Below are 57,671 nucleotides of genomic sequence, written 5' to 3'. Positions count from 1 at the left end.
CCAAGCAGCGGGCCAAGAAGGCGGTCAAGGAGATCGCCGCCGACCTGATCAAGCTGTACTCGGCGCGGATGGCCGCGCCCGGCCACGCCTTCGGGACGGACACCCCGTGGCAGCGCGAGCTTGAGGACGCCTTCCCGTACGCGGAGACGCCGGACCAGCTGACCACCATCGCCGAGGTCAAGTCGGACATGGAGAAGTCCGTCCCGATGGACCGGCTGATCTGCGGCGACGTCGGCTACGGCAAGACCGAGATCGCGGTGCGGGCCGCCTTCAAGGCGGTGCAGGACGGCAAGCAGGTGGCGGTGCTGGTGCCGACCACGCTGCTGGTGCAGCAGCACTTCTCGACCTTCGCCGAGCGCTACGCCAACTTCCCGGTCACGGTGAAGGCGCTGTCCCGCTTCCAGACCGACGGCGAGGCCAAGGCCGTCCTGGAGGGGCTGTTCGAGGGCTCGGTGGACGTGGTCATCGGCACCCACCGGCTGTTCTCCTCCGAGACCAGGTTCAAGGACCTCGGCCTGGTCATCGTGGACGAGGAGCAGCGCTTCGGCGTCGAGCACAAGGAGCAGCTGAAGAAGCTGCGTGCCAACGTGGACGTGCTCACCATGTCCGCGACCCCGATCCCGCGCACCCTGGAGATGGCGGTCACCGGCATCCGGGAGATGTCCACCATCACCACCCCGCCGGAGGAGCGGCACCCGGTGCTGACCTTCGTCGGACCGTACGACGAGAAGCAGATCTCGGCCGCGATCCGGCGTGAACTCCTGCGCGAGGGCCAGGTGTTCTACATCCACAACCGGGTGGAGTCGATCGACAAGGCGGCCGCCCGGCTCAAGGACCTGGTACCCGAGGCGCGGGTCGCCACCGCGCACGGGCAGATGGGGGAGACCCAGCTGGAGAAGGTCGTCGTCGACTTCTGGGAGAAGGAGTTCGACGTCCTGGTGTCGACCACGATCGTGGAGTCCGGCATCGACATCTCCAACGCCAACACCCTGATCGTCGAGCGCGGTGACACCTTCGGCCTCTCCCAGCTGCACCAGCTGCGCGGCCGGGTGGGGCGCGGCCGCGAGCGCGGCTACGCGTACATGCTGTACCCGCCGGAGAAGCCGCTCACCGAGACCGCGCACGAGCGGCTGGCCACCATCGCCCAGCACACCGAGATGGGCGCCGGCATGTACGTCGCGATGAAGGACCTGGAGATCCGCGGCGCGGGCAACCTGCTCGGCGGCGAGCAGTCCGGGCACATCGCGGGGGTCGGCTTCGACCTCTACATGCGGATGGTCGGCGAGGCGGTGGCCGAGTTCCGGGAGTCGCTGGCCGGCGGCGGGGAGCCGGAGGAGGAGCCGCTGGAGGTCAAGATCGAGCTGCCGGTGGATGCGCACGTCCCGCACGACTACGCGCCCGGCGAGCGGCTGCGGCTCCAGGCGTACCGCTCGATCGCGGCGGTCAACTCGGAGGCGGACATCCAGCAGGTCCGGGACGAACTCGTGGACCGCTACGGCAAGTTGCCCGAGCCGGTGGAGAACCTGCTGCTGGTCGCCGCGCTGCGGCTGTACGCCCGGCGGTGCGGGATCTCGGACATCACCCTGCAGGGCTCCAACGTCCGCTTCGGCCCGGTGGAGCTGCGCGAGTCCCAGCAGCTGCGGCTGAACCGGCTCTACCCGCGCAGCCAGGTCAAGGCGGCGGCCCAGCAGCTGCTGGTGCCGCGGCCGAGCACCGGCCGGATCGGCGGCAAGCCGCTGGTCGGGCGGGAACTGCTGGGCTGGTGCAGCGAGTTCCTGTCGGCGATGTTCGACGACCTGGCGGGGGCGAAGAAGTAGCGACCGGCGGTTTGCCGGGTGACGGCGGTCTCGGGCTCTGCCCGGGGCCGCCGTTCTCGTGTGTACGGGTGTGGCGTGCTCACGTGCCGTGTACTCGGGGGCGGTGAGTTCGTGTGTACGGGCGCGGCGGTGACGGCTGTGAACAGGGCTGTCAGCCGATCTTCCACTGACCGACCTGGTTGGCGAAGCCGTTGTCCAGGGCGAACTGGACCTTGTCGAGCTTGGCGTCGTTCGGGACCTCGAAGGTGACGAAGCCCTTGCCCGTGTCGCCGGGGGCGATGTTGGTGGGGGTCTGGAAGGCCGGGCCGGCCTTGGTCTCCGCGAGGCTCGCGCCGTAGGCCTGGCCCTGGGCGTCCACGACCTTGGCGCTGCTGAACGGGGCCTCGCTGTACGCCTGGGCGCCGGTGGCCTTGATCTGGAACTGCACCGCGACGTAACGCTTGCCGTCGGCCGGCTTGAGGTACTCGTTGGCGCTCTCGGCCGGGTCGACCACCTTCACCGCGGTGACGTCGGCGGTGTTGCCCTTGTCCATGCCCTTGAGCGCGATGGTGTCGCCGACCTTGGCGGGGGCCTTGGGGGCGTCGGAGGCCTTGGCCTCGGCGGGCTTGGCGGCACCCGCGGCTCCGGTGGTGGCGGCCGCCGTCTGCTTCGCCTCGGTCGAGACGGAGGCGCCGCCGGTCGAGTTGCAGGCGGTCGCGGTGAGGGTGACCAGCGCGGCGCCCAGCAGCAGGGTGGCGGTGCGGCGGGTGGTGGCGCGGGTGCTCGCGGACATGGGTGTTCTCCCGGTGATCGGTGGTCTTCCTCGGTGTCGCCCCGCTCGGTGGCGACGGAGAGATCACACCACCCGGCCGTGAACCATGTCAATGGCATTTCACGAAAGAGCTCTGTTCACACGTGAACGGAGGTGGTGAGCCGTCTCGCTATGCTGTGTGATCACACCCCCAGTCGGGCCCGCCCGCGCCGCCGAAGGAGCCCCCGTGCCGGACCGCCCCGAAGTGACCGCCGTCGAGATCGCCCGGCTGGCCGGCGTCGGCCGGGCCGCCGTCAGCAACTGGCGCCGCCGCCACCCCGACTTCCCCCGCCCGGTCGGCGGCACCGACGCCAGCCCGGCCTTCGCCCTCGCCGAGGTCGAGTCCTGGCTGCGCGCCCAGGGCAAGATCGCCGAACTCCCGCTGCTGGAACGCGCCTGGCAGCTGGTCGATATCCTGCGCGACCCGGCCGGCCACCCCGCCGCCCCGCTGGTCGAGGCCGGCGCCCTGCTCCTCCTGCTGCACCGCACCCCCGGGCGCTGGACCGAACTCGCCGACCAGCCCGACACCCGGCTCGCCACCGCGCTGCCCCGCGCCGTCGCCGACGCCGCCGTTCACGCCTTCGGCCCGGACGGCCCGCGCGACCTGCGCCTGCCCCGGCTGCTCGGCAGTACCCAGCTGGACCTCGCCCGACTGCTCGCCGCCCTCGCCGCCGAGGCCGGCCCGGCGGCCGCGTACGAGCAACTGCTCACCCGGCACGCCGAGGCCAACACCCGTCAGCTCAGCCCGACCCCGCCGGAGGCCGCCGAACTGCTCGCCGCCGTCGCCGGAGTCCCCGCCACCGTGCTGGACCCGGCCGTCGGCCTCGGCGCCGTCCTGCTCGCCCACCCGCCGACCACCGGCCGCTACGGCCAGGACGCCGACCCGGTCGCCGCCGCCCTCGCCGCGCTCCGGCTCGCCCTGCACACCCCCGCAGGCGAACCCGGCCCGCTCCCGCTCGCCCTGCGTACCGGCGACGCCCTGCGCGCCGACGGCTACCCCGGCGACACCTTCGACGCGGTGCTCTGTCAGCCCCCGTACAACGAACGGGACTGGGGCCACGACGAGTTGCAGTTCGACACCCGCTGGCCCGGCGGGCTGGTCCCGCCGCGCGGCGAGTCCGAACTCGCCTGGGTGCTGCACTGCCTCGCCCACACCCGGCCCGGCGGACTCGCCGCCCTCCTCCTCCCTCCGACGGTCGCCGCCCGCCGGGCCGGCCGCCGCATCCGCGCCGAACTGCTCCGCACTGGCGCCCTGCGCGCCGTCATCGCCCTGCCCGCCGGAGCGGCCCCGCCGTACGGCGTCCCGCTGCACCTGTGGGTGCTCCGCGCCCCCAGGCCGGGCGACGACTTCCGGCAGGTCCTGCTGCTCGACGCCGGGTCGGCCGGATCGACGGCCCCGGAGGGCGGTCGGGACAAGGTTGACTGGCCCGAACTGCGCCGCGTCGTCCTGGAGGCCTGGCGCGGCTTCGACCTCGCCGCCCGCGAGGGCCTGCCCGTCCCGGCCGACCGCCCCGGCGTCCACCGGTCCATGGCCGCCCTCGACCTGTTGGACGACGAGACCGACCTCTCCCCGGCCCGGCACGTCCCGCCCGCCGCCCCGCTCGGCGGTGCGGCCGAACTCGCCCACCTCGGCGCCCGGTTGGCCGAACTCCTGGCCGATCTGGCCGACCCGGCCACGCTGCTGCCGCAACCCGGCGCGGAGTCCGTCGGCCACACCGGCCCGGTCGGCCCGGTCGGGGCGGTCACCGTCGGCGAGCTGATCCGCGGCGGTGCGCTGGAGGTGTTCTCCTCCGGCACCGGCGCCGCCACCCGCCCGGCCGGCGCCGCCCCGGACGGCACTCCCGTGATCACCGACCAGGACCTCGCCACCGGCGCCCCGCCCAGCGCCGTCCTCGCCGCAGCCGCCGGCCCGGCCGGCGACGTCCGCACCCGCCCCGGCGACGTCCTCGTCCCCGCCCTCGGCGGCGGCACGGCCCGCGTCGTTCCCGCAGAAGGCCCCCTGGTCGGCGCCGCCCTCGGCCGCCAACTCCACCTGCTGCGGCCCGACCCCGCCGCCCTCGATCCCGAGTTCCTGGCCGGCCAGTTCCGCTCCACCGCCGGCACCCGCCGTGCGGCCAGCCACGCCACCACCACCGCACGCCTCGACATCCGCCGTGTCGAACTGCCCCGCCTCCCCCTCCCCGCCCAGCAGCGTCTCGGTGCCGCCTTCGCCCGCCTCGCCGCCTTCGACACCACCCTCACCCGCGCCGCCACCCTCGCCCACGCCCTCACCCAGGCCGCTACCGACGCTCTGGCGACGGGCGCGCTGGCTCCGCCGACCGACTGAGGCCGCGGTGGCGGGGCGGGGCGGCCGGGCCCGGACGCTGGTGGCCTCGCCCGGCGGCTGGGCCTGCGCGTTCGGGGGCGCAGGGGGCTCCGCCCGCCCCACCCCCGCCGGCGAGGGCCCTCGCCACGGCTCCTGCCCGGCGTTCGGCGCCGGGCAGGAGCCGCGGCGACCACCCCCTCGGCCCGACTACGGCCGGGTGCAGATGACCTGGGCGGCCAGGGTCTGCGGGAAGTTGTCGGTGTTGGTCGACTGGAGCTGCCAGCCCAAACCGTCAGGCGTGGCGTTCGAGCTGTTGATGAACACGTCCAGTTGCCCGGTGCCGCCGCCACCAGTGGCCACCTGGCCCGCCGGGCAGGTCGCCGTGGCGGTGGCGGTCTCACCCGGCTGAACCGCCGTGCTGGGGCCCGTGACCTGGGTGTGGGGGGTGGTCGAGCACATCGGCGTGACCAGCAGCCCCTCCGGGGCGGTGTCCCTGTTGGTGCCCTCGTCCAGCCAGGTGTCGCCGAGCGCGGCGGAGACGCTGACGAACGTCCGTGTCCCGGTAGCCTCCCAGCCCCCTCCGGTGGCCACCTGGCCCAGGTCGCAGGAGGTCCGGACGTGGTTGATCTCCCCGGGCTGCAGGGTGATCTGGGGGCCGTTGCCGCCGAAGGTCGTCGTGCCGGGCGCGGTGCAGACCACGAAGGCGGCCAGCGTCTGACTGGTGATGCTGCTGGTGTTGACGCCGGTGACGATCCAGTTGTTGTCGCCGTGCGTGGTCGACGCGAGCAGGAACACGCTGTCGCCGCCGCTGCGGCCACCGCCCCCGGTGGGGACCTCGCCCGACGGGCAGGTCACGGAGGCGGTGCCGCTCTGCCCCGGCTGGAGGGTGATCGGCGGGCTGAACTGCTGGTCGTAGGCGGCCTTCGGGGTCGGTGCGTCGGCGACCGCGGTCGTGGCGCCGAGGGCGCACAGCAGGGCGGCGGCCAGGACGGGGAGTCTGGTGCTTCTCAATTCGGTCTCCGGGCCTCGTGACAGGAGGTGGGCACGCCAAACGGATGTCCCGGGCGAACCGTCCACATGCGAGGGACGGCCCGATGCACCGCTGCGGGCGACAGGCGGCACCGTCCATCTGGCGGACCACGACGCGGCCGACGGCCTCCTGACGGCGGTTCGGCACCGGCCGGACCGAAGCCCTCCGGGGCGCCCGGGCCGGGCGGTACGGTGTGCTGGGCCGTCCGGGTGGCGGTCGGCGCCGGTCCCCACCAGCTCAGGAGCACACATGTCAGGGCAGCACCCCGGGCCGTTCGGACCGTCGCCCGGTGGCCCGGCGTACGGCCCGGCATACGGCCCGGGGCCGCTCCCGGCCGCCGGCCCGGCGCCGGTACCGGGCCGGTTCGGGACGCCCGCACGGGTGCTGTGCGCGCTGGCCCCGCTGCTGTCCGCCGGACTGCTCGGCGCGGTGCCGTCGCTGCTGCTGGCGCTCCGGCGCAGGCGGGCGTACGACATCGCGGGCGCCGTGGTGTTCTGCGCGCTGCTGCTGACGCTCTTCGTCTCCGCCGGCATCGCGGGCAGCCTGCACGACCCGACCGCCGACCTCGTCGGTCAGATCACCCTGGGCGTGCTGTGGTTCGCGCCGACCGTGCACTTCCTGGTGATGGACAGCCGCGCGGTCTGGGAGGCCGGCAGGCCCGCGCCGAAGCCCGCCCTTCCGCCGTACGGACGACCGCCCGTCTCGCCGTACGGGCCGACCGTGCCCGGCTACGGCGCCCCGTCCGCGCCTGCGCCCGCCCCTGCCGCTGCTCCCACCCCTGCCCCTGCCCCTTCTCCCGCCCGCGAGACCGCCCACGATCTGCGCGAACTCGGCGAACTGCTGCGCCGTCAGGCCCGCGAGGGCCGGTCGTGACCGCCACCCGTCTGATCGCCGGCCGCTACCGCCTCACCGAGAAGATCGGACACGGAGGCATGGGCCAGGTCTGGGCCGGGCAGGACGAACGCCTGCACCGCCCGGTCGCGGTCAAGCTGCTCCGCCCCGAGCACCTGCTGCCCGGCGGCACCGGCCCCGGCCCCGGCGCGAGCACCGAACGCCGCCGCCACGGTGACGAGTTGCGCCACCGCTTCCTGCGCGAGTGCCGGGTGACGGCCGCGCTGGACCACCCCGGACTGGTCACCGTCTTCGACGCGGGCGAGGACGAGGGCGAGCTGTACCTCGTCATGCAGCGCATTCCCGGTGTCAGCCTCGCCGACCTCATCGCCGAGGACGCGCCCTTCCCGGTCGAGCGCGCGGTGGCCGTCGCCGCCCAGCTCTGCGCGGCGCTGGCCGCCGTCCACGCCATCCCGGTGGTCCACCGCGACCTCAAGCCGAGCAACGTCATGGTCCGCCAGGACGGCCGCACCGTCCTGCTCGACCTCGGCATCGCCACCGCCCTCGACACCGAGACCACCCGGCTCACCCTCACCGGCGTGCCGATCGGCAGCCCCGCCTACATGGCCCCCGAGCAGGCCCTCGCCGCCACCACCGACCCGCGCAGCGACCTGTACTCGCTGGGCTGCCTGCTGCACGAGATGCTCGCCGGCGAGGAGCCGTTCCGGGCGCCCACCGCCCTCGGCGTCCTGCGCCGCCACGTCGACGAACCGCCCGTCCCACTGCGCGAGTTGCGGCCCGAGGTGCCACAGCCGCTGGAACGTCTGGTCCTCGACCTCCTCGCCAAGCAGCCCGCCGACCGCCCCGCCGACGCCCAGGCGGTGTACGGGCGGCTGCTCCCGCTGCTGCCCCCGGCCGAGGGCGCGCCGCAGCCCCGCTACGCGCCCCTGCCCGATCCGGTGCGCCCCTTCCGGTACCCGCACCAGCCGCAGCCGTCCGCCGTGGTCGTCGCCCGGCCGGAGCCCCGCCCCTTCCTCCTGCCTCCGGTTCCCCTGATCGCCCCGGCCCCGCCGGTTCCTCCGGCGCCTCCCGCGGCCCCCTCTGCCCCTGACCTGGGTGCCGAGTGCGCGCGCCTGTCCGACCTGGTCGACGCCGGACGTCACCCCGAGGTCCTCGCCCTCGCCGCCCGGCTGCTGCCCCGCGCGGAGGCCGAACTCGGCGAGAGCGCACCCCTCGCCCGCACCGTCCGCACCATCTACGCCCGCACCCTGCTCCACGAGGGCCACCCCCAGCAGGCCCTCCCCGAGTACCGCCGCCTCGCCGCCACCGCCGAGGGCGGCCCGCACGGGCCCGAGGGCCTCGACCACCGCTACCGCGCCGCCATCTGCCTCGACCGCCTGGGCCACGGCGCCGAGGCCCTCGCCGAGTACCGGGCCCTGCTCTCCGCCCACACCGCCCGCCTCGAATCCGGCCTCGACACCGACCCCGAGCGCACCTACGACCTCCGCGAACGCATCGGCCTCCACCTCGCCGCCACCGGCGACCCCCAGAACGCCTGGCACTGGCTGCTCCAACTCCTCCTCGAACGCGAACGCCGCGACGGCCCCCACCACCCCGCCGTCCGCCGCCTCCGCCAGTCCCTCACCACCCTCCACCCCCACCACCCCACCCGCTGACCAGCCCGGTCGACGGCTACCCCGAGGCCTCGGCCAGCCGCGCCTCCCGCCGCACCGACTCCGCTTCGGCGGGGCCCTTGCCCGCTGCGTCCGGACCGGTAGTGCCTGGGGCCACCTGGCCTGTCCGTCGCGAACTCGGCCGGCGTGCCCGTTGCCACCTACCACCCTCACCGCCCTGCCCCCTTGCCTGTTGATTCGGCCCTTGCCCGCTGCTTCGGGGCCGGTAGTGCCTGGGGCCGCCTGGCCTGTCCGTCGCGAACTCGGCCGGCGTGTCCGTTGCCACCTCCCGCCTTCGCCGCCCCCTGGCGAGCCCCTCACCCCCCCCGGGGCGGACGCAGGAAGTCGGCCAGTCCGAGTTCCTGCGCGGTTGGTTCCGGCTCGGTTCGGCGGGATGAGCGGCCGTCGCTCCGATGCGGGGCCGACTTCTGGTGCGGTCCTCAATGGCGGTCTGTGAGTGGAAGCTCGGGGGAGTAGGAAGTCGGCTCGGCCGACTTCTGACGCACGTCGATCGCGCGTGGAGGCGGCCCTTCGCTGCGCGAGGTGCCTGTTGCTGGTGCGGGATGGTGGTTGAGCCGCCGGGGGTCGGGGGCCGGGCGTTGGCTGTGGGGAGTGGGAAGTCGGTGGGCTCGACTTTTGGTGCAGGCCGACAGGCCGGATCGCCTGCGGAGGCGGCCCTTCGCTGCCCGAGGCCTGCTGCTGGCGTGGTGTCCGGAGCAGGAAGTCGGCGGGGCCGACTTCTGGTGCAGGCCGATCGGCGTGGGACAGGAGCTGATGGCGGCTGGGCCTCCAGAGCGGTGCCAGGAGCGGGGAAGTCGGCGGGCCGCCGTTCTGCCGGGGACGGGCGGCGGGGTGGGGTGGGGGGCGGGTAGGTTCGGGGTGTGACGAGGAATGTTCCGGGCGCGAAGTTGATCCTGCTGACGACCACCCACCGGGTGGCTCCCGGGTTGCTGGCGTGGCCGGCGTGGGAGGCGCTGCGGTCGGCGGGGCGGGTGCTGGTGGGGGAGGAGGGGCATCCGCAGGTGGCCGCGGTGCGGCGGGCCGGGGTGGAGGTCGAGGTGGTGGCGGCGGAGTCGGCGCCGGGGTTGGCGCGGCTGCTGACCGGGCAGCCGGCCGGGGCCGGGCCGACGGTGTGGCTGGGCGGTTCGGACGGGGATCCGGGGCTGACCGACGCGCTGGCGCGCCTCGCGGTGGAGCACGCCGGGGAGGTGCCGGAGATCGAGGTGCTGCCGGGTTCGTACGACCTGCCGGGCGCGCGGCTGCTGGACCTGGTGTCGGTGATGGACCGCCTGCGCTCGCCCGGTGGTTGCCCGTGGGACGCCGAGCAGACCCACGAGAGCCTGGTGAAGTACCTGGTCGAGGAGTCGTACGAGCTGGTCGAGGCGATCGAGGAGGGGGACCGGGCGACGCTGCGCGAGGAGCTGGGCGACGTACTGCTCCAGGTCTTCTTCCACTCCCGGATCGCCGAGGAGCACCCGACCGGGCCGTTCACGATCGACGACGTGGCCGGGGACATCGTCGAGAAGCTGGTGTACCGGCACCCGCACGTGTTCGGGGACGTCGAGGCCGAGGGCGCCGCCGAGGTGGAGGCGAACTGGGAGCAGCTGAAGGCGGCCGAGAAGGCGGACCGGGAGTCCGTCCTGGACGGCGTGCCGGGCGGGCTTCCGGCGCTGGCGTACGCGGCGAAGCTGGTGTCCCGGGTGCGCCGGGCGGGGTTCGAGGGCGTGCCGGACGAGCCGTTGGAGCTGCCGGCCGAGCTGACCGCGGAGTCGACGGGTCGGCTGCTGCTCGCGGTGGCGCAGCGGGCGCACGACGCCGGGGTGGACGTGGACGCCGCGCTGCGTTCGGCCGCGCGCGGCTACCGGGACGCGGTGCGCGCGGCCGAGGGGCTCGACGCGGAGTAGGGGCGGGGTGGTCAGGCCGCCGTGGCGGCGCGCCCGACCGGGCGCCGCTGCGGCGGGACGAGCTCGCCGATGGCCTCGCCGATGAGGGCGACGAGTTCGGCGAGCCGCTCCAGGTCGAGGTGGTCGGGCAGGTCGGCGAGGGAGACGACCCGCTCGCCCTTCGGGCCGGCGACGCAGAAGAGGTCGATCGGCCCGAGGTGCTTCTCGGCGGTGTCGACCAGGGCGGCGACGTCGCTGGGCCGGCGGATGTCGCCGGCGACGCCGACGACGGGGCAGCCGGGCCGGTCGAGTTCGGCGGCGAGGTCCTCGGCGACACCGACGTTCTGGTCGGCGATCAGCATCCCGGCGGCGCCGGCCGCGGTGAACCGGCGGGCGAGCTCGGCTCCCGAACCGCCGTCGAGTACCGCGATGACGACGACTGCTCCGCTGACCCGCATGGTCTGCTCCTCCCTGTGGGCGGCACCGCACCGGCGCCCACGCGTACTGCGGAGGATCGTAGGCACGTCCTGACCCTCCGCAACAGGGATTACCCCGCAGGTGACCAGGCTCACGCCCGTCACCCGGCCAAGAGCGCTCCAAAAGCTGTCCACGGACCGTCCACGGTCCGTCCACGGAGTGTTGTGGACCCGCTCACGAACCGTTCGCCGACCGTTGATGGACGGGCCGCGCCGACCCACCGGATACGGTCGACCCATGCCAGCTCAGCCCGATGCCGTCCAGCCCGACCCGCAGTCCGGTCCGCAGTCCGACCCACAGCTCTTCACCTGGGAGTTCGCGGCCGATCCGTACCCCGCCTACGCCTGGCTGCGCGAGCACGCCCCGGTGCACCGCACCACGCTGCCGAGCGGGGTGGAGGCCTGGCTGGTGACCAGGTACGCGGACGCCCGGCAGGCGCTCGCGGACGGCCGGCTGTCGAAGAACCCGGCGCACCACAGCGAACAGGCGCACCGCACCGGCCGGGTGGGCATCCCGGGGGAGCGGCAGGCGGACCTGATGACGCACCTGCTGAACATCGACCCGCCGGACCACACCCGGCTGCGCCGCCTGGTGTCGAAGGCGTTCACCCCGCGCCGGGTGGCCGAGTTCGAGCCGCGGGTGCAGCAGTTGACCGACCGGCTGATCGACGGCTTCGCGCAGCGCGGTTCGGCGGACCTGATCCACGAGTTCGCCTTCCCGCTCCCCATCTACGCGATCTGCGACCTGCTGGGCGTGCCGGCCGAGGACCAGGACGACTTCCGCGACTGGGCCGGGATGATGATCCGACACGGCGGCGGCCAACGCGGGGGCGTGGGGCGGGCGGTGAAGCGGATGCGGTCGTACCTGCTGGAGCTGATCCACCGCAAGCGGGCGGACCTCGGCGACGACCTGATCTCCGGTCTGATCCGGGCGAGCGACCACGGGGAGCACCTCACGGAGAACGAGGCCGCCGCGATGGCCTTCATCCTTCTCTTCGCCGGTTTCGAGACGACGGTCAACCTGATCGGCAACGGCACCTACGCGCTGCTGCGCAATCCGGAGCAGCGCCGGCTGCTCCAGGAGTCGGTGGTGCGCGGCGAGACCGCGCTGCTGGAGACCGGGATCGAGGAACTCCTGCGCTACGACGGGCCGGTGGAGATGGCGACCTGGCGGTTCGCGACCCGGTCGCTGACCATCGGCGGGGTGGAGATCCCGGTCGGCGATCCGGTGCTGGTGGTGCTGGCGGCGGCGGACCGCGACCCGGCCCGGTTCAGCGAGGAGAACACCCTTGACCTGGCCCGATCCGACAATCCCCACCTGGGGTTCGGGCACGGCATCCACTACTGCATCGGCGCTCCGCTGGCCCGGCTGGAAGGACGCAGCGCGCTGGCCACCCTGCTTTCCCGGCTGCCCGATCTGCGACTCGCGGAAAGTCCGGAGAACCTGCGCTGGCGCGGCGGTCTGATCATGCGTGGACTGCGGGAACTGCCGGTCGAATTCACCCCGGAGAGCCGGTCCCCGCACGTCGCTCCGGAGGGTGCGACACGCTGACGGGACGTCGCCGACGCGACCCCACCACCGGTGTGAACACCCATCAAACCGGACAAACCGCCGCCGTTGGTAGGCGATCGAACACGTGCCGTAATTTCTGTGTGATGTGGGCGATATGAGCTTGTGATTGGTCTGAAGATCTGTCTAGTCTCCCTGGAGTTCGCAGCTGCGGACCTCGTGCGCGGAACGCCGAATCCTGCCCGCCGCGCCACGGGAAACCGACCAGAACCCTGGGCAGGGGCGGGGGACCCAGGTTTGTTGCCGTTTCCCCACGGCTTGGGGTGAAGCCGCCCGAGCGGAATCGTTTCCGCGTACGGCGGCCGGGCCACCTCCCGGTCCGAACCCGACAGCTCACCTCGCAGGCGTGCGGAGAGGGACCTCTTCATGCTGTTCGTTGGAACTGGCCGTCACCGTCGTCGTACCCAGGCCGAGAAGGCCATCGCCGTCGCCGGTGTGGCCGGCGTCGGACTCGCGATGCCGCTCCTCACCGCCACCGGCGCCTCCGCGGCCCCGGCCTCCACCTGGGACTCCGTCGCCCAGTGCGAGAGCGGTGGCAACTGGAGCATCAACACCGGCAACGGCTTCTACGGCGGCCTCCAGTTCACCTCCAGCACCTGGAAGGCGTACGGCGGCACCGCGTACGCCGCGCAGGCCAACCAGGCCAGCAAGGCGCAGCAGATCTCGGTCGCCGAGAAGGTGCTCGCCTCGCAGGGCCCGGGCGCCTGGCCGGTCTGCTCCCAGAAGGCCGGGCTGAGCAAGGGCGGCGCCCCGGCGGCGGTCGACACCTCCTCGGACGCCAAGCCGCAGCAGCAGACCGCCCCCAAGCAGCAGGCCCCCAAGCAGCAGCAGGCGCCGAAGCAGCAGGCCCCCAAGCCGGCCGCGAAGCCCGCCGCCCAGCAGCCGGCCCAGCAGGCCGCCCCGCAGCAGGCCCAGGGCTTCCCCGGCAAGGCCGGCTGGGACGCCGACGCGAAGGTGTACTGGTACCAGAACAACGGCGCCTGGTACTGGACCAGCCACCAGAGCGTCTACCAGCAGTACGCCCCGCAGGCCGCCGCCCAGCCGCAGGCCGCCCCGTCGGCCCCGGCCGCCGCGCCGAAGTCGGGCCACGGCTACACCGTTCGCGCCGGTGACACCCTGTCGACCATCGCCACCGCCCAGGGCGTGTCCGGCGGCTGGCAGGCGCTGTACGACGGCAACCGCGGCACGGTCGGCGGCAACCCGAACATGATCATGCCCGGCCAGGTCCTGCAGCTCGGCTGAGCCGTTCCCTGACGGATCGAAGGGGGGGTCGCTCCTAGCGGCCCCCTTCGTCCGCATTCGTCGGCCCTGGTGGGCCGGGCCGGGGCAAGCAGGTGAACTACCGGTGGGTAGTGAGGCCACACGCTGAGACGGAGCCGAGGCCAACGTGGTCCCGGAAGCCCGGGCGGTTAGGCTCTGGTCGTAACGACTCCGCAATCGTCCCGCTGGCAGTACGACCGTCAGCCGGACCCCTGCTTCCGCAAGGAGATGCCTCGTGCCGTCCATCGATGTCGTCGTAGCCCGTGAGATCCTCGACTCGCGCGGCAACCCCACGGTCGAGGTCGAGGTCGGCCTCGACGACGGAAGCACCGGTCGCGCCGCCGTCCCGTCGGGTGCCTCGACCGGCGCCTTCGAGGCGCTGGAGCTGCGCGACGGTGACAAGAACCGCTACTTCGGCAAGGGCGTCGAGAAGGCCGTCCTGGCCGTCATCGAGCAGATCGGCCCGGAGCTGGTCGGCTACGACGCCACCGAGCAGCGCCTGATCGACCAGGCCATGCTGGACCTGGACGCCACCCCGGACAAGTCCTCGCTCGGCGCCAACGCCATCCTCGGCGTCTCGCTGGCCGTCGCCCACGCCGCCTCCGAGGCCAGCGACCTGCCGCTGTTCCGCTACCTGGGCGGCCCGAACGCGCACGTCCTGCCGGTCCCGATGATGAACATCCTCAACGGTGGCTCGCACGCGGACTCCAACGTCGACATCCAGGAGTTCATGATCGCCCCGATCGGCGCGGAGTCCTTCTCCGAGGCCGTCCGCTGGGGCGTCGAGGTCTACCACACCCTCAAGGGCGTGCTGAAGGAGCGGGGCCTGTCCACCGGCCTCGGCGACGAGGGCGGCTTCGCCCCGAACCTGGACAGCAACCGCGAGGCCCTGGACCTGATCGTCGAGGCCATCGAGAAGGCCGGCTACGTTCCCGGCCGCGACGTCGCGCTGGCCCTGGACGTCGCCTCCTCCGAGTTCTACGAGGACGGCGCGTACCAGTTCGAGGGCAAGCCCCTCTCCGCCGCCGAGCTCATCGAGTACTACGCCGAGCTGGTCGACGCCTACCCGCTGGTCTCCATCGAGGACCCGCTGGACGAGTCGGACTGGGACGGCTGGAAGGCCATGACCGTCAAGCTGGGCGACAAGGTCCAGCTGGTCGGCGACGACCTGTTCGTCACCAACCCGCAGCGCCTGGCCCGGGGCATCGAGACCGGCACCGCCAACGCCCTGCTGGTCAAGGTGAACCAGATCGGCTCGCTGACCGAGACCCTGGACGCCGTCGAGCTGGCCCAGCGCAACGGCTACCGCTGCATGATGTCGCACCGCTCCGGCGAGACCGAGGACGTCACCATCGCCGACCTGGCCGTCGCCACCAACTGCGGCCAGATCAAGACCGGTGCCCCGGCCCGCTCCGAGCGCGTCGCCAAGTACAACCAGCTGCTGCGCATCGAGGAGATCCTCGACGACGCCGCCGAGTACGCCGGCCGCGGTGCCTTCCCCCGCTTCCGCTCCGCGGAGTAACAAGCGCAGTCGCTCCGCGGAGTAACAAGCGCAGTCGTTCCGCGGAGTAACAGGCACGGCCGCGCTGCGGAGCAATGAGGCACAGCAGCGCTTCGGACTCGTACGAGGGCCGAAAACCGTGGGGCCGAAGGTCCCCGGTAGCGCAAGCCTGACCGGTGCCCCGCCGTTCACCCCGTAGGGTGGACGGCGGGGCACCGTCGCGACCAAGGAGGGGATGCGGGAGATGGCAGGCTTGAGGATCCCGGGCTTGGCGGCCCGGCCCCGGTTCACGAGCCGGGCGACCGTCCTCGTCCTGGTGCTCTGCTCCCTGGTGGCGATCCTCGCCTACCCGACGCGGCAGTTCATCTCCCAGCGCGCCGAGATCTCCGCCCAGCGGGCGAAGGCCGACCACGCGCGCCAGCAGGTCGAGCGGTTGCGCCGGGACAAGGCGCGCTGGCAGGACCCGGAGTACGTCAAGGCGCAGGCCCGCGCCCGGCTGCACTACGCGGTGCCGGGGGAGACCCCGTACATCGCGCTGGATCAGGCCGGTCCGGCCACGGCCCAGTCCGCCGCGCCCTCCACCGAGCCCTCCACCGCGTCCGCCTCCTCCGGCGGTTCGGCGAAGGCCGCCAAGCCCTGGTACGCCAGCGTGTGGGACTCGGTGGACGCCGCCGACACCGTCGCCCTGGCCCCCGCCACCCCCCGTCCGCTTCCACCGTCCCCCGCTGGAGACCCCACCCCCCATGACCACTGAGAACCACCCCGCCGTCTCCGACGCCGACGTCGCGGCCATCGCCGCCCAGCTCGGCCGGGTGCCGCGCGGCCTGCGCGGCGTGGCGCACCGCTGCCCCTGCGGGAACCCGGACGTCGTGGAGACGGCCCCCCGGCTGCCGGACGGCACGCCGTTCCCGACGCTGTACTACCTGACCTGCCCCAAGGCCGCCTCGTTGATCGGCACCCTGGAGGCGGACGGCGTGATGAAGGAGCAGACCGCCCGGCTCGCGGAGGACCCGGAGCTGGCGGCCGCGTACCAGAAGGCGCACGAGGACTACATCGCCCGGCGCGACGCGATCGAGGTGCTGGAGGGCTTCCCGAGCGCCGGCGGCATGCCGGACCGGGTGAAGTGCCTGCACGTGCTGGTCGGCCACTCGCTGGCGGCCGGCGAGGGCGTCAACCCGCTCGGCGACGAGGCGATCGGCATGCTGGAGGACTGGTGGGCCAAGGGCCCCTGCGTCTCCCCGGCGGAGGTCGAGGCGGCCGGTGCGCGGGTCGCCCGCAACCGCGTCAAGGGCCAGGACCACGAGGCCGTGATCGCGGCCAAGCAGCAGAAGACCGCCGAGCGGGCCGCGAAGAAGCGCGCCGCCGAGGAGGCCGCAGTGGAGCAGGAGTCCGAGTGAGCATGACCCGCGTGGCCGCCATCGACTGCGGCACCAACTCGATCCGCCTGCTGGTCGCCGACCTCGACCCGGAGACCGGGGAGATCACCGATCTCGACCGCCGGATGATCATCAACCGGCTGGGCCAGGGCGTGGACCAGACCGGCCGGCTGCACCCGGACGCGCTGGCCCGTACCTTCGCGGCCTGCCGGGAGTACAAGGAGATCATCACCGGCTTCGGCGTCGGCCCGGAGCGCACCCGCTTCGTCGCCACCAGCGCCTCCCGGGACGCGGAGAACAGCGACGAGTACGCCAAGGGCGTCCGGGACATCCTGGGTGTCGAGCCCGAGGTGGTGAGTGGCGAGGAGGAGGCGCACCTGTCCTTCACCGGCGCCACCAAGGAGCTCACCGGCGGCCAGTTCCCGGCCCCGTACCTGGTGTTCGACCTGGGCGGCGGCTCGACCGAGTTCGTGCTCGGCGGAACGGACGTGCAGGCGGCGCGCTCGGTGGACATCGGCTGCGTGCGGCTGACCGAGCGGCACTTCGCCGGCGCCGAGCTGCCCTCCGAGGAGCAGATCGCGGCGGCCCGGGCGCACGTGCGGGCCGAGCTGGACAAGGCCGAGGAGGTGGTCCCGCTGACCGGCGCGGCCACCCTGGTGGGCCTCGCGGGGACGGTCACCACGGTGTCCGCGATCGCCCAGGACCTGCCCGAGTACGACTCGGAGCGGATCCACCACTCCCGGATGAGCCGCGAGCGGGTCGCCGGGATCGCCCACGACCTGCTGGCCGCCACCCACGCCGAGCGCGCGGCCATCCCGTCGATGCACCCGGGCCGGGTGGACGTGATCGCGGCCGGGGCGCTGGAGCTGTTGGAGATCATGGAGCGGACCGGTGCCGCCGAGGTGATCGTGAGCGAGCACGACATCCTGGACGGCATCGCCTGGAGCATGGCCTCCTGACGGTCCGCAGGGCCGGTTCGACCGGCTCCGGCGCCCGTTTCGGGGTGCCGGGGCCGGGGCGCGCCCGGGTGGGTGCGGAAAAGTTCGTGAATTTCTTCACATGGCGATCCAGTCATTCGTCGCATCTGCTCGCCCGCTACGTCCGAAATGTGGGACCGAAGGCCTGCCGGTGGTGTGGCCCCCTGGATCGCAGGTCAGGCCTCGTCCGAGGTTTGAAAATCGAAATCACGCGCGGGAACCCAGGCGCCGTACGGATCGTTGCTGCTCAGCCGGGTGGTGCTCCGGCGCGTGTTCGCGAGGGACTGGCGGGGCCGGTGGGCCGGCGCGCCGGGCCCGGTTTTGTGGGCGCGGAGTGTAGCACGGGGTGTCCATGAGCTTGTGACCGGGCTCACGAAGGCCGCTTCGGACGGTGCTGGATACTTTCGGATATGAGCACCACGGAGCGTCCTCGCATCCTCATTGTCGGCGGTGGTTACGTCGGCCTGTATGCCGCGATGCGCATCCTCAAGAAGATGCGTTACGGCGAAGCGACCGTCACGGTCGTCGACCCGCGGTCGTACATGACGTACCTGCCCTTCCTCCCCGAGGCGGCCGGCGGCAACGTCGCGCCTCGCAACCTCGTCGCGCCGCTGCGCAAGACCCTCAAGCAGGCGGAGGTGCTGACCGGGTCCGTCACCGGCATCGACCACGCCCGCAAGGTCGCCACCATCCAGCCGGCGGCCGGCGACAGCTACGAGCTGCCCTTCGAGTACCTGGTCGTCGCGACCGGCTCGGTCTCCCGCACCTTCCCGATCCCGGGTCTGGCGGAGAACGGCATCGGCATGAAGACGGTCGAGGAGGCCATCGGCCTCCGCAACCACGTCATGGCCCAGCTCGACAAGGCCGAGTCCACCACCGACGAGGAGGTCCGCCGCAAGGCCCTGACCTTCGTCGTCATCGGCGGTGGCTTCGCCGGCATCGAGACCGTTGCCGAGATCGAGGACATGGCCCGCGACGCGGCCAAGCTGTACAAGACCGTCAGCCGCGACGACATGCGCTTCGTCGTGGTCGAGGCCGCCAACCGCATCCTCCCCGAGATGGGCCCGGACCTCGGTCTGTGGACCAAGGAGAAGCTTGAGGAGCGGAAGATCGAGGTCTACATCGAGACCTCGATGGACTCCTGCGTCGACGGCCACGTCATGCTGAAGAACGGCATGGAGATGGACGCCTCCACCATCGTGTGGACGGCCGGTGTGAAGCCGAACCCGGTGCTGGCCAACTTCGGCCTGCCGCTGGGCCCGCGCGGCCACGTCGACACCGCGCCGACCCTCCAGGTCCAGGGCTTCGACTACGTCTGGTCCGCCGGCGACAACGCCCAGGTGCCGGACCTCGCCGCCGGCGAGGGCGCCTGGTGCCCGCCGAACGCCCAGCACGCCTGCCGCCAGGCCGTCGTCCTCGGTGACAACGTCATCTCCGGCATGCGGGGCTTCCCGCAGAAGGAGTACAAGCACAAGAACCTGGGTGCGGTCGCCGGTCTCGGCCTGCACAAGGGCGTGGCGATCCTCTTCGGCAAGTACAAGCTGAAGGGCCGTCCGGCCTGGTGGTTCCACCGCCTGTACCACGGCGCGATGGTCCCGACCTTCAACCGCAAGGTCCGCGTCTTCACCGACTGGACGCTCGCGATGTTCCTGAAGCGCGAGGCGGTGGGCCTCTCCCAGATGGAGAACCCGCAGCTTCCGATCCAGGAGGTCACTCCGCCGACCAAGCCCGTCGAGGCCGCCAAGCCGGCCGCCGACAAGGAGCTCGCCAGCAAGTAAGCGACTGGACCCCGGTGTGGGAGCGCCGGGGTATGAGTCGGAGGCCCTCCGCCCGGCAGTGTCGCCGGACCACGACCTCCGTGGTGCTCAGCCGGCCGTGCGACCGGGCGGAGTACGAAGTAGAAGGTCCCCTGCCGAAACCCTCCGGCAGGGGACCTTTCTCGTGCTGGGGGCCGGCCGACCGCCACCCGGGCGGTCGGCCGGACCGGCGGCGGGTCAGTCGGTCTTGATGCTCGACAGGATGTCCAGCCTGGCCGCCCGTCGGGCCGGCCAGATCGCGGCCACCAGGCCGACCACCCCGGCCAGGGCCAGGAACACCGCCAGCTGACCGTACGGGAGGACGGTGGTCAGCCCGGCGAGGCTGGACTTCAGGGTGCCGTTGACCGCCCAGGCGATGAAGCAGCCGAGCAGCAGGCCGATCCCGGCGCCGAACAGCGAGATCACCACCGACTCCAGTCGGACCATCCGCTTGATGCCCCGGCGGTCCAGGCCGATCGCCCGCAGCATCCCGATCTCGCGCTTGCGCTCGAAGACCGACATCGCCAGCGTGTTGACCACGCCCAGGATCGCGATCAGGACCGCCATCCCCAGCAGGCCGTACATCACGTTCAGCGCGAAGGTGATGACCTGGCTGAAGCCGTCCCGGACCTCCTGCTTGGACTTGACCTCGATCACCGGGTTGGCGCCGGTCGCGTCCTTGAGGGACTGCTTGAGCGCGGCGGTGGCGCCGTCCTTGCCCTTGACCAGGACGTCGGCGATGTACGGCTTCGGCTCGTGCTTGGCCACCTCGCCGCCGGCCACCAGGACCGGGCCGAGCATGCCGCCCGTCTCGTACACGCCGCCGACGGTGAGCTGTCCGGTGGACTCGTCCGGGTACTTCACGGTCATCGTCGAGCCGGTGGTGACGCCGAACTTCTTGGCGACGTCCTGGTCCACCAGCAGCTGGCCCTTGCCGAGCGCGGCGCCGGAGCCGCTGGTCAGCTTCACCTCGGCGAGCTGGTCGAAGGTGTCCGGGTTCAGGCCGGTGATCGACTTGGTCGTGCCGTTGAGATCCCAGTAGGCGGCGATGAGCGGCGAGGAGGCCGCCACCCCGGGGGCCTTGGCGATCTGCGCGGGCACCTGCTCGGACAGGCTCATGTGGTTGGCGGCCGAGACGATGTAGTCGGCCTTCATCGAGCTGGTGACGGCCCGGTCGATGGTGTCGTTGACCGAGGCGCCGATCACGGTGAGGCCGCTGACCAGGGTCAGCCCGATGGTGAGCGCGGCGGCGGTGGCCGCGGTGCGGCGCGGGTTGCGCACCGCGTTCTGCTGGGCGAGCTTGCCCGGGGTGCCGCCGAGGCCGCGCAGCAGCGGGCCGATCAGCGCGACCACCGGACGGGAGAGCAGCGGCAGCAGCACGAACACGCCGATCAGGGCCAGGAAGGCGCCCGCGCCGACCGGCAGCCGACCGCTGTCGTTGCCGGTGGAGGCGCCGTAGCCGATCAGGGCGAGGCCGCCGGCGGTGAACACCGAGCCGATCGTGTTGCGGACCACCAGGCTCTTCTGGCTGGCCGGCTGGTCGCCGCTGCTCATCGCGGCCACCGGGGCGATCCGGGCGGCGCGCAGGGCGGGCAGCAGGGCCGACAGGACGGTCACCAGGACGCCGACCGCGACGGTCACCAGGACGGTGAGCGGCTTGACCACCAGCGCGCTGCTCGGCATGTTCTCGTTCAGCGCGCCGACCAGCGACTGCATCCCGGCACCGATCCCGACGCCGGCCAGCAGACCGGCCACGGCGGAGACGGCGCCGATCAGCAGGGCCTCGACCAGGACGGACCGGGTGACCTGCTTGCGGCTGGCGCCGATCGCCCGCATCAGCGCGAGCTCCTTGGTGCGCTGGGCGACCAGCATGGTGAAGGTGTTGGCGATGATGAAGACGCCGACGAACAGCGCGATGAAGGCGAAGACCAGGAGCATGGTGCGCATGCTGCCGGTGCTCTGGCTGATGTCGGCCTGCTCGTCGGCCTGGAGCTTGGCGCCGGTCTCGACGTCGAACTGGTTTCCGGACGGCACCTTGGGCTGGGCCTGGGCGAGCAGCGCGTCCTCGGAGGTGCCGGGCTTGGCGGTGAGCACGACGCTGCTGTAGCGGCCCGGCTCCAGCAGCGTCTGCTGGGCGGTGGCCTTGTCGAACAGGGTGAGGGTGCCGCCGGTGTTCACCACCGGGTCGTCGGTGGTGAAGACGCCGGTGAGCTTCGCCTCGACGACGGGGCCGTTGGCGGCGACCCGGACGGTGTCGCCGACCTTGTAGCCCGCCTTGTCGGCGGTCCTGCGGTCGAGGGCGATCTCCTTGGCGTTCTTCGGGCCCTGGCCCTCGACCATCGGGTAGCGCGGGTCCTTGCCGTCCTGGCCCGGGGCGAAGTTGGCGCCCTTGGCGGCCCAGAACTGGCCTATCAGGTCGCCCTTGCGGTCGGCGACCCCGGTGAAGCCGCTGACCACGCCCCGGGCGCCCGCGGCGCCGGGCAGGGCGGCCAGCTGCTGGACGGTGGCGTCGGTGAGCGTGGCGGAGCCGGCCTCGCTCTTCTGCCTGGCGGAGGCGCCGGAGCCGGCCGCGCGGTCCACGACCTGGACGGCGATGTCCGAGTAGCTCTTGGAGTTGCTGTCCCGGAGGGCCTTGCCGAAGGTGTCGGAGTAGACCATGGTCCCGGCCACGAAGGCGGTGCCGAGCATGACGGCCAGCGCCGTCATCAGCAGTCGGCCCTTGTGGGCCAGCACGTTGCGCAAAGCGGTGCGATACATGAGGTGTCCTGGAAGGGGTCGGTGGAGCGGGCGGCCGGGCTGTCGGGCCCTGACGGGGTGTCGCCTCAGCTGGTGCGGCCCTTGGCGTCGAAGCGGCGCATGCGGTCCAGGACGGTGTCGGCGGTGGGGGTGTGGAGTTCGTCGACGATGCGTCCGTCGGCGAGGAAGACGACGCGGTCGGCGTAGGAGGCGGCGACGGGGTCGTGGGTGACCATGACGACGGTCTGGCCGAGTTCGCGTACGGAGTTGCGCAGGAAGGAGAGGATCTCGGCGCCGGAGCGGGAGTCGAGGTTGCCGGTGGGTTCGTCGGCGAAGATGATGTCGGGCTTTCCGGCGAGGGCGCGGGCGCAGGCGACGCGCTGCTGCTGGCCGCCGGAGAGCTGGGAGGGGCGGTGGCTGAGGCGGCCGGAGAGGCCGACGGTGTCGACGACGCGGTCGAGCCAGGCCTTGTCGGCCTTGCGGCCGGCGATGTCCATGGGGAGGGTGATGTTCTCCAGCGCGGTGAGCGTGGGGAGCAGGTTGAAGGCCTGGAAGATGAAGCCGATGTGGTCGCGGCGCAGCTGGGTGAGCTGCTTGTCCCTGAGGCCGACGAGTTCGGTGTCGCCGATGGTGGTGGAGCCGGAGGAGATGGTGTCGAGGCCGGCCATGCAGTGCATGAGGGTGGACTTGCCGGAGCCGGAGGGGCCCATGATGGCGGTGAACTCGCCTTGGGGGAAGGTGACGCTGACGTTGTCGAGGGCGACGACGCGGGTTTCGCCCTCCCCGTAGACCTTGTTCAGGCCGGTGGCGCGGGCGGCCGCCCGGCCGGTACGGACGGCGGCTGCGGTCGACGTGGTCACGGGGGTGCTCCTCGGAGGCTCGCGGATTCGTACCTCCATGCTCCGTCTCGTGATCATGGTCCTGCGTCGCTCCGGCGAACGGTTGGGCCGACCACCGCTGGGCGTACGGGAGGTGCGGGACCCTCCTCCTGCGGTATGACGTGAACCCTGAGGGCTCGTAATGGCCGGAATCGCTATCCTTCGTGGCCGAATCCCGAACAGTTCGTCAGATGGCAAGGAAACATGACAACTTCCCGGGCTGGGAACATGCGAAAGGGTGAGCCGGGCGACTAGGCTCAGGGTGGTTTCGCAGGACGCCCGGATGGTGGAACGCAGACACGGGCAGCTTAAAACTGCTTGGCCGCGAGGCCGTGCCGGTTCGAGTCCGGCTCCGGGCACCGCTCACCCGCGGGGGCGCCACCGGCGTCCCCGCCGGGAGCCGTTCACCGTATCCTCCTCGCGGCGTATCCCGAAATTTTTGCCAAGCCATTACCCTTGGGTGCGGGCGGTGCAGTGCCGCCACGAAGGGAATGAGCAATGAGAAGCAGCAACCCGGTCTTCTCGCGGGAGGGGTCCTTCACCCGCGAGCCCGGCTACGCGGGGTTCGGTACCACCGCGCAGGCCGGGGGTCAGTACGGCAACCCCTACGCGGGGACGCAGTACGCCCAGCCGCAGGGGCAGGGCCCGCTGACGGACGAGCAGCTCTACCAGATGTACAACGGGCCGTCGGCCGGCCCCGCGGCCACCGGGCGGATGACGCTCGACGACGTGGTCGCCCGCACCGCCATGACGCTGCTCACCCTGGTCGTCGCCGGTGCGGTGGCCTGGTTCGTGCTGCCGTTCGAGAACTTCGGCTTCGCGATCGCCTCCAGCCTGGTGGCCATGGTCGTCGGCCTGGTGATCTCGTTCAAGCGCAGCGTCAGCCCGCCGCTGATCCTGACGTACGCGGCCCTCCAGGGCTTCGCGATGGGCGCCATCTCGCACGCCTTCAACACCATGCTGAACGGCATCGTGATCCAGGCGGTGCTGGGCACGGCGGCGGTCTTCGCGGCGATGCTGTTCGCCTACAAGAGCGGCCGGATCAGGGTCACCGCGCGCTACCAGCGGATCGGCATCGCGATCGCCATGGGCTTCGTGCTGCTGATGCTGGTCAACGTGATCGCGATGGCCTTCGGCGCCGACATGGGCCTGCGCTCCGGCCCGCTGGGCATCGTGGTCGGCCTGGTCGGCATCGGCCTGGGCGCCTTCTTCCTGTCGCTGGACTTCGCGTCGATCGAGGAGGCCATCGCCCAGGGCGCCCCGCAGCGCGAGTCCTGGCGGGCCGCCTTCGGGCTCACCCTGTCGCTGGTCTGGATCTACATGGAGATGCTGCGGCTGATCGCGATCCTGCGCGGCGACGACTGACGCGGCTCGTAGTGCCCACACTGCCGCCGGCCCCGGAGCGAACCGCTCCGGGGCCGGCGGCGTTTAGGCTCCTCTGCATGCATGACGTACAGCCCCTGGTCGAAGCCGTGGACTCCCTGGCGGATCGTTTCCGCTCGCTGCCGCAGAGCAAGCTGTTGGGCTCCGTGCCCGGGCACCCCTCGCGGGCGGCGGCCGTGCTGGCCCTGGCCCGCCGGCTGGCCGCGCTGGCGCTGGCGGCGGAGGGCGGGCCGCAGCGGGACTTCCCGGACGCCGGGGCCTTCGCGGCGGGGGACCAACTGGCCGTCGCCGGGCACGACCTGGCGGCCGCGCTGGCGGCCCTGCCCGAGGGCGCCGGGGTTGCCCTGCCGGACGGGCCCGAGGCCGCCGCCGAGGTGCTGTCCGGGGCCCTCGTGGCGGTGCGTGAGACGGCGGCGCTCTGCGCCTGAGCACGGCAGCGCGAAGGCCGCCCGGGTCGGTAACCCCCTGACCCGGGCGGCCTTCGCGCTGCCGTGGCGGTGATCCGCCGTCAGATGCTGGCGACCACCCGGTCCGCGAGCACGTACACGGCCTCCTCGTCGGTGGAGAAGGTCAGCGAGTACGAACCGGAGAAGCGCGAGCCGCCGAGCAGTCGGACGTGCTCACCGGCGCGGACGGCGTCGATCAGCCGGTACGCGGCCTCCCGGTCGCCCGGGGCCACGCACAGGGTGGTGCCGTCGGCGAAGGCGTACACGTCCAGGGTGCCCAGCGGGCCCGGGCGGACGTCGATCAGGGCGACGGCCTCCTCGGCGAGGGCGGCCAGCCGGGTGTCGGTCCACTCGCGGGACGGCGTCTGGCTCGGTACGAAGTCGGGGTGCGAGGGGTGGCGGCGGGGGTCGGGCGTGGCCACCGGGGCGTCCTCCACGGCCGGTTCGGCGTCCAGCAGTCCGGCCTCCAGGCCGGTGGCCAGCAGGTCGGCCTCGCGCCGGGCCCGGGCCTCCTTGGCGGTCTCGCCGACCGGCTGGCCGGGGCGCAGCGGGGCGCCGCCCTCGCCGCCGGACTCGGCCGGGCCGGTGCCGCCCTCGTTGATCAGGTCCTCCAGCGCGGAGCGCAGCGCCTCGCCGAACTCCGGGTCCATCGTCCCGGCGTTGTCGGCGGCCTCCTGCGGGCCGGTGGGGCGGGGGAAGAAGAGCGGCCACTCGTCGGTGCCGGTGAAGACCCCGGTGAAGGGGGAGTCGAACAGCGGCGCGTCCTCGGCCGCGCGGGCCTCCTGCTCGGCCCAGAACGCCCGGGCCTCGGTGATCTCCCGCTCGCGGTCGGCGGCGAGCGCCTCGGTGACGGCCCGGCGTATCGCGGCCTCGTCCACCGGCGCGGGCGCGGCCTGGGCCGCGGCCTGTGCGTCCAGCCGGCGTGAGAGTCCCCGGAGGCCGAGCAGCACGGCGGTCGACACGGTGATCAGGATCAGCAGCAGGATGGTGTAGACGGCGCTCACGGAACGTACTCCTAGCGAGGAGCGGAACGGGGTTACGTGTCCACACTGCCGCATGCGGGGCTGTTACTGCAGTGGCGAATGTCCAAATCGTCCAGGACTTTCGCTCTTGTCCCCAAATTGTTAGGTAACACCGTTCTACACAGTGGAGTTGATCCGCTCCGCAGTGTCGATTTTCGAGCCGGAATCGACCGAAAAGAGGGCCGGATCGACCTCGCGGTGTGATCCGGCCCTCAATTACGCTGCGTCACTCCAAACGGGTGGTCCAGACCCTTCGGAGCGTGTTCGGCGGGTCAGCTGAGGCGCTCGATGACCATGGCCATGCCCTGGCCGCCGCCGACGCACATCGTCTCCAGGCCGAACTGCTTGTCGTGCCACTGGAGGGAGTTGATGAGGGTGGTGGTGATCCGGGCGCCGGTCATGCCGAAGGGGTGGCCGACGGCGATGGCGCCGCCGTTGACGTTCAGCCTGTCCAGGTCGATGCCGAGGTCCCGGTAGGAGGGGATGACCTGGGCCGCGAAGGCCTCGTTGATCTCGACCAGGTCGATGTCGCCGATGGTCAGGCCGGCGCGCTTGAGCGCCTGTCGGGAGGCCTCGACCGGGCCGTAGCCCATGATCTCGGGGGAGAGCGCGCTGACGCCGGTGGAGACCACCCGGGCGAGCGGGGTGATGCCGAGCTCGCGGGCCTTGGTGTCGGACATGATGACCAGCGCGGCCGCGCCGTCGTTCAGCGGGCAGCAGTTACCGGCGGTAACGGTGCCGTCGGGGCGGAACACCGGCTTCAGGCCCGTCACGCCCTCCAGGGTGACGCCGGCGCGCGGGCCGTCGTCCTTGCTCACCACGGTGCCGTCGGGGAGCGTCACCGGGGTGATCTCGCGCTCCCAGAATCCGGCCTTGATGGCGGCCTCGGCGAGGTTCTGCGAGCGCACGCCGAACTCGTCCTGCTCGGCGCGGGTGATGCCCTTGAGCGCGGCCAGGTTTTCGGCGGTCTGGCCCATCGCGATGTAGGCGTCCGGCAACAGCCCGTCCTCGCGCGGGTCGTGCCACTCGCCGCCACCCTCTTCGGCGCGCTTGGCCGTACGGGCCTGGGCCTCGTCGAAGATCGGGTTCATGGTGCCCGGCATGCCGTCCGAGGTGCCGTTGACGCTGCGCGAGACGGTCTCCACGCCGGCCGAGATGAAGACGTCGCCCTCGCCGGCCCTGATCGCGTGCAGTGCCATCCGCGTGGTCTGGAGGGAGGAGGAGCAGTAGCGGGTGATGGTGGCGCCGGGCAGGTAGTCCATGCCCATCTGCACGGCCACGATGCGGGCCAGGTTGTGGCCCTGCTCGCCGCCGGGCAGGCCGCAGCCGAGCATCAGGTCGTCGATCTCGCGCGGGTCGAGCTGCGGGACCTTGGCCAGGGCGGCCTGGATGATGTGGGCGGTCAGGTCGTCCGGGCGGACGTCCTTCAGCGAGCCCTTGAAGGCCCGGCCGATCGGCGAACGGGCGGCGCTGACGATGACGGCTTCGGGCATGGCGGGCTCCTCGCTGGATGATGCGGACTGGCGGTCCGGGAGGAAAGTTACCGTCTGGTAGGTCAGCCGTCACCAGCCCCGGCGTGTGAGCTGGCCGACGTGCTCCCGGGGGTCGCGCCGGCCGCCCTTCCGGCCTCGGAAGCGGGTGTCGGACCGACCCGCAGCCGGTGCCGCAGCAGCGCCCAGCGCCGGCCGGCGCCCTCCATGGCCACGGCCGCGACCTCGGTGCCCGCCCGCCCGGCCGCCGCGGCGGCGGCCACCGCGACCGGCAGCACCGTCTCGCCCGGCAGGTCCGGTTCGCCGGGCAGCGGCGCGGCCGGGCGGTCCTCCTCCGGCCACAGGCCGAGCACGGCGCACACCGAGGGCAGCACGGCCATCGTGGCGGTGGCGTAGCCCTGGGCGGAGGGGTGGTAGCGGTCGGCGGCGAACATCTCCGGGCGGGTGGCGAACTCCGGGCCCAGCAGCGAGCCCAGCGAGACGGTGCGCCCGCCCGCCTCCACCACCGCGATGGTCTGCGCGGCGGCCAGTTGGCGGCTCAGCCGCCGGGCCACCCAGCGCAGCGGCGGGCGCACCGGCTTGATCGTGCCGAGATCCGGGCAGGTGCCCACCACCACCTCGCAGCCGTTGGCGCGCAGTGCCGCGACCGCCTCGCCGAGCTGGCGGACGGCCAGCTGGGCCGGGCTGTGCCGGGTCACGTCATTGGCGCCGACCATGATCACGGCGATGTCCGGGCGGTGCCGCAGGGCCTGCTCCAGCTGGCCGGACAGGTCGGCGGAGCGGCCGCCGGAGCGGGCCACGTTGACCAGCCGCACCGGGCGCTCGGCCACCGAGGCCAGGCCCGCGGCCAGCAGGGCGCCCGGGGTCTCGCGGGCGCGCGCCACACCCAGGCCCGCGCCGGTGGAGTCGCCGAGGACGGCCAGGACCAGCGGCGGCTGCGGGGCGGCGGAGCGGTCGGCGAAGGCCTCGCCGTAGACGCCGTCGGCCTTGGGCGGGTGCGTCTCCAGGATGCCGATGGCCTGGATGGCGAGCCTGCTCTCGGTCAGCAGCAGGCCCACCAGGCCCACGCCGAGCAGCCCGAGCCCGCCGCCGCCGTACGCCGCCGCGGTGGCGATCCGGCGGGCCACCCGGGCCCGCGAGTCCTGTGCGCCTGGCATCCGGTGCCCCCTTCGCGTTCTCGTGCCGTTCCCTCCGGGGCCCGGCAATGCCTGCACAGCGCTCTTACCCGGATAGGGGGTGGGAGTACCGGGCCGGGGAGCGCGGTGGGCCATTGGGGGAGGTGGGTGGGAGGGGAGTTCCGGGGCTGGTGCCACGCCATAGGCTTGCAGTACCGAAAGCACTCGCATGCCCACAGACCGGGAGGACCCCCCGTGCGGTACCACAACTCGATCATCGACCTGGTCGGCAACACGCCGCTGGTCAAGCTGAACAAGGTCACCGAGGGCATCAGCGCGACCGTGCTGGCGAAGGTCGAGTACTTCAACCCCGGTGGTTCGGTGAAGGACCGCATCGCGATGCGCATGATCGAGGCCGCCGAGGCCTCGGGCGCCCTCAAGCCGGGCGGCACCATCGTCGAGCCGACCTCCGGCAACACCGGTGTCGGCCTGGCGATCGTGGCCCAGCAGAAGGGCTACAAGTGCATCTTCGTCTGTCCGGACAAGGTGTCCACCGACAAGATCAACACCCTGCGCGCCTACGGCGCCGAGGTGGTCGTCTGCCCGACCGCCGTCGCCCCCGAGCACCCGGACTCGTACTACAACGTCTCCGACCGCCTCGTCCGGGAGACCCCGAACGCCTGGAAGCCGGACCAGTACTCAAACCCGGACAACCCGGCCTCGCACTACCACTCCACCGGCCCGGAGCTGTGGGAGCAGACCGAGGGGAAGATCACCCACTTCGTGGCGGGCGTCGGCACCGGCGGCACCATCTCCGGCACCGGCAACTACCTGAAGGAGGTCTCCGGCGGCAAGGTCAAGGTGATCGGCGCCGACCCGGAGGGCTCGGTCTACTCGGGCGGCACCGGCCGTCCCTACCTGGTCGAGGGCGTCGGTGAGGACTTCTGGCCGACCGCCTACGACCGCAACGTCGCGGACGAGATCGTCGCCGTCTCCGACAAGGACTCGTTCCAGATGACCCGCCGCCTGGCCAAGGAGGAGGGTCTGCTGGTCGGCGGCTCCTGCGGCATGGCCGTGGTGGCCGCGCTGGAGGTCGCCCGCGGGCTCGGGCCCGACGACGTCGTGGTGGTGCTGCTGCCGGACGGCGGCCGCGGCTACCTGTCGAAGATCTTCAACGACGACTGGATGGCCGACTACGGCTTCCTGCCCTCGGCCACCGACGAGGCCCACATCGGTGAGGTGCTGGCCCGCAAGGAGGCCATCGAGCAGGGCGGCATCCCGCAGTTCGTCCACATGCACCCCAACGAGACCGTCGCCGAGGCGGTCCGGGTGCTGCGCGAGTACGGCGTCTCGCAGATGCCGGTGGTCTCCCCGGGCGCCGGGCACCCGGACATCATGGCCGGCGAGGTGATCGGCTCGGTGGTCGAGAAGCTGCTGCTGGAGGGCGTCTTCGCCAAGGACATCGAGCTGACCGACACCCTGGACAAGGTGATGTCCAAGCCGCTGCCGGTGGTCGGCTCGGGCGAGACCGTCACCAACCTGATGACGGTGCTGGAGAAGGCCGACGCGGCGGTCGTGCTGGTGGAGGGCAAGCCCAAGGGCATCGTCACCCGCCAGGACCTGCTGGGCTTCCTGACCGGCCGCGCCGCGCACTGACGCGCCGGGGGCGCGCACTGACGCGCGTTCACGCCGCCCCGCCCGGGGCGGACCGGGAGCCGCCGGATGCGGAGGATTCGTCCACGGGCGAAGTGGTACACCGGCGTCACCTGTCCGCAGCACGTGGTTAACAACGCTCCGGCATGGTGGTGTCCACGGCAAGACGCCGAGCGAGACGGCGGCGGTCCACCGGGAGCGGCTCCCCGGCGACCGCGGTCGGCTCCGGACACGTCGGACGGTCCTGACCCGGACCGGCGTGCCCGCCCTCCCCGACCGGAGACGGAGGGAGGGGCCCTCCGCGGGAGGCGCCGTCGTCCCGCCCCTGTCCGGCTCCGGCCGGTCGACAGGGTGCGGCGGTTCCCGCGGACGATCACCGCGCCGTACGGCGCGGCTCCGCGGCTCCCGGGTGGGGGAGCCCAGGCGGAGCGCGGTGGGGCCGGTCCCGATCCCGAGGGGCCGGCCCTCTCCGTGTGCTTCCCGTGCGTGCGGGGGGCCCGCCGTCCCGTACGCTCGCTCGCATGACCAGCACTGAAACGACCGAGCAGGACGCCCCGCGCTACGTCCGGCTCAAGATCGAGCTCATCGCGGAGATCACCGACGAGGGCGCGCTCAAGGCCGCGGCCCTGCAGCAGGTCGCCGAGGACGAGTACCTCGACGACGAGGAGCGGGCCCAGTCCGTCGAGGCCATCGAGGTGGACCCGTCGGGCTCGCTCGCCCACTTCATCGACCCGGTCGCGCTGCTCGGCGACGTCCCGGGTGTCGAGCTCGCCTCGGCGACCTGGGAGTCGGCGCAGACCGAGTTCGACCCCGAGAGCGAGGAGTGGGACGAGTACACCGTGGACGAGTCCGCGCAGTAGCGGTCCGCTCGTCCCGCGACGGCGGGTGAACGCCCGGTCCGCTTCGGCGGGTCGGGCGTTTTGTCCATGTTCGGGGGCAAGTTGGGTCATCTCATACGATCGCTTACCCTTCGGTGGTGGAACCGGGAGCAGGCGGATTGCGTTTCTGTATCCGTATATGCCCGGGAAGATCAGCAGGGAGACGTGACGTGACGGCACGGGACGGTCAAGGGCGGGTGGCCGGCGGCAGCTGGAGTCGGCGCGGAGTGCTCGCGGGCCTGATCGGTGCGCCGGTCCTGCTGCTCGCGGCCTGCAACGACAACAGCGCCAGCGGGAGCGCGAACGGGAACGGCGGCAACGGCTCCGGCGGTTCCAGCGGCACCCCGGCCCCGGGCGGCGGCAGCAGCAGCGCCCCGAAGACCTCGGCCGCCGTCATCACCGTCACCCCGGCCGACGGCGCCACCGGTGCCAGCTTCAGCGACCCGGTCAAGGTCGCCGTCGCCAACGGCACCCTGACCGCCGTCAAGGTCACCGACTCCACCGGCAAGGAGCTGGCCGGCCAGCTCTCCACCGACGGCACCAGCTGGACCTCGGCCGCCGCCCCGGCCAGCGGTACCAAGTACGCCGTCGTCGCCCAGGCCCTCGACAAGGACAAGCTGGAGGCGGACTCCAACGCCTCCTTCACCACGGCGACCCCGGCCAACACCTTCGTCGGCTACTTCACCCCCGAGGACGGCTCGACGGTCGGCGTCGGCATGCCCGTCTCGATCAACTTCAGCAAGCCGATCACCGACCGCAAGGCCGTCCAGCAGGCGATCACGGTGATAGCCGAGCCGGGCGTCGAGATCGTCGGCCACTGGTTCTCCAGCACCCGCCTCGACTTCCGGCCGCAGGAGTACTGGGCCAAGGGCACCAAGGTCACCCTGAAGCTCCGGCTCAAGGACGTCGAGGGCGCCAAGGGCGTGTTCGGCACCCAGTCCAAGGACGTCCGCTTCACCATCGGCCGCGCCCAGACCAGCGTCGCCGACCTCGCCACCAAGAAGCTCACCGTCACCACGGACGGCCAGGTCAGCGCGGTCTACAAGATCTCCGGCGGCTCGCCCGAGCACACCACCTGGGGCGGCAAGATGGTCATCTCCGAGCAGTTCACCCAGACCCGGATGAACTCGCAGACCGTCAACCTCGGCAGCGAGTACGACATCGCCGACGTGCCGCACGCCCAGCGCCTCACCACCTCGGGCACCTTCATCCACGGCAACTACTGGTCCTCGACGTCGATCTTCGGCGGCCAGAACACCAGCCACGGCTGCGTCGGCCTGATCGACGCCAAGGGTGCGCAGGACAGCAGCACGGACGGCTACAAGTTCTACAAGTCCTCGATGGTCGGCGACGTGGTCGAGGTCCTGAACTCCGGGGACAAGACCGTCGCCCCGGACAACGGGCTGAACGGCTGGAACATGACCTGGACCGCCTGGAAGGCCGGCAGCGCCGTCTAGGGGCCGTCCCGGGCGTCGCGCTCGCGTGCGCCGGGCGGCGAGCGGGCCGCCCGGCCGGCGGCCCGTCCGGCGGTCAGCGCTTGGCGTAGTCCGCGTAGCCCTGCCAGTCGACGATCACGCACGGCTCCTCGCCGACCGTCCAGGCGTCGTGCCCGGGCGGGCAGAGCATGAAGTCGCCCGGGCCGACCTCGAACTCCCGGCCGTCGTCCATGACCAGCTTCATCCGGCCGGAGACCACGTACCCGGCGTGGGCGGCCTGGCAGCTGTCCGTCCCGGCGATCGGCTTCACGTGCCGGGACCACTGCCAGCCCGGCTCGAACACGGCCCGGCCCACCGCCCCGCCGTCCAGGTTGACCAGACGCAGCTCCCCCTTGCCCTCCTCGAAGGGGCGGACCTCCTCGGGGTCGTCGAAGTTCCGCCGGTAGGGACCGGACATGGCACGCTCCTCTCCACGGCGGCGGCCCGGCCACCGGACGGGTGGCCGGGCCGCCCTCCGGCCCTTCCAGTCTGCGCCCGGCCCGGGGGCCGGTCACGTCGAGTCGCGCCGGTCAGTCCTGGGTGCGGGCCACACCGATCGGGCAGGAGGCGCCGGTGCCGCCGAGACCGCAGTAGCCGTTGGGGTTCTTGGCGTCCGACAGGTACTGCTGGTGGTACGGCTCGGCCGGGTAGAACGGGCCGGCCGGGGCGATCTCGGTGGTGATCCCGCCGTGGCCGAGCGCGGTCAGGGCGGGCTGGAAGGCGTCCCGGGTGGCGGTCGCCGCGGCGGCCTGGGCGGGGGAGTGGGTGTAGAGCGCGGAGCGGTACTGGGTGCCCACGTCGTTGCCCTGGCGGTTGCCCTGCGTCGGGTCGTGCGCCTCCCAGAAGGCCTTCAGCAGGCGCTCGTACGAGATCACCGACGGGTCGAACACCACCCGGACCGCCTCGGTGTGCCCGGTCAGCCCGCTGCACACCTCCTCGTACGTCGGGTTGGGCGTGTGGCCGCCCTGGTAGCCGACCAGCGTCGTCCAGACGCCGGGCAGCCGCCAGAACGTGCGCTCGGCGCCCCAGAAGCAGCCGAGTCCGAAGTCGGCCACCTCCAGGCCCTCCGGGTACGGCCCGGTGAGCGGGTGGCCGAGCACGGTGTGCGGCTCGGTCAGGGTGAAGGCCGGGGCGGCCCGGCCGGGCAGCGCCTGGTCGGCGGGAACGAGCGAGGTCTTGTGGCGGTTGAACAGCACGGCCTGCTCCAGCGGGGTAGGGAGGGTTGCCCCGTTTCCAACGCGCCGGGGCGGCCGGGGATTCCGGTTCCGGCGGGCGCGTGCGCTTACGGCCACTAGGCTCGGAGCCATGACCGAGCACCAGCTTCCCCAGGGCTTCGAGACCCTCGCCATCCACGCGGGTCAGGAAGCAGACCCCCAGACCGGGGCCGTCGTCACGCCGATCTACCAGGTGTCCACCTACAAGCAGGACGGGGTGGGCGGCCTGCGGGGCGGTTACGAGTACAGCCGCAGCGCCAACCCGACCCGCACCGCGCTGGAGGAGTGCCTCGCGGCACTGGAGGGCGGCGCCCGCGGCCTCGCCTTCGCCTCCGGCCTGGCCGCCGAGGACACCCTGCTGCGCACCATCCTCAAGCCGGGCGACCACATCGTGATCCCCAACGACGCCTACGGCGGCACCTTCCGGCTGTTCGCCAAGGTGCTGACCCGCTGGGGCGTCGAGTTCTCCGTCGCCAACACCCAGAACCTGGACGAGGTCCGGGCCGCGCTGCGCCCCGGCACCCGCGCGGTGTGGGTGGAGACCCCGTCCAACCCGCTGCTGGGCATCACCGACCTGGCCGCGCTCGCCGAGGTCGCGCACGGCGCCGGGGCGCTGCTGGTGGTCGACAACACCTTCGCCAGCCCGTACCTCCAGCAGCCGATCTCGCTCGGTGCGGACGCGGTCGTCCACTCCACCACCAAGTACATGGGCGGCCACTCGGACGTGGTCGGCGGTGCGCTGGTGCTGGCCGACGCGGCCCTGGGCGAGGAGGTCGCCTACCACCAGAACGCGATGGGCGCCGTCTCCGGGCCGTTCGACGCCTGGCTGGTGCTGCGCGGCATCAAGACGCTGGGCGTCCGGATGGACCGCCACAGCGCCAACGCGGAGAAGGTCGCCGAGCTGTTGGCGAGCCACCCCAAGGTCAGCCAGGTGCTCTACCCGGGCCTGCCCGAGCACCCCGGCCACGACATCGCCGCCAAGCAGATGAAGGCCTTCGGCGGCATGGTCTCGTTCCGGGTCGTCGGCGGCGAGGAGGCGGCCGTCGAGGTCTGCAACCGGGCGCAGCTGTTCACCCTGGGCGAGTCGCTGGGCGGCGTGGAGTCGCTGATCGAGCACCCGGGCCGGATGACCCACGCCTCGGCGGCCGGTTCGCCGCTGGAGGTGCCGGCCGACCTGGTGCGCGTCTCGGTCGGCATCGAGTCGATCGACGACCTGCTGGCCGACCTCAAGCAGGCGCTGGGCTGAGGCCTGTCTGAGGCCTGTCCCGGGGTTACTGCCCCTGCCGGTCCGCGGAGTACGACTCCATCGCGTGGTTGAAGCGGGCCAGCAGGGCGCAGAACGCGTGCTGTTCCTCGGGCGGCCAGTCGGCCACCAGGTGCCGGGCCAACTCGGCCCGGCAGTCCCGGACTTCGGCGAGCCTGCCGCAGCCGCCCGGGGTCAGCGCGAGCCGTACCGCACGGCGGTCGGCCGGGTCCTGCACCCGGCCGACCAGCCCGGCCGCGACCAGGGGGGCGACCTGCCGGGTCACCGTGGAGGAGTCCACGCCGAGGGCCTCGGCGAGCGCCTTGACGTTCGCCGGCCCGTGCCGCTCCAGGCGGTCGAGCAGGAGGTAGGCGGCCCGGTCCAGTGCGCCGAGGCCGCCGCCGGAGGTCCGGACCTGTTCCATCCGGCGGGCGAACAGCGCCAGTTGGTACTGGAGTTGGGTGTGCACGGGTTCGGTTCGGTCGGTGGCCTGGGGCGAGGGCGTCGTCATCGCGGCTCACGATCGTCATGCGGTGAGGGAGGCTCAGAAGCAGCAGCGTACGCGGGCGGAGCGGGCCCGGGAACAGGACCGACGTCCCCGGTTGCCGGTGCGGGCACCCGGGGGGGCGCTCCGTGTGGGCAGGCCGGGCGCGCGACGCCGGGGCGCGCACCTCGCCGCGTTGTCGTCGGTCGCCGATGGCCCCCAGCCTTCGGCCGGGAGGTGCCCCCACCGCATGGACTCTCCCCCAGCCTTCGGCCGGGAGGTGCCCCCATCCTCCGCCTTGCGATGCACGCACCCCAACGCCGCGCGCTGATCCGGCCCGCCCACACGGAGCGCCCTACGCTGGCCCCATGCACAACTGGCCGATCACCCTCGACGACGTCCGCGGCGCCCAGAAGATGCTCGCCGGGGTCGCCCGGGTGACCCCGATGGAGGGCAGCCGGCACCTGTCCGGACTGATCGGCGCGCCGGTCCACCTGAAGTGCGAGAACCTCCAGCGCACCGGGTCCTTCAAGCTGCGCGGGGCGTACGTGCGGATCGCGGGACTCTCACCGGTGCAACGGGCCGGCGGGGTGGTGGCGGCGAGCGCCGGGAACCACGCCCAGGGGGTGGCGCTGGCGGCCTCGCTGCTGGGGGTGCGCTCGACCGTCTTCATGCCGGTCGCGGCGCCGCTGCCGAAGGTCGCGGCCACCCGCGAGTACGGCGCCGAGGTGCGGCTGCACGGCGCGACCGTGGACGAGGCGCTGATGGCCGCGCAGCGGTACTCGGAGGCGACCGGCGCGGTGTTCATCCACCCCTTCGACCACTGGGACGTGGTCACCGGCCAGGCGACGGTGGGTCTGGAGATCCTGGAGCAGTGCCCGGAGGTGCGCACCATCCTGGTCGGGGTGGGTGGCGGCGGGCTGCTGGCCGGGATCGCGGCGGCGGTCAAGCCGCTGCGGCCGGACGTCCGGGTGATCGGGGTGCAGGCGGCCGGGGCGGCCGCGTACCCGCCCTCGCTGGCGGCGGGGCGGCCGGTCTCGCTGGAGCACTACGCCACGATGGCCGACGGGATCATGGTCGGGCGCCCCGGCGACATCCCGTTCGAGGTGGTCAACACGCTGGCGGACGGCATCCGCACGGTCTCCGAGGACGCGCTGTCCCGGGCCCTGCTGCTCGGCCTGGAGCGGCTGAAGCTGGTGGTCGAGCCGGCCGGGGCGGCTCCGATCGCGGCGCTGTTGGAGCAGCCGGACTCGTTCGAGGGGCCGGTGGTGGCGGTGCTGTCCGGCGGCAACATCGACCCGCAGCTGATGCAGCGGGTGCTGCGGCACGGGCTCGCGGCGGCCGGGCGCTACCTGTCGCTGCGGGTGCGGCTGGCGGACAAGCCGGGCTCGCTGGCGGACCTGCTGGCGGTGCTGACCAGGGTGGACGCCAACGTGCTGGACGTCGCGCACGTGCGGATCGACCCGCGGCTGGGGCTGACCGAGGTCGAGGTGGACCTGCACCTGGAGACCAAGGGGCCGGAGCACTGCGCGCTGGTGGTCGGCGAGCTGCGGGACGCGGGGTACGTGGTCTCCGGCTGAATTCAGCGCCCTCCCCATAATCCCCTTGACGCGATGTATCGCGAGTTGCCAGACTCGCGATACATCGCGTTCTCTCTCCGCGGATGAGAACCGAGCCGCCCACCTGTCCGAGAACCGGCCGGAGCTGGACAGATCGCCCACCATCCGAGGAGATGAGGCAGGCCATGGCGCCAGCCATCCAAGCCGAGAACCTGGTGAAGACCTTCGGCGACGTGCGAGCCCTGGACGGCGTCAGTCTCGACGTCCCCGAGGGCACGGTGCTCGGGCTGCTCGGCCCGAACGGTGCCGGCAAGACCACCACCGTGCGCGTCCTCACCACACTGCTGCGCCCCGACTCCGGCCGCGCGGTGGTCGCCGGCGTCGACGTGCTCAAGCACCCGAACCGGGTGCGCAGCCTGATCGGCCTGTCCGGCCAGTACGCGGCCGTCGACGAGTACCTGACCGGCTTCGAGAACCTCACGATGGTCGGCGAGCTGTACCAGATGCGCACCCGCGACGCGAAGGCCCGCGCGCTGGAGCTGCTGGAGTGGTTCAACCTCACCGAGGCCAAGGACCGCACCGCCAAGACCTACTCCGGCGGCATGCGCCGCCGCCTGGACCTCGCCGCCGCGCTGGTCGTCCGGCCGCCGGTGATGTTCCTGGACGAGCCGACCACCGGCCTCGACCCTCGCAACCGGCTCGCGCTCTGGGAGGTCATCGAGACCCTGGTCGAGCAGGGCACCACGCTGCTGCTCACCACCCAGTACCTGGAGGAGGCCGACCGGCTCGCCCACGACATCGCCGTGGTCGACCACGGCCGGGTGATCGCCCGCGGCACCGCCGACCAGCTCAAGGCGCAGATCGGCGGCGAGCGGATCGAGGTCGTGGTGCACGACCCGGGCCTGGTCGCGGACGCCGTCGCGGCGCTGTCCGGGTACGCGCTGGGCGAGCCCGCGGTGGAGCGGAACACCCGGAAGATCACCGTGCCGGTCAGCGGCGGCGCCCGGGTGCTCGCCGACGCCATCCGCGAACTGGACGGCCGCGGCATCGAGATCGACGACATCGGCCTGCGCCGCCCCACCCTGGACGACGTCTTCCTCACCCTCACCGGGCGCGTCGCGGAGGCGGCCGAGGAGGACAGGGGCGCCGACCCCAAGGGACGCGGCCGGAGCGGCCGGGGCCGCGGGAGGAGCACCGACGGAGCGGACGGCGCGGACGGCGTCGAGGGCCCGGAACCGGACAAGCAGGCCGTCGCGGCCGGAGGGGACCGCTGAGATGAGCACCGTCACCGAACACGCCATCGGCCCGGCGGCGCCGACACCCCGCCGGGGCCTGTCCGCCACCCTGCACGACTCCTGGGTGGTCGCGAAGCGCAATCTGCGCCGGATGTCCCGGATACCCGAGATCGTGGTCTTCGGGCTGATGCAGCCGGTCATGTTCGTGCTGCTGTTCTCGTACGTCATGGGCGGGGCGATCAACATCCCCGGGGCGGACTCCAGCTCCGACACGTACATCCAGTTCCTGATGGCCGGCATCTTCGCCCAGACCGTCACCTTCGCCGTCGCCGGTGCCTCGGCCGGCATCGCGGAGGACATGACCAAGGGCCTGGTGGACCGCTTCCGCTCGCTGCCGATGGCCCGCTCGGCGGTGCTGGTCGGCCGCACCCTCGCGGACCTGTGCCAGACCGCGTTCACCGTGATCGTGCTGGCGCTGGTCGCGCTGCTGGTCGGCTGGCGGATCCACGACGGGGCGCTCAAGGCGCTCGGAGCGTTCGGCCTGCTGCTCCTGCTCGGCTACGCCTTCTCCTGGATCGGCGCGCTGATCGGGCTGTCGGTGCGCAGCCCCGAGGCGGCCACCTCGGCCGGGCTGATCTGGCTGTTCCCGCTGACCTTCGTGTCCAACGCCTTCGTGCCGGTCAGCTCGATGCCGGGCTGGCTGGAGGGCGTCGCGTACTGGAACCCGTTCAGTGCCACCGTGCAGGCCTGCCGGGACCTCTTCGGCAACCAGATCGGGCCGGTGGACAGCGCCTGGCCGATGCAGCACGCGGCGCTGGTGTCGGTGCTGTGGTCGGTGGTGATCACGGTGGTGTTCTCCTGGCTGTCGGTGCGCAAGTACCGCTCGGCCGTGGGCTGAACCGTTTCCGCGGACGCGTGCGCGAGTTCCGCGCGCACGAGTTCCGCGTGTTCCGTATGCACGAGGGCGGCCGTGGAGTCCTGGACTCCACGGCCGCCCTCGGCGGTGTTCGTTGCGGGATCAGCCGGCGTGCGGCACGACCTTGACGATCTTCACCATGGCCGGCTTGCCGTTCGGCATCTCGTAGGTGGCCTCGTCACCGATCTTCTTGCCGTCGATCGCGCGGCCCAGCGGGGACTGCGGCGAGTAGACGTCCAGGTCGTCGGCGCCCGCGACCTCGCGCGAGGCGAGCAGGAACTCCATCAGGTCGTCCTCGTCGCCGTCGAACGCGACCGTGACGACCATGCCCGGGGCCACCACACCCGAGTCGGCCGGGGCCTCGCCGACCTTGGCGCGCTCCAGCAGCTGGGTCAGCTGACGGATGCGCAGCTCGTACTTGCCCTGCTCCTCCTTCGCCGCGTGGTAGCCGGCGTTCTCCTTGAGGTCGCCCTCCTCGCGCGCCGCCTCGATCTTCTGGGCGATCTCGATGCGCCAGGGCCCGGTCAGGTGATCCAGCTCGGCCTTGAGCTGGTCGTAGCCGGCCTGAGTGAGCCAGGTCACGTTCTCACTGGTCTGGGTCACGGGTGCTCCTCGTAGGTGCTGGGGCTGTGCTGAGGGTGTGAGTCGTCAGCAGGGTCGTCGTCGATATCGGTCTTAACTACAAAGCAACGCCCGCTCCCGTACCATCCGGTGCGGAAGGGGCGAAACCACGAGCCTAACAAGTCCTGCCGACAAGCGGGAGGGGCGTGACCGCGTCATTGACGGCACGGTTACGCCGGGATGTACAGGAACGGCCCGTACCGGAACGCGGAGCGGGACTTCCTACGGATGCCCGCTCCCGTGAACGAATATGCGTCCCGCGGCGATCCCACCCGCCACGCGGGGCTACTTGGTCGGCGTGCAGCCCAGCAGCTCGGCGGTGGTGCCGCGGGCGGTGGTGCGCAGGGTGACGGTCGCGTCGTAGCTTGACCCGGTCGCCGGGACGGGGAAGTCGGCCACCCCGACCACCCCGTGGTCGTCGCCCTGGGAGCGGACCGTGCAGGTGCCGGCCTGCCCGTCGCTCTTGCGCACGGTGAGGTGCAGCTGGACCTCGGAGTCGGAGAGCACCTGGAAGGTCGGCACCGAGCCGTTGATCTTCGTCTCGCGCAGCAGGTAGGAGCCGCCCAGCCAGGCGATCAGGCCCAGGCCGAGCACGCCGCAGACCGCGCCGATCACCTTCAGGCGGCGGTCCGACTCGTTGTTGCCACGTCGGCCGTAGCGACCCTCGGGCGGCTGCGCGGCGGTGGTCGGTTGAGTCATCGGACCTCGTCCTCTCCTAGGGAGGGGTCGCGCGGGGTGCTGCGGGGGGAATGCGACGCCTCTCCAGTCCGTCACTATAGGAGGGGCACGCCCGCGGCCGATCCGGCGGGGGCGGGGCTCGGCCCGTCGGCGAGGAGCCGGCGGGCCTGCCTTGCGGCGACGCGGCCCCGAACCGATCGGTTCGTACGGTGGTGTGGGCAGACCGGCCTGGCGGAACGCCCGACGATGTGGAAGGAACGCACGGCGTTGACTGAGCAGTTGCGACTGATGGCGGTGCACGCCCACCCGGACGACGAGTCCAGCAAGGGCGCGGCCACCATGGCCATGTACGTCGAGCACGGAGTGGACGTGCTCGTGGCCACCTGCACCGGGGGTGAGCGCGGGTCGGTTCTCAACCCCAAGCTCCAGGGGGACCCGTACATCGAGCAGAACATCCACGAGGTCCGGCGCAAGGAGATGGACGAGGCGCGGGCGATCCTCGGCATCAAGCAGGCCTGGCTGGGCTTCGTCGACTCCGGCCTGCCGGAGGGCGACCCGCTGCCCCCGCTGCCCGAGGGCTGCTTCGCCCTCCAGGACGTCAAGGAGGCGGCCGAACCGCTGGTCCGGCTGATCCGCGAGTTCAAGCCGCAGGTCATCACGACCTACGACGAGAACGGCGGCTACCCGCACCCGGACCACATCATGACCCACAAGATCACCATGCTGGCCTTCGACGCCGCCGGGGACCCGGACGCGTACCCCGAGGCCGGCGAGCCCTGGCAGCCGCTGAAGCTGTACTACAACCACGGCTTCCCGATGGGTCGCATCCGGGCCCTGCACCAGTACCTCACCGAGCACGGCCACGACTCCCCGTACGGCGAGTGGATCGCCGGCTGGGAGAAGAGCGGTCGCAAGGAGCGCGAGATCACCACCCGGGTGCGCTGCGACGACTGGTTCGAGACCCGCGACCGCGCGCTGATCGCCCACGCCACCCAGATCGACCCGGACGGGCCGTGGTTCCGCGTCCCGCTGGAGGTCCAGCGCGAGGTCTGGCCCACCGAGGACTACGAGCTCGCCCGTACCCTGATCGACGTGGACCTGCCGGAGGACGACCTGTTCGCCGGCCTGCGCACCCCCACCCTGGCGGCCGAGGTCGCCGACACGCGCGACTGACACACCCCCCGACGGCCCGGCTCGCCGTGAGCCGGGCCACCATAGAGATATGAGTGCCTCCGTGAACCTCGTCCACCTCGCCGCTGACCTCGCTGTCGACGACGCCAAGGTCACCCCCGGTCTCCTCGGTTTCGTCGTCTTCGCCGCGCTCGGCGTGGCGACCTGGTTCCTGGCCAAGTCCATGAACCGGCAGTTCAAGAAGGTCGACTTCGCGGAGGAGCCCGAGGCCCCCAAGGAGTGAACCCGGCGCCCCGCCGCAGCGCGCCCGGCGGGCTGCCCGTCGGCGCCGGCGATCCGGGCCCCGCGTCCGTGAGGTCCGGGTCGCGATGTCACCGGAAGGGGTGAGGCGTCGACCCCGCCGAACCGGCCCGAGCGGGCTCCCATGCCCGCGCCGGTCACGCCGCCGGCCGCCGGATACGCGAGGATGGGGGCATGCCGAACCGTCTCGCGGACGCGACCTCGCCGTACCTGCTGCAGCACGCCGACAACCCGGTCGACTGGTGGCCGTGGGGGGTGGAGGCGTTCGAGGAGGCGCGGCGGCGCGGAGTGCCGGTACTGCTGTCGGTCGGGTACGCGGCGTGCCACTGGTGCCAGTACGCGAGTGGGTAGTACCGGCGTGTACACCGACGGTGGGGAGTCGGTCCGTGCGACGCGAGCGGTGGCCGAAGCCACGAAGGCGTCCGAGGCGGAGAAGCGGGCTGTGTACGCTGTGGGGCCGAGCGTGCGAGCGCGTCGTCACTGCGCGACGACAAGGCGCAGGCGGGTGTGCCGGTTTGGAGTAGGGCCAATCGTGACGCACCCGTTCCTCTCCGCGGGGTTCAAGAACTCGACGAGGAACTCGCGTCGAGCTTGCGTTAAGCGATCCGCGATCCAGGCACCGCACAGGAGGGCGCCCTCGACACGGGCGTCTTCTCGCGGAGGCCCGAGAACGTGAGGCCCGGGGCGGTGCGCTTGAGCGACGAAAGCGGACCGGGGCGCTGTCGGCGTCGGGCTGGCGCGAACCCCTACGTAACCCTGGGACGGCTCAGTGTGGCGCAATGGGCGATCACAATGATCGAAGAGCTTTGCTCCGCGCCATCGATGTAGCCGCGGTGTGGGACACTGCCAGGCTGGCCCTGGTCAGGACTCGGCCTCGCCGGGCGCATCGTCGTCCCCGGTCCCCCGGTCCCGGCTTTCGGTAGCCGTCCGTGGGATGCCGAGAGGTCCTCCGCCACGTAAGGGCACGAGAAGGTCTTGTCGCTTGGCGAGATCGATCCCCGAGCCTCCCCGAGATCTTCGTCATGTTGGGGGCGAAGCTCCGGCTTCCCCGGGAGCCCTGCTGTCGCTGTCATGACACCTGTTGCCCTACTCGTGATCATTGTCGGTGGTAGCGGTGTGGAGGTTACGACATCACAGTGGTTTCTTCTGGCGGATGGGTAAGTACTGTCACCACTCCGCGGTATGGTTCTAGCTGCGCTGAACTGCTAGGAGCGGATAATGGAACGGACATCGGTAGAGCTCTTCGCGGGCGGAGGCGGTCTGGTTCAGGCCAGCACGAACACCGGGTTCCGGCACCTGCTGCTGAACGAGTTCGCGAAGAGGGCGTGCCAGACGCTGGAAGGCAACCGCTTCGAAGCCTTTCCCGAGGATGTCGACTCCGAGGTGTTGGCCAAGTGGCTGGATGCGATCGACAAGCAACGGGCCGAGGGGGCCGGGATTGCCGGCCCGGGGGAGAGGCCGCACTACCCACCCCTGGTCACAGGTGACGTCCGCAAGCTGGACATGAGGTTCCTCCAGGAGCGCGGAGTCGACCTCCTGACGGGAGGCCCTCCGTGCCAGCCCTTCAGCCTCGGTGGTGTCGCCAGGGGCGATGAGGACGAGCGCAACATGTTCCCCGAGATGTTCCGGGCGGTGCGAGAGATCCGTCCCAAGGCTGTGATCTGCGAGAATGTGCGAGGTCTTACGCGACCATCCTTCAACCCGTATTTCCAGTACATCAAGCGCGAGCTGTCCCTGCCGTTCGTGAAGCGCCGGGAGGGCGCCACATGGCAGGAGCACGATCGTGTGTTGGGGGAGCGGCTCAGGGCGAGGGACACGGACCCCGCTGAGACCTACGAGGTGACTCAGCACGATGTCAACGCGGCGGATTATGGGGTCCCACAGATCCGCAATCGTGTGATCCTCTTGGCGTTCCGCGCTGACCTGGATGTGGACCCCGATCTGGTCAAGCGGGCTGTCGCGCGCACTCACTCCCACGCGGCCCTCGCGCGATCGATTCTCGAGGGTACCTACTGGCGCCGCCACAAGGAGGCGGGCGCCAGAATTCCGAAGCGGGTCATCGACCTGGTGACGTCGCGCTACGAGAACGAGCAGTTGACCTTCGAGAGCGGAGACGACGAGCTCAAGCCTTGGCTCACCCTTCGAGACGCGATTTTGGGCCTCCCCGAGATCAACCCCCGCATGCTGGACAAGACGACGGAGCAAGGCGACTTTCCTGACCACGTCGGGTGGCCCGGAGCCAGGATCTACGACGGGCACACGCCTAATGAACTCGATCGGCCGGCCAAGACCGTCAAAGCCGGTGTACACGGTGTGCCCGGCGGCGAGTCGGTCATGCAACTCGACAATCAGGTGCGCGACGAGAACACAGGCCTGATGCGTCCTGAGTACCGGTACATGACCGTGCGCGAGGCCGCCAGGGTCATGACATTCGGCGACCGGTGGAGCATGGCAGGCCCACGCGGTGAGCGCATGCGGCAGCTGGGCAACGCGGTTCCAGTGAAACTGGGCGAGGTCTTCACCAGAGCCGTCGCGAAGGCTCTCGCCGATGCGGAGCAGCGCTCGTGAAACACGCCGCCTCCCGACAAGAGGGCTGGAAGGACAAGCCGCCACCCGAGAGGGCATGGCGAGGCCGTCAGGGGCGGAGCAGGAAGGCGATCATCGCCGAGCAGGATCGTGCCGCGGGTGGTCGCGAGGAACGCTACGTTAAGCGTGAGGACGGGGAATACGCGCTGGGCTCGATCACGTTGAAGCTGTTGCCCAGCACTCGCCGTATCCGGGCCTATCTCCGCTGGTCGGAGGGTGGCCGGTCGCCAGCTCTATACGTCGGTGAGGTCGAGCACCTGACGCGAGCGGCGAATCTCGAGCAGGCATGGAAGATCGCCAAGGACCGGGACATGGCCGGGAAGCGTCCTGTCCCCGAAGAGTCGTGGGCGTCGTCATCCGCCACACGATCGGTGATGCGCGGGAACCGGGGCCGAGACACGGCGCCGGAACTGCGGATCCGCTCCCTGCTGTACCGAGATGGCTTGCGCTATCGCGTGTCCGCCCGACCGCTTCCCGGCGTGCGGCGAACCGCCGACCTGGTCTTCACTCGGGCTCGCGTCGCCGTCTTCGTTGATGGCTGCTTCTGGCACGGCTGCCCTGAGCACTGCCGTCCTGCGCATACGAACAGCGACTTCTGGCGTGCGAAGATCGACGGAAACCGGGCAAGGGACGCCCAGACCGATCAGCTTCTGGCGGATGCGGGATGGCATGCCATCAGGATCTGGGAGCACGAGGATCCTTTGCTAGCGGCGCGTCGGGTCGCCGCGGCCGTTCGCGGTTTTGCGGTTCAGGATGACCACAGCATCCCTTGACGTGGGAGGTCGTTGATCGCGTCTGACACGCGGTGGAGGACGATGCGACCGTCTCCGTCGCTGAACGCGAGCAGGCCCTCCCCGATGTTGAGGCCGGCCTCGGCCAGCAGCCCAAGGGCAGTTCGACGCGCCTCATCGGACTCTACGAATACCTCGGCGGGTTCACGGATCACAAGATGAGCCTCCCAAGAGCCGTCGGTGCCCATCACCAGCCCTGCTGCCCCTGAACACGCGTTGCAGTCGTGATGATCCGTTGATCGCACCGCGAGCCGTGTCCTTGTTCCATCAAGTGAGCCCAGTGGCGAACAACTTGGCGCGCGATGCCAGTGGTGCCCGCTACTCTCTTCATCACGCGTACGGCTCTCCCCGAGCCGCGCGTCGAAACGCGGCCCGCGGTAGGGCCCTCTTCGGCGTGCCTACGCGACATGAGGACAGGGGGCCCGTCCACCTATGAAGATCACTCCTTCCGCACGCGTGCTGCGCATGCTGGGTGAGATCGAGTTCGACGAGTGGCAGTGCATCGCGGAGCTGATCGACAACGCCTTTGACGACTTCACGGAGATCCATCGGTCCGGGACTCCCTGGGCGGGCGGGTATCGCGTCAGCGTCGAACTCCCCGACTCGGCTCAGGGTCAACTCGTGATCACCGACACGGGGCGCGGCATGACGTATGACCGCCTTGAGCGGGCCGTGCGGGCCGGCTGGTCGGGCAACGACATGCACGACAAGCTCGGCCTCTTCGGTATGGGGTTCAACGTCTCCACGGCCCGGCTCGGGAAGCGCACGCGGGTCTTGACCACGCGGCAGGGCGACACCGAGTGGATCGGCGTGGAGATCGACCTGGACCGCATCGGAGACGACTTCGAGGCGGAGGACATTACGGAGCCGAAGACCGACCCCAACGAGCACGGCACCCGCATCGTCATCAGCCGCCTCCACCCCACGCGCGCTCGGTGGCTGAACAAGAATGGCTCGGCCCTGCGCAACATCTTGGGACAGGTCTACTCCTGGATGTTCCTGAACCGTCCGTTCGAGCTGTGGGTCGGCGGCTTCCAGGTGAAGCCCGTGCGGCATTGCCGGTGGGGCGACGACCGCTCGGTCCTCTACAACAACAAGGAGCGGATCCCCGCCTACATCGAGATCGATCAGAAGCTGGAGAACGGTCTCGCCTGCGGCGACTGCGGGCAGTGGCAGCTCACCGATCGGGACACGTGTGAGGACTGCGGGAGCGATCGGCTCACCATTCGCGAGCGCCGGGTGCACGGGTGGCTCGGCATCCAGCGGTACATGCACAAGCACGACTACGGGATCGACTTCCTGCGTAACGGTCGCAAGATCCTCCGCTGGGACAAGCAGCTCTTCACCTGGCGCAACCCGGACGGCGCGGTGGGCAACGAGGAGCCGGAGTACCCGGTGGACCTTGCTCACCAGGGCGGCCGCATCATCGGGGAGATCCACCTCGACCACGTCCCGGTCACCTACCAGAAGGACGCGTTCGAGTACGGCGACCGCAGCTGGCGATCGGCGGTCGAGATCGTGAGGGGAGTCGCGCCGCTACTGCCCCAGCGCGCGGCGAACCTTGAGTACGAGGAGAACACCAGCCCGCTCGCGCTCCTCTTCAAGGGCTTCCGTCGTAACGACGCCGGCCTTCGGTATCTGGTTCCGGGTGACGGCCGTAAGCCGATCCATGACGACACTCGCCGGTGGGGGCAGGAGTTTCACCGGGGCAACCCCGATTACGAGAGCGATGAGCGCTGGTGGCAGGCGGTAGAGGACCACGAGGCGGCCAAGAGCAGGGGCAAGAACGCCAAGGCGGCCGCCGCCACCCCGGGGAGGCCTGACGAGGCGGCGGTGATGGAAGCGCTCGGTTTCAGCGGAATGGACACCGGCAAGCCCAACACTCCAGTGGAAGGTGCGGACGAATCGAAGCTCGGCACCGTGGCTCAGTCGCCGGAGGATGGTGACCCGTCCGCTCCCGCCGCTTCGGCCTCGGAACGACGTCCGGAGACCAGGCAGGAACGCGTCACGCGCTACACGGAGCACTCGACCACTTACCCGGCCCTGAGTCGCTCCTTCGGCCACCCGCGCATCGGATTCGTCGAAGTCGAGACGCGTCAGTTGACGGCGGGCTTGACGGACGAGAACCTGCATCCCACGCCGGTCCTACTCGATCAGCGTGCCGGCAACAGCCTCGTGGCGTTCCTCGACCTTGGTCACCCGATCTTCCAGAAGTTCGGTGCGGACCCTGCGGACCTGCTGCTTGCGGAGATCGCGGCGCTGCTCAGGGTGCGGGCGGAGACGGAGTGGAGCCACTCCGAGCTGATCTCCGCGATCCGGGCGGAGTCGCTGCCCGCCACCGCTCTGGACGCCCAGATGATCAGTGCCGAGGCGCAGGAACTTCTGGCCGAGATCCGTCACCGGATGGTGTCCGAGCTGGACCGTACGGGCGAGGCCGAGAAGGCGTATCACTACCTCTCGCCGGACGAACTCACCGCGACCGAGCACGCCATGATCGCCAATGGCAAGGTGACCCGTACGGCCGACCTTGGCACGAGCGGCGAGTTCCTGCTCCACGTGCCCGCGTTGTTCCTCGTTCGTCTCGTCGAGTCGCTGCCGTCGGCGTTCATGGACGGCCGTGTCTTCCAGGGCGTCTACGAGGGTGTCGCCTCCGCTTCCGCGCGGCGGCTCAGCCTGGCTCGCACGGTCGGCTACCTCTCCGACGTGGCCACCCAGGCGACCTTCGCGGGGAGCAGCTTCCCGAACCAGCTGTTGCGTACGAGGCTGAGCATCCGCCTGCTGGCCGATGATCTCGCGGAGGAGAAGTGAGCGCGGTCTTCCTCACGGCGGAGGAGCTGTTGAGGGGAGGGCCTGCAGGGCTCACCCACGCCGTGGAGCGGGCCCTCTGGCACCTCGGCTTCAACGACGTGCGCGTCATCGACGGGGCGGGCGATCATGGCGCGGACCTCCTGGCCGTGCGCGGGCGGGAGCAGTGGGTCTTCCAGTGCAAGTGGAAGGCGAGCGGGAAGGTCGACCGCAGCGGCGTGGATGACCTGGAGCGGGCTCATGCGCGCTACCGCGCGGACAAGGCCGTCCTGGTGACCAACACCGACATCAACGCCGTAGCGGCGTCGCGCCGAGTAGCGCTCAATGGTGTCGGCGTGCCGATCAGCCTTTGGCACGGCGCGACTTTGGGATCCATCGGGGAGCAGATGCCCGAGACGGTTCCCGCGAAGTACGCGCTGCGCCCATATCAGGTCGAGGCGGCGGACGCGGTGATCCGAGACCTCGACGCGAACGGCACCGCCCTGCTCGTTCTCGCGACGGGTCTTGGTAAGACGGTGGTGGGCGGAGAGATCATTAGCCGGTACCTCAAGGTCAATCCGGACGCCAAGATCCTCGTCGTCGCGCACATGAAGGAGCTCGTCGCACAGCTGGAGAAGGCGATGTGGAGGCACATCCCGAAGTCCGTTCCCACGCGCCTGCTTACTGGGGAAAGCCGACCCGAAAGCCTGGACGGGGTCGTCGTCGGAACCGTCGAATCCGTCCTGGGTGCCGTACGTGTGGGCTACCGGCCCGACCTGATCATGATCGACGAGACCCACCACGTGGCCGAGACCGGCAGGTTTGCGGAATTGCTCAATCTGTGTGGGGATGCCGGGCAGTTCGGCGTGACGGCGACGCCCTGGCGTGGTGACAAGTTTGACATCACCTCCCGCTTCGGATACGCGAGCTTCAAGATGGGCATCGCGGAGGGTATGGCTGCCGGCTACCTGTCCGCCGTCGACTATCGGCTGTATGTCGACAACATCGACTGGAACGTGGTCAGGGACGCCAGCGTGCACGGTCAGTCGATCAAGGACCTCAACAAGTCCTTGTTCCTTCCGCAGCGCGACGAGGAGATCATCGAGCACTTCCGCGAAGCGTGGAGAACCACGGTCGAGCCGAGGGCCATCGTCTTCTGTCAGACCATCGAACACGCGGAACATATGGCCCAGTTGCTTGCCGCGTCCGACTCAGCCTGGTCCAACGCCTCCTTCCTCCATAGCGCACTCCCGCGGCAGCGGCGCCAGATCCTGCTCAACGAGTTTCGGCTCGGTCGGGTGCCGGTGATCACGTGCGTCGACGTCTTCAACGAAGGTGTCGATGTCCCGGACGTCAACCTCATCGCGTTCCTGCGAGTCACGCACAGCCGACGGATCTTCGTTCAGCAGCTTGGGCGAGGGCTTCGGCTTAGCCCCGGCAAGGACGCCCTGAGGGTCCTCGACTTCGTGACCGACATTCGCAGGGTGGCGGCGACCCTGGAACTCCGGCGATCGCTGGAGGCGCAGGAGGCTCAGGTGAGCGAGCACTTGCGCGTTCGAATGCCGCACGCCTCCCGTATCCAGTTCAGCGACGAGACCGTCGGATCCCTGATGGACCACTGGATCCAGGACGCGGCAGACCTTGAGACCAAGGCGGACGAGGTCCGCCTTCAGTTCCCTCTGACGACTGGAATCGAATGACCAAGTATGCGATCCCCACAGATCTCGAAGAAGAAGTCGTTCGCTTTCTCTACAAGCGGATGGCCGACCTCAACTGGATCTACTTGCCGGACTCCGAGCGCACCCGTCACTACGTGGCATGGACGTCAGATCCGGACGTGGGAGGAAGGCTTCTGCCGTTCATCGGGAAGCCGGAGAAGATCCGGACATGGCTCAAGGACCGGCCCATGAAGGAATACGTCCGGGCCACCTACGGGGTGGGCAAGTGGGCCCCGCTCGTGGCCAAGCCCTCCACTCCGGTCAGCGAGCTCGTCGTCCGGGCTCTCGGTCCCGGCTGGACGGTCGACCTTGAAGCCCTCGTCATCAAGCCGCTTTGCGTGACGATTCGCCGCGAGGACGACGAGGAGACCGAGCGGCGCTTCGCTTGGGCCCCGATGCGTGACTTCAAGCACCTCGCATGGGCGGCCATCGCGGCGCAGGCCGGTGGCGACGCGCTGCCCTGGGTCATCTGCACGGTGGACTCCTTCGTTCGGAAGATCACCCCGGAGCAGAAGGTAACCAACGAGCGGATCGCGAAGCGGCTCGGTCTGATCAGCGCGCACGTCACTGATGGCTGAAGGGGTTGTTCGATGATGAGGGATGACGACGATTGGCTTGGCGTAGCGTGGCGCGCTCTCCCTTTTCGGTCACGTCGCGTAATCGAGGAGCGTGCGAGTGGGGTCACGCTCGGGAGCATCGGGCAGCAGCATGAGATGAGCCGCGAAAGGGTTCGCCAGCTGCTTCTGAAGGCGCAGGAACAAATCTGCGGCTACGCCGACCTATTCGTCGACGACTGGCGCGATCGCCTTGTGGCGCTTACCGCCAGTCCGGCGGTAAGCGGGTCCGAAGTGGCCGCGGCGTTGGACGTGTGCGAACACATCGCCATGGGGCTTCTCGTCCAAGCTGTTGGGGCCGAGCCTCCGTTGACTTGGGCCGGCCGTCTACACGGCTGGTGGACGCGCGACCCGAGCGCCTTGGAGGCCCGGTTGCGAGTCGGCGCGCGGGAGGCGCCGCTGCGCAGGGAGGACGTGGCGGTGGCTTTCGTGTCGGCCGGGGTGCCGGGCGACGTTCCCCTGCTGAAGCTGCTTGGGCACTCGAAGAGCCCTCTCGTGCTCGGCGTCGAGGGATCTTGGCTGCGTCGTCGCGCTCGCGGTAGGGACGCGGCCTACCTCTACCTGCTGGCGAATGGAGAGCCCTGTCGGGCCGAGGAATTGCTCGAACCAACGGGGATCGAACGGAAGCCCGCTGTCGCCGAGGCGCTCAGGAGGGACGAGAGGTTCGTGCAGCTCCGGCTGGAGGGGAAGTGGGCGCTCGCCGAATGGCCCCACTTGAACGATACTTCGTACCCAAATGCCGTCGAGGCACTCGTTGCCACACTGACCGAACTGGGGCCCTTGCCCAAAGAGGCCCTTTTCGTAAAAGTCGGCGAGCGGTACCCTGTGACGCTGTGGCGTCTCCAGCAGTGTCTGCTGGACGATAGGGTGGGCGCGACGGAAGACGGGTCGATCGACCTTGTCGCGCGCGGGGCCGTCCCTATCGAGGAGAGCGAGCCGGCTCGGCCCGCGACAATGGCCGTCGATCCTGCCGGCAACGTGTTTGGGATCCGGCTCACCGTGGACAAGGACATCCTCCGCGGTAGTGGCGTCAACGTCAGCAGCTGGCTCACATGGCAGCTCGGCATGCGGCAAGCCCCCATGGCCAGGACGTTCTCTATAGCTGGCCGCTCGGCGTCGATCGTTCTCAAACGGGGGACGAGCGCGGCCCAGCTCTCCAGCCTGAGGGTGCTGGCGAAGGAGAACGGAATGGTCGGGGGCTGCGAGTTCGTTCTCTTTCTCCGCGCGGACGATTCGACTGCGCGCATCGAGCACGCCTGTGCCCGGCAGTACTGCCGGGCGGTGAAGGCCCCTTCGTGAGTGAGGCGAAAGCGGACGGATCCGACGCATGAGCAGTGTGGGAGCAGTGCGCTGTGGAATTCCAGCCGCATGACACCGCGCTTCGACGCCAGTGGGTCGTTGTCGGTGAAGCGGCGCCGATGGCCGAGCCGTGGCGGGCCGGGTTCTTGCCGTTGCGCCAGTGCTGGTTCGCGGCGCCCTTGCCCGCCGCCCACGAAGAGGTAGCTATCTTCTTCCGATTGTGCTTGCACCAGTCGTCCGAGATCTGCGAGTACTCGATCAGGAAGGCTGCGTTGGGGCGCACCTGGGCAAGCTCGTCCGGATGGGCGAGCCCGGCGGGCCTGCCCCGCAGGTCGCGGTCGCTCGGGCCCATGTCCGCTGCGGTGGAGTGACACCTGCGTGGATGTGCTGCTTCTATGTTCTAACTTCTAAATCGGCCCCTCGGGTTCGGGGCCTCACACTCCGGATCGTGCGACGATGCCGGTATGAACCGACTCGCGAACGCGACGTCGCCGTACCTGCTCCAGCACGCCTCCAACCCGGTGGATTGGTGGCCATGGGGAGAGGAGGCGATCAATGAAGCTAAGCGGCGGGACGTGCCCATCCTCTTGAGTGTGGGCTATGCGTCCTGCCACTTATGCTTCTAAGAATTCACTGGTGCCACGTGATGGCGCACGAGAGCTTCGAGGACGCCGGGCTCGCCGGGTACCTGAACGAGCGGTTCGTCGCGGTCAAGGTGGACCGGGAGGAGCGGCCGGACGTCGACGCGGTCTACATGGAGGCCGTCCAGGCGGCGACCGGGCAGGGTGGGTGGCCGATGACGGTCTTCCTCACGCCCGACAAGGAGCCGTTCTACTTCGGCACGTACTTCCCGCCCGAGCCCCGGCACGGGATGCCGTCCTTCCGGCAGGTGCTCGAAGGCGTGGACGCGGCCTGGCGGGACCGGCGGCAGGAGGTCGGGGAGGTCGCCGGTCGGATCCGGGCCGACCTGGCCGAGCGGGCCGCCGTCTACTCGGCCGGTGCCCACCACCCGCCCGGCGAGGTGGACCTGCACCAGGCGCTGGTGGCCCTGAGCCGGGAGTTCGACCAGGCGCGCGGCGGCTTCGGCGGGGCGCCCAAGTTCCCGCCGGCCATGGTGATCGAGTTCCTGCTGCGCCACCACGCCCGGACAGGCTCGGAGGCGGCGCTGGAGATGGCCGTCCGCACCGGCGAGGCGATGGCCCGCGGCGGGATCCACGACCAGCTCGGCGGCGGCTTCGCCCGGTACGCGGTGGACGCCGGCTGGGTGGTGCCGCACTTCGAGAAGATGCTCTACGACAACGCCCTGCTGCTGCGTGCCTACCTGCACCTGTGGCGGGCCACCGGCTCCGCGCTCGCCCGCCGGGTCGCGCTGTCCACCGCGGACTTCCTGCTGCGCGAACTCCGCACGCCCGAAGGCGCGTTCGCCTCAGCGCTGGACGCCGACAGCCTCGACGAGGAGACCGGCGCGATGGCCGAGGGCGCCTACTACGCCTGGGAGCCCGGCCAGTTGGTCGACCTGCTCGGCCCCGCCGACGCGGCCACCGCCGCCCGGCTGTTCACCGTCACCGCCGACGGCACCTTCGAGCACGGCACCTCGGTGCTCCAACTCCTCGCCGAGCCCGAGGACTTCGCCGAGTACGAGGAGATCCGGCGGCGGATGTTCGAGGCCCGGGCCGCGCGCCCCGCCCCGGCCCGGGACGACAAGATCGTCGCCGCCTGGAACGGCCTCGCCATCGCCGCCCTCGCCGAGACCGGCGCCCTGCTGGAGCGCCCCGACCTAGTCGAGGCCGCCGAGCGCGCCGCCGACCTGCTGCTCGCCGTCCACCTCACCCCCGACGGGCGGCTGCTGCGCACCTCCCGGGACGGCCGGGCCGGTGCCAACGCGGGCGTTCTGGAGGACTACGCCGACACCGCCGAGGGCTTCCTCGCGCTGTACGCCGTCACCGGTGAGGCCGAGTGGCTCCAGCTGGCGGGCGGACTGCTCGACACCGTCCTCAAGCACTTCACCGACGAGGCCTCCGGCGCGCTGTACGACACCGCCGACGACGCCGAGCAGCTCATCCGCCGCCCGCAGGACCCGACCGACAACGCCACCCCGTCCGGCTGGACCGCCGCGGCCGGTGCCCTGCTCACCTACGCCGCGTACACCGGCTCCGACCGGCACCGGACGGCCGCCGAGCGCGCCCTCGGCATCGTCGGCGCGCTCGCCGGGCGGGCCCCGCGGTTCATCGGCTGGGGACTGGCCGTCGCCGAGGCGCTGCTGGACGGGCCGCGCGAGGTCGCCGTCGTCGGCCCGGCCGGGGACCGGGCGACGGAGGCGCTGCGCCGGGCCGCGCTGCTGGGGACGGCTCCGGGGGCGGTGGTCGCGGTGGGCTCGCCGGGGGATGCCGAGGCCGCCGGGGAGGTGCCGCTGCTGGCGGACCGGCCGCTGGTCGGCGGGGCGCCCGCCGCGTACGTGTGCCGGCACTTCGCCTGCGAGGCGCCGACCACCGATCCCGCGGTGCTGGCGGAGCGGCTCGGGGTCGCGGTCGGGCTCGAATAATCGTTCGCGGGTGGGCGGCCGTGCGCGCGAGGATGGGCCATGAACTGGACTTTCGGTACCTCGATCGACGATTTCCGGGCCCGGGCCGGTGAGTTCCTGGCCGCGCGCCCGGCCGAGAACACCGTCCTGCTCACTATCGTGCACCAACTGGCCGAGGAGGGGCCGGACGCGTTCGGCGACCGGCCGCCGGTCTTCGGCTGGTGGCACGCCGAGGAGGGCGGCCCGGTCGAGGGCGCCTTCGTGCAGACCCCGCCCTTCAGCCCCCAGCTGTCCTTCATGCCGGAGGCCGCCGCCGCCGAACTGGCCGTCCGACTGGCCGCCACCGGAGGTCGGTTCACCGAGGTGACCGGGGTCGGCGGGGGAGCCGGGGCGGTCCGCGCCTTCGCCTCCGCCTGGACGGCCGCCACCGGCGCCGGGCAGTCCGTCCACTCCGAGCAGCGGCTCTACCGGCTCGGCGAGTTGACCGGCCCGCCGCGCCCGCCGGCGGGCCGCCACCGGCTCGCCGAACCGGCCGACCGCGAGCTGCTGATCCGCTGGTTCGAGGAGTTCCTGGCCGAGGTCGGGGTCCAGCAGCCCAACGTGCCCAGGGCGGTGGACAGCCGGATCGCGGGCGGCCGCCTCCACCTCTGGGAGGACGAGGGCCACCCCGTCGCCATGGCCGCCACCAGCCCGGTGCTCGCCGGGATGTCCCGCATCAGCCTGGTCTTCACCCCCGCCGACCGCCGTGGCCGCGGCTACGCCAGCGGCGTCACCGCCGCCGCCTCCGCCCACGCCCTCGACCGGGGCGCCGAGGAGGTGCTGCTCTACACCGACCTCGCCAACCCCACCAGCAACTCCATCTACCAGCAGATCGGCTACCGGCCGGTGGAGGACTGCCTGCTGCTGGACTTCGAGGCACGGTAAGGGAGTTGAGCTTCTCCGCTCGGCCGCACGCCGGCCCCTTCGGGCCGAAAGGGGCCGGTTCAGGCCGAAAGGGGCCGGCGTGCGGCCGCCGTCACTCCCAGTCCCACCGGATGCCCAGGATGCAGGGCCGCAGCGCCGTCGCCATCAGGTGGACGCAGCGGTGGCCGTCGAGGGTCAGTTCCTCGGTGTCGTAGGGGGGTTCGCCCGGGGAGCGGAGGGCGAAGCGGTGGCAGCGGACGGGGAGGGCGGCGGGGTGGAAGGTCACCTGGAGGACGTACTGGCCGGCGCCGGAGTGGAAACCGCGGACGTACTCGCAGCTGGGGTCGGGGGAGGGGGCGTCGTCGAAGCCGTAGCCGAGCAGGTGGGTGTCGCCGGCGCGTAGACGGCGGTCGAGGAGGAGTTCGGCGGCGAGCAGGTGGTGGGCGTGGTCGCGGCGGATGCGGCCGGGGCGGCAGTTCTCCTCGGCTCGGACGCCGACCCGGGTGATGTCGCTGCCCGGGTCCCCCTGGTAGAGCGCGAGGTAGCGGTCGATGCCGTCGCGGTGGGCGCGCAGGGCGTGCTGGGAGTCGCGGCGGGCGAGCCGGCGGTCGGGGCCGATCCGGATGCGTTCGATGTGGGTGATGGTGTGCAGGCCGGTGTCGCGCGGACCGGCCAGGGTGGCGAGCAGCTCGTCGACGGCCGTGGGCGGGGAGATCAGGTCCCGGTAGGGGCGCACGGGCGGGCCGGCCGGGGAGGGGGCGGCGGCGCGGCGGGGGCCGAGCAGCCGGGTGAGGGAGTGCTCGGGCAGGTCGAGGACCTCCTCCAGGGCGGCGACGGCGCGCAGTGACTCGGGGCGTTCCGGACGGCGGCGGCCCTGCTGCCAGTAGCTGAGGCTGGTGACCCCGACGTGGACGCCGCGCAGTGCGAGATGACGGCGGACGCGGTGCAGGGCGAGGCCGCGGGCGGCGATGGCGGTGCGCAGGGCGAGGTGGAACGGGCCGGTGCGCAGGGCGGTGGCGAGGTCGGCGGGGTCGCTCCGATGGATGGCGGCCTCCTGAGGGGGCGGACGGAGGGGCGGGCGGGACGGCTTTTGACCGTGAATATTCACATCGGTGCGGCGGTTTGTCACCGGGGCGGGCCTGCGGCGCGGGGGTATCCCGGGCGTCGTTCACATCCCCGCCCGCCCGTTCACACCTCGATCCCGGCTGCTCCGACGGCCGTTGACCAGCCTCCGACAACGGCGCGATGCTCGGGGCGCGATCCGGACCGCGCCCCCACACAGCACCTCGCTCCACTCGTGCAAGGAGGCATTCCGCCATGCCAGTTCCACGGATACGGCTGCGCCGCGCGGTCTCACTGCTGGCCCTCGGCGTGCTGGGCCCGGCGCTCACCGCCGCGGTGGCCGCACCCGCGATTGCGGCCCCGACCCAGGACCGGGCGCAACACCGGATCAGTCGGGCCGCCGCGCCCGGCAGCACGGCCGATCTGGCCGGCACCTACAAGAAGCTCAACATCACCATGCAGCAGCAACAGCAGAGCAACTGGTGCTGGGCGGCGAGCGGGAACACCATCGCCACCTGGTTCGGCTACAACTACAGCCAGAACCAGTTCTGCAATGCTTCGTTCGGCCGCTCGCTGAACTCGACCTGCCCCAACAGCCAGGCCACGCTGGCCGATGTGCAGAACGGGCTGAGCTGGGTCGGCATCAGCCCGGGTTCGTACGTCAGCGGGTACCTGAACTACGGCACCGTGCAGTCCGAGGTGAACGCCGACCGGCCGATCGAGACCCGCATCCAGTGGAGTTCGGGCGGCGGGCACATGCACGTCCTGTACGGCTACGACACCGGCAGCAACTGGGTCTACTGGGGTGACCCGTGGCCGTCCAACTACCGCTACAACTGGGCGGACTACGGGTACTACGTGAACAACGGCACGTTCTCGTGGACCCACTCCCTGTACCGGATCGGCGCGTGAGGGGCGACCATGACCGAGCTCAGCAAGGCCCGTCGGGCCGCCGTCACCGCCCTGCTCGCCGCCGGCCTCGCGCTGGCGCTCACCCCGGCCGCCCAGGCCGACACGCCGGCCGGCGCCCCTGAACCGGTGGCCACCACCGACCTGGCCGGGGCCCGCAGCGCGGTCCAGGACCCGGCGGTGCTCGACCGGGTGGGCCACTTCTTCGCCCGCAAGGGCGTCCCGCCGACCAAGCAGCTGACCATCGGCGCCGCCGAGGAGGCCAGGGCCGCGAGCGAGGCCGCGCCCCGGCTGGCCGGGGACACCGTGCCGGTGTACACCCTGGACGCCGGCTTCGTGGCCGGCACCCCGGGCGCACCGGTGGCGAAGGCCGGGTTCACGGCGAGCAAGGTGGTCGCGGCGGACGGGCAGACCGCCTCGGTCTGGACGGTCCGCCAGGGCGACACCTGGAGGGTCGTCAACATCGCCTCCGGCGGCGACGAGAGCGACTACGCGGCGAAGGCGGCGGACAGTGGCGGCGGCACCGCCTTCCGGGAGCCGCAGGTCAACGCCTGGTACGTGCTGCGCGACGGCCGGGTGCTGCCGCTGGACGAGGAGGCCCGGCGCTCGGTGGGCGCGGGCGGCATGGCGCTGGCCGCGTACCAGCGGCTGGTGCACCAGCGGTACGGCGACAAGCTGCCCGGCTCGGCGTACGACCGGGCGGGCGAGGGCGGCGGCTACCGGCTGGACGCCGCCGCCGAGC

45 protein-coding genes, 1 tRNA gene, 3 pseudogenes and 1 riboswitch (1 of these 50 running past the window's edge) are annotated in these 57,671 nt (G+C 71.4%); of the genes and pseudogenes, 35 read left to right on the top strand and 14 right to left on the bottom strand.

Annotated features, from left to right (window positions below):
* Positions 1-1,817, top strand: partial view of a transcription-repair coupling factor gene (mfd, locus tag RZ50_RS05420; protein ID WP_196947993.1) — the 3' portion only. 1,813 nt of this gene lie to the left of the window's left edge; only the last 1,817 of its 3,630 coding nucleotides appear in the window; the start codon falls outside the window, past its left edge; its stop codon occupies positions 1,815-1,817.
* Between the two features lie 151 nt (positions 1,818-1,968).
* Here the strand turns inward: mfd and RZ50_RS05415 are convergent, their stop codons facing one another.
* Positions 1,969-2,589, bottom strand: coding sequence for a DUF4352 domain-containing protein (locus tag RZ50_RS05415; RefSeq protein ID WP_196947994.1), 621 nt, complete (start codon positions 2,587-2,589; stop codon positions 1,969-1,971).
* A 205-nt stretch (positions 2,590-2,794) separates the two neighbouring features.
* Between RZ50_RS05415 and RZ50_RS05410 the strand changes: the two genes are divergently transcribed.
* Complete coding sequence (locus tag RZ50_RS05410; RefSeq protein ID WP_308271442.1) at positions 2,795-4,933, top strand: N-6 DNA methylase; 2,139 nt, start codon at positions 2,795-2,797, stop codon at positions 4,931-4,933.
* A gap of 186 nt (positions 4,934-5,119) precedes the next feature.
* On the opposite strand, the gene RZ50_RS05405 is transcribed toward RZ50_RS05410, so the two are convergent.
* Positions 5,120-5,923: a hypothetical protein gene (locus RZ50_RS05405; RefSeq protein WP_196947995.1), complete on the bottom strand. Its 804-nt coding sequence runs from the start codon at positions 5,921-5,923 to the stop codon at positions 5,120-5,122.
* A gap of 268 nt (positions 5,924-6,191) precedes the next feature.
* On the opposite strand from RZ50_RS05405, the gene RZ50_RS05400 reads away from it, so the two are divergent.
* From RZ50_RS05400 to RZ50_RS05390, 3 genes are all read left to right on the top strand, one after another.
* On the top strand, positions 6,192-6,815 hold the full coding sequence (locus RZ50_RS05400; protein ID WP_196947996.1) for a hypothetical protein: 624 nt from the start codon (positions 6,192-6,194) through the stop codon (positions 6,813-6,815).
* On the top strand, positions 6,812-8,449 hold the full coding sequence (locus tag RZ50_RS05395; RefSeq protein WP_308271439.1) for a serine/threonine-protein kinase: 1,638 nt from the start codon (positions 6,812-6,814) through the stop codon (positions 8,447-8,449). Before RZ50_RS05400 ends, RZ50_RS05395 begins: the two co-directional genes overlap by 4 nt.
* 878 nt (positions 8,450-9,327) lie before the next feature.
* Complete coding sequence (locus RZ50_RS05390; RefSeq protein ID WP_196948514.1) at positions 9,328-10,350, top strand: MazG family protein; 1,023 nt, start codon at positions 9,328-9,330, stop codon at positions 10,348-10,350.
* An 11-nt stretch (positions 10,351-10,361) separates the two neighbouring features.
* Here the strand turns inward: RZ50_RS05390 and RZ50_RS05385 are convergent, their stop codons facing one another.
* On the bottom strand, positions 10,362-10,787 hold the full coding sequence (locus RZ50_RS05385) for an SDR family NAD(P)-dependent oxidoreductase (protein WP_196948515.1): 426 nt from the start codon (positions 10,785-10,787) through the stop codon (positions 10,362-10,364).
* 256 nt (positions 10,788-11,043) lie between these two features.
* Between RZ50_RS05385 and RZ50_RS05380 the strand changes: the two genes are divergently transcribed.
* The 7 genes and pseudogenes from RZ50_RS05380 to RZ50_RS05350 all read left to right on the top strand — a co-directional run bounded on the left by RZ50_RS05380 (position 11,044) and on the right by RZ50_RS05350 (position 19,267).
* Complete coding sequence (locus RZ50_RS05380) at positions 11,044-12,357, top strand: cytochrome P450 (RefSeq protein ID WP_196948516.1); 1,314 nt, start codon at positions 11,044-11,046, stop codon at positions 12,355-12,357.
* Positions 12,358-12,567: 210 nt separating this feature from the next.
* Positions 12,568-12,736: riboswitch (cyclic di-AMP (ydaO/yuaA leader) on the top strand.
* Positions 12,737-12,741: 5 nt separating this feature from the next.
* Positions 12,742-13,617 carry a transglycosylase family protein gene (locus RZ50_RS29820; protein ID WP_196948517.1) on the top strand — a complete coding sequence of 292 codons (876 nt, stop codon included), beginning with the start codon at positions 12,742-12,744 and terminating at the stop codon, positions 13,615-13,617.
* A gap of 253 nt (positions 13,618-13,870) precedes the next feature.
* The gene (eno, locus tag RZ50_RS05370; RefSeq protein ID WP_196948518.1) at positions 13,871-15,157 is read left to right on the top strand and encodes a phosphopyruvate hydratase; all 1,287 of its coding nucleotides are present in this window, start codon (positions 13,871-13,873) and stop codon (positions 15,155-15,157) included.
* A 223-nt stretch (positions 15,158-15,380) separates the two neighbouring features.
* Positions 15,381-15,890, top strand: coding sequence for a septum formation initiator family protein (locus tag RZ50_RS29815; RefSeq protein ID WP_305853012.1), 510 nt, complete (start codon positions 15,381-15,383; stop codon positions 15,888-15,890).
* Positions 15,862-16,383: pseudogene (locus RZ50_RS05360) on the top strand (DUF501 domain-containing protein); the annotation flags it as partial. The gene RZ50_RS29815 and the pseudogene RZ50_RS05360, both read left to right, overlap by 29 nt.
* A gap of 152 nt (positions 16,384-16,535) precedes the next feature.
* Positions 16,536-17,471, top strand: a complete 936-nt coding sequence (locus RZ50_RS05355) for a Ppx/GppA phosphatase family protein (protein ID WP_196948522.1) — start codon at positions 16,536-16,538, stop codon at positions 17,469-17,471.
* 428 nt (positions 17,472-17,899) lie between these two features.
* A complete protein-coding gene (locus RZ50_RS05350) occupies positions 17,900-19,267 on the top strand; it encodes an NAD(P)/FAD-dependent oxidoreductase (protein ID WP_196948520.1) in 1,368 nt (455 codons plus the stop codon).
* Between the two features lie 216 nt (positions 19,268-19,483).
* Here the strand turns inward: RZ50_RS05350 and RZ50_RS05345 are convergent, their stop codons facing one another.
* Positions 19,484-22,042, bottom strand: a complete 2,559-nt coding sequence (locus tag RZ50_RS05345; protein ID WP_196948521.1) for an ABC transporter permease — start codon at positions 22,040-22,042, stop codon at positions 19,484-19,486.
* Between the two features lie 65 nt (positions 22,043-22,107).
* Complete coding sequence (locus tag RZ50_RS05340) at positions 22,108-22,881, bottom strand: ABC transporter ATP-binding protein (RefSeq protein WP_217680275.1); 774 nt, start codon at positions 22,879-22,881, stop codon at positions 22,108-22,110.
* A gap of 295 nt (positions 22,882-23,176) precedes the next feature.
* On the opposite strand from RZ50_RS05340, the gene RZ50_RS05335 reads away from it, so the two are divergent.
* From RZ50_RS05335 to RZ50_RS05325, 3 genes are all read left to right on the top strand, one after another.
* Positions 23,177-23,258: transfer RNA gene (locus RZ50_RS05335), tRNA-Leu, on the top strand.
* A gap of 139 nt (positions 23,259-23,397) precedes the next feature.
* A complete protein-coding gene (locus RZ50_RS05330) occupies positions 23,398-24,264 on the top strand; it encodes a Bax inhibitor-1/YccA family protein (RefSeq protein WP_196950215.1) in 867 nt (288 codons plus the stop codon).
* A 77-nt stretch (positions 24,265-24,341) separates the two neighbouring features.
* Entirely contained in the window at positions 24,342-24,710 is a 369-nt protein-coding gene (locus RZ50_RS05325) for a hypothetical protein (protein WP_196950214.1), read from the top strand.
* An 80-nt stretch (positions 24,711-24,790) separates the two neighbouring features.
* Here RZ50_RS05325 and RZ50_RS05320 read toward each other — a convergent pair whose 3' ends face one another.
* The 3 genes from RZ50_RS05320 to RZ50_RS05310 form a co-directional block, all read right to left on the bottom strand.
* The gene (locus RZ50_RS05320; protein WP_308271434.1) at positions 24,791-25,732 is read right to left on the bottom strand and encodes a hypothetical protein; all 942 of its coding nucleotides are present in this window, start codon (positions 25,730-25,732) and stop codon (positions 24,791-24,793) included.
* 290 nt (positions 25,733-26,022) lie between these two features.
* A complete protein-coding gene (locus RZ50_RS05315; protein ID WP_196950213.1) occupies positions 26,023-27,243 on the bottom strand; it encodes an acetyl-CoA C-acetyltransferase in 1,221 nt (406 codons plus the stop codon).
* Between the two features lie 62 nt (positions 27,244-27,305).
* Positions 27,306-28,397 (bottom strand): SGNH/GDSL hydrolase family protein, encoded by a 1,092-nt coding sequence (locus tag RZ50_RS05310; protein ID WP_217680274.1) that lies wholly within the window; start codon positions 28,395-28,397, stop codon positions 27,306-27,308.
* A 213-nt stretch (positions 28,398-28,610) separates the two neighbouring features.
* On the opposite strand from RZ50_RS05310, the gene RZ50_RS05305 reads away from it, so the two are divergent.
* The 3 genes from RZ50_RS05305 to RZ50_RS05295 all read left to right on the top strand — a co-directional run bounded on the left by RZ50_RS05305 (position 28,611) and on the right by RZ50_RS05295 (position 32,343).
* Positions 28,611-30,011, top strand: coding sequence for a cystathionine beta-synthase (locus RZ50_RS05305; RefSeq protein WP_196952359.1), 1,401 nt, complete (start codon positions 28,611-28,613; stop codon positions 30,009-30,011).
* Between the two features lie 518 nt (positions 30,012-30,529).
* Positions 30,530-30,868: a hypothetical protein gene (locus tag RZ50_RS05300; RefSeq protein WP_196952360.1), complete on the top strand. Its 339-nt coding sequence runs from the start codon at positions 30,530-30,532 to the stop codon at positions 30,866-30,868.
* A 188-nt stretch (positions 30,869-31,056) separates the two neighbouring features.
* Positions 31,057-32,343, top strand: a complete 1,287-nt coding sequence (locus RZ50_RS05295) for an Ig-like domain-containing protein (protein WP_308271430.1) — start codon at positions 31,057-31,059, stop codon at positions 32,341-32,343.
* A gap of 73 nt (positions 32,344-32,416) precedes the next feature.
* On the opposite strand, the gene RZ50_RS05290 is transcribed toward RZ50_RS05295, so the two are convergent.
* Entirely contained in the window at positions 32,417-32,779 is a 363-nt protein-coding gene (locus RZ50_RS05290) for a cupin domain-containing protein (RefSeq protein ID WP_196952361.1), read from the bottom strand.
* A gap of 112 nt (positions 32,780-32,891) precedes the next feature.
* Positions 32,892-33,557: a peptide-methionine (S)-S-oxide reductase MsrA gene (gene msrA / locus RZ50_RS05285; RefSeq protein WP_196952362.1), complete on the bottom strand. Its 666-nt coding sequence runs from the start codon at positions 33,555-33,557 to the stop codon at positions 32,892-32,894.
* 109 nt (positions 33,558-33,666) lie between these two features.
* On the opposite strand from msrA, the gene RZ50_RS05280 reads away from it, so the two are divergent.
* Complete coding sequence (locus tag RZ50_RS05280) at positions 33,667-34,821, top strand: cystathionine gamma-synthase (RefSeq protein ID WP_196952363.1); 1,155 nt, start codon at positions 33,667-33,669, stop codon at positions 34,819-34,821.
* A 25-nt stretch (positions 34,822-34,846) separates the two neighbouring features.
* Here RZ50_RS05280 and RZ50_RS05275 read toward each other — a convergent pair whose 3' ends face one another.
* Positions 34,847-35,329: a MarR family winged helix-turn-helix transcriptional regulator gene (locus tag RZ50_RS05275; RefSeq protein WP_196952364.1), complete on the bottom strand. Its 483-nt coding sequence runs from the start codon at positions 35,327-35,329 to the stop codon at positions 34,847-34,849.
* 341 nt (positions 35,330-35,670) lie between these two features.
* On the opposite strand from RZ50_RS05275, the gene ilvA reads away from it, so the two are divergent.
* The 3 genes from ilvA (at position 35,671) to RZ50_RS05260 (ending at position 38,994) form a co-directional block, all read left to right on the top strand.
* Positions 35,671-36,882: a threonine ammonia-lyase gene (gene ilvA / locus RZ50_RS05270; RefSeq protein WP_196952365.1), complete on the top strand. Its 1,212-nt coding sequence runs from the start codon at positions 35,671-35,673 to the stop codon at positions 36,880-36,882.
* A 164-nt stretch (positions 36,883-37,046) separates the two neighbouring features.
* A complete protein-coding gene (locus RZ50_RS05265; RefSeq protein WP_196952366.1) occupies positions 37,047-38,135 on the top strand; it encodes an ATP-binding cassette domain-containing protein in 1,089 nt (362 codons plus the stop codon).
* Between the two features lies 1 nt (position 38,136).
* Complete coding sequence (locus RZ50_RS05260; RefSeq protein ID WP_196952367.1) at positions 38,137-38,994, top strand: ABC transporter permease; 858 nt, start codon at positions 38,137-38,139, stop codon at positions 38,992-38,994.
* Positions 38,995-39,114: 120 nt separating this feature from the next.
* On the opposite strand, the gene greA is transcribed toward RZ50_RS05260, so the two are convergent.
* Both greA and RZ50_RS05250 read right to left on the bottom strand, forming a co-directional pair.
* Positions 39,115-39,615: a transcription elongation factor GreA gene (gene greA / locus RZ50_RS05255; protein WP_196952368.1), complete on the bottom strand. Its 501-nt coding sequence runs from the start codon at positions 39,613-39,615 to the stop codon at positions 39,115-39,117.
* A gap of 303 nt (positions 39,616-39,918) precedes the next feature.
* Complete coding sequence (locus RZ50_RS05250; RefSeq protein ID WP_196952369.1) at positions 39,919-40,332, bottom strand: DUF4307 domain-containing protein; 414 nt, start codon at positions 40,330-40,332, stop codon at positions 39,919-39,921.
* 246 nt (positions 40,333-40,578) lie between these two features.
* Here RZ50_RS05250 and mca point away from each other — a divergent pair, with 246 nt between their 5' ends.
* The 11 genes and pseudogenes from mca (at position 40,579) to RZ50_RS05195 (ending at position 54,979) form a co-directional block, all read left to right on the top strand.
* Positions 40,579-41,484, top strand: coding sequence for a mycothiol conjugate amidase Mca (mca, locus tag RZ50_RS05245; RefSeq protein WP_196952370.1), 906 nt, complete (start codon positions 40,579-40,581; stop codon positions 41,482-41,484).
* Positions 41,485-41,533: 49 nt separating this feature from the next.
* Positions 41,534-41,725, top strand: a complete 192-nt coding sequence (locus RZ50_RS05240) for a hypothetical protein (protein ID WP_196952371.1) — start codon at positions 41,534-41,536, stop codon at positions 41,723-41,725.
* A gap of 191 nt (positions 41,726-41,916) precedes the next feature.
* Positions 41,917-42,075, top strand: a pseudogene (locus tag RZ50_RS05235) (DUF255 domain-containing protein); the annotation flags it as partial.
* A gap of 885 nt (positions 42,076-42,960) precedes the next feature.
* A complete protein-coding gene (locus tag RZ50_RS05230) occupies positions 42,961-44,310 on the top strand; it encodes a DNA cytosine methyltransferase (protein ID WP_196952372.1) in 1,350 nt (449 codons plus the stop codon).
* Positions 44,307-45,101: a very short patch repair endonuclease gene (locus RZ50_RS30060; RefSeq protein ID WP_308271425.1), complete on the top strand. Its 795-nt coding sequence runs from the start codon at positions 44,307-44,309 to the stop codon at positions 45,099-45,101. Before RZ50_RS05230 ends, RZ50_RS30060 begins: the two co-directional genes overlap by 4 nt.
* A gap of 483 nt (positions 45,102-45,584) precedes the next feature.
* Entirely contained in the window at positions 45,585-47,927 is a 2,343-nt protein-coding gene (locus RZ50_RS05220) for an ATP-binding protein (protein ID WP_254802264.1), read from the top strand.
* Positions 47,924-49,603: a DEAD/DEAH box helicase family protein gene (locus RZ50_RS05215; protein WP_196952374.1), complete on the top strand. Its 1,680-nt coding sequence runs from the start codon at positions 47,924-47,926 to the stop codon at positions 49,601-49,603. Before RZ50_RS05220 ends, RZ50_RS05215 begins: the two co-directional genes overlap by 4 nt.
* Positions 49,600-50,199: a hypothetical protein gene (locus RZ50_RS05210; protein ID WP_196952375.1), complete on the top strand. Its 600-nt coding sequence runs from the start codon at positions 49,600-49,602 to the stop codon at positions 50,197-50,199. The genes RZ50_RS05215 and RZ50_RS05210 overlap by 4 nt, the downstream gene beginning before the upstream one ends.
* Positions 50,200-50,211: 12 nt before the next feature.
* Positions 50,212-51,534 carry an RNA polymerase subunit sigma-70 gene (locus RZ50_RS05205; protein WP_196952376.1) on the top strand — a complete coding sequence of 441 codons (1,323 nt, stop codon included), beginning with the start codon at positions 50,212-50,214 and terminating at the stop codon, positions 51,532-51,534.
* A 464-nt stretch (positions 51,535-51,998) separates the two neighbouring features.
* A pseudogene (locus RZ50_RS05200) lies at positions 51,999-54,076 on the top strand (thioredoxin domain-containing protein).
* 39 nt (positions 54,077-54,115) lie between these two features.
* Positions 54,116-54,979 (top strand): GNAT family N-acetyltransferase, encoded by an 864-nt coding sequence (locus RZ50_RS05195; protein ID WP_217680273.1) that lies wholly within the window; start codon positions 54,116-54,118, stop codon positions 54,977-54,979.
* A 91-nt stretch (positions 54,980-55,070) separates the two neighbouring features.
* On the opposite strand, the gene RZ50_RS05190 is transcribed toward RZ50_RS05195, so the two are convergent.
* Entirely contained in the window at positions 55,071-56,003 is a 933-nt protein-coding gene (locus RZ50_RS05190; RefSeq protein WP_196952381.1) for a hypothetical protein, read from the bottom strand.
* Positions 56,004-56,275: 272 nt separating this feature from the next.
* Between RZ50_RS05190 and RZ50_RS05185 the strand changes: the two genes are divergently transcribed.
* Together RZ50_RS05185 and RZ50_RS05180 are read left to right on the top strand one after the other, a co-directional pair.
* Positions 56,276-56,932, top strand: coding sequence for a papain-like cysteine protease family protein (locus tag RZ50_RS05185; RefSeq protein ID WP_196952377.1), 657 nt, complete (start codon positions 56,276-56,278; stop codon positions 56,930-56,932).
* A 9-nt stretch (positions 56,933-56,941) separates the two neighbouring features.
* Positions 56,942-57,671: hypothetical protein (locus RZ50_RS05180; RefSeq protein WP_196952378.1), on the top strand; the 730-nt coding region annotated here is incomplete at its 3' end.

Origin of the sequence: Kitasatospora sp. SUK 42, assembly GCF_015776785.2 — a bacterium.
Taxonomy (GTDB): Bacteria; Actinomycetota; Actinomycetes; order Streptomycetales; family Streptomycetaceae; genus Kitasatospora.
This window is presented reverse-complemented; position numbering and strand designations above follow the sequence as displayed.

Excerpts from the sequence above, each read along its gene's own strand:
- RZ50_RS05315 (WP_196950213.1), bottom strand. The coding sequence starts at position 27,243 with ATGCCCGAAGCCGTCATCGTCAGCGCCGCCCGTTCGCCGATCGGCCGG.
- RZ50_RS05230 (WP_196952372.1), top strand. The coding sequence starts at position 42,961 with ATGGAACGGACATCGGTAGAGCTCTTCGCGGGCGGAGGCGGTCTGGTT.
- RZ50_RS29820 (WP_196948517.1), top strand. The coding sequence starts at position 12,742 with ATGCTGTTCGTTGGAACTGGCCGTCACCGTCGTCGTACCCAGGCCGAG.
- RZ50_RS29815 (WP_305853012.1), top strand. The coding sequence starts at position 15,381 with ATGGCAGGCTTGAGGATCCCGGGCTTGGCGGCCCGGCCCCGGTTCACG.
- RZ50_RS05350 (WP_196948520.1), top strand. The coding sequence starts at position 17,900 with ATGAGCACCACGGAGCGTCCTCGCATCCTCATTGTCGGCGGTGGTTAC.
- RZ50_RS05195 (WP_217680273.1), top strand. The coding sequence starts at position 54,116 with ATGAACTGGACTTTCGGTACCTCGATCGACGATTTCCGGGCCCGGGCC.
- RZ50_RS05205 (WP_196952376.1), top strand. The coding sequence starts at position 50,212 with ATGATGAGGGATGACGACGATTGGCTTGGCGTAGCGTGGCGCGCTCTC.
- RZ50_RS05300 (WP_196952360.1), top strand. The coding sequence starts at position 30,530 with ATGACCAGCACTGAAACGACCGAGCAGGACGCCCCGCGCTACGTCCGG.
- RZ50_RS05325 (WP_196950214.1), top strand. The coding sequence starts at position 24,342 with ATGCATGACGTACAGCCCCTGGTCGAAGCCGTGGACTCCCTGGCGGAT.
- RZ50_RS05415 (WP_196947994.1), bottom strand. The coding sequence starts at position 2,589 with ATGTCCGCGAGCACCCGCGCCACCACCCGCCGCACCGCCACCCTGCTG.
- RZ50_RS05185 (WP_196952377.1), top strand. The coding sequence starts at position 56,276 with ATGCCAGTTCCACGGATACGGCTGCGCCGCGCGGTCTCACTGCTGGCC.
- RZ50_RS05275 (WP_196952364.1), bottom strand. The coding sequence starts at position 35,329 with ATGACGACGCCCTCGCCCCAGGCCACCGACCGAACCGAACCCGTGCAC.
- RZ50_RS05385 (WP_196948515.1), bottom strand. The coding sequence starts at position 10,787 with ATGCGGGTCAGCGGAGCAGTCGTCGTCATCGCGGTACTCGACGGCGGT.
- RZ50_RS05330 (WP_196950215.1), top strand. The coding sequence starts at position 23,398 with ATGAGAAGCAGCAACCCGGTCTTCTCGCGGGAGGGGTCCTTCACCCGC.
- ilvA (WP_196952365.1), top strand. The coding sequence starts at position 35,671 with ATGCACAACTGGCCGATCACCCTCGACGACGTCCGCGGCGCCCAGAAG.
- RZ50_RS05310 (WP_217680274.1), bottom strand. The coding sequence starts at position 28,397 with ATGCCAGGCGCACAGGACTCGCGGGCCCGGGTGGCCCGCCGGATCGCC.
- RZ50_RS05290 (WP_196952361.1), bottom strand. The coding sequence starts at position 32,779 with ATGTCCGGTCCCTACCGGCGGAACTTCGACGACCCCGAGGAGGTCCGC.
- RZ50_RS05250 (WP_196952369.1), bottom strand. The coding sequence starts at position 40,332 with ATGACTCAACCGACCACCGCCGCGCAGCCGCCCGAGGGTCGCTACGGC.
- RZ50_RS05220 (WP_254802264.1), top strand. The coding sequence starts at position 45,585 with ATGCTGGGTGAGATCGAGTTCGACGAGTGGCAGTGCATCGCGGAGCTG.
- RZ50_RS05355 (WP_196948522.1), top strand. The coding sequence starts at position 16,536 with ATGACCCGCGTGGCCGCCATCGACTGCGGCACCAACTCGATCCGCCTG.
- RZ50_RS05260 (WP_196952367.1), top strand. The coding sequence starts at position 38,137 with ATGAGCACCGTCACCGAACACGCCATCGGCCCGGCGGCGCCGACACCC.
- RZ50_RS05345 (WP_196948521.1), bottom strand. The coding sequence starts at position 22,042 with ATGTATCGCACCGCTTTGCGCAACGTGCTGGCCCACAAGGGCCGACTG.
- RZ50_RS05380 (WP_196948516.1), top strand. The coding sequence starts at position 11,044 with ATGCCAGCTCAGCCCGATGCCGTCCAGCCCGACCCGCAGTCCGGTCCG.
- RZ50_RS05280 (WP_196952363.1), top strand. The coding sequence starts at position 33,667 with ATGACCGAGCACCAGCTTCCCCAGGGCTTCGAGACCCTCGCCATCCAC.
- RZ50_RS05400 (WP_196947996.1), top strand. The coding sequence starts at position 6,192 with ATGTCAGGGCAGCACCCCGGGCCGTTCGGACCGTCGCCCGGTGGCCCG.
- RZ50_RS05240 (WP_196952371.1), top strand. The coding sequence starts at position 41,534 with ATGAGTGCCTCCGTGAACCTCGTCCACCTCGCCGCTGACCTCGCTGTC.
- RZ50_RS05265 (WP_196952366.1), top strand. The coding sequence starts at position 37,047 with ATGGCGCCAGCCATCCAAGCCGAGAACCTGGTGAAGACCTTCGGCGAC.
- RZ50_RS05210 (WP_196952375.1), top strand. The coding sequence starts at position 49,600 with ATGACCAAGTATGCGATCCCCACAGATCTCGAAGAAGAAGTCGTTCGC.